Annotated in this window: 46 protein-coding genes and 1 other RNA gene (1 of these 47 only partly in view); 18 read left to right on the forward strand and 29 right to left on the reverse strand. The window is 71.5% G+C overall.

Annotated elements, in window-relative coordinates:
- Positions 1–109 precede the first annotated feature (109 nt).
- The gene (locus FS641_RS15505) at positions 110–1,549 is read right to left on the reverse strand and encodes a GuaB1 family IMP dehydrogenase-related protein (RefSeq protein WP_144765438.1); all 1,440 of its coding nucleotides are present in this window, start codon (positions 1,547–1,549) and stop codon (positions 110–112) included.
- Positions 1,550–1,693: 144 nt separating this feature from the next.
- Between FS641_RS15505 and FS641_RS15510 the strand changes: the two genes are divergently transcribed.
- On the forward strand, positions 1,694–5,443 hold the full coding sequence (locus tag FS641_RS15510) for a multifunctional oxoglutarate decarboxylase/oxoglutarate dehydrogenase thiamine pyrophosphate-binding subunit/dihydrolipoyllysine-residue succinyltransferase subunit (RefSeq protein ID WP_186317795.1): 3,750 nt from the start codon (positions 1,694–1,696) through the stop codon (positions 5,441–5,443).
- Between the two features lie 92 nt (positions 5,444–5,535).
- Here the strand turns inward: FS641_RS15510 and FS641_RS15515 are convergent, their stop codons facing one another.
- Positions 5,536–5,976 (reverse strand): GNAT family N-acetyltransferase, encoded by a 441-nt coding sequence (locus FS641_RS15515; protein WP_144765440.1) that lies wholly within the window; start codon positions 5,974–5,976, stop codon positions 5,536–5,538.
- Between the two features lie 113 nt (positions 5,977–6,089).
- Here FS641_RS15515 and FS641_RS15520 point away from each other — a divergent pair, with 113 nt between their 5' ends.
- A complete protein-coding gene (locus tag FS641_RS15520; RefSeq protein WP_260855866.1) occupies positions 6,090–6,671 on the forward strand; it encodes a hypothetical protein in 582 nt (193 codons plus the stop codon).
- Positions 6,672–6,777: 106 nt separating this feature from the next.
- Positions 6,778–8,193: a LamG-like jellyroll fold domain-containing protein gene (locus tag FS641_RS15525; protein ID WP_144765442.1), complete on the forward strand. Its 1,416-nt coding sequence runs from the start codon at positions 6,778–6,780 to the stop codon at positions 8,191–8,193.
- A gap of 22 nt (positions 8,194–8,215) precedes the next feature.
- On the opposite strand, the gene FS641_RS15530 is transcribed toward FS641_RS15525, so the two are convergent.
- Together FS641_RS15530 and FS641_RS15535 are read right to left on the reverse strand one after the other, a co-directional pair.
- A complete protein-coding gene (locus FS641_RS15530) occupies positions 8,216–8,458 on the reverse strand; it encodes a zf-HC2 domain-containing protein (protein ID WP_144765444.1) in 243 nt (80 codons plus the stop codon).
- Positions 8,455–9,261 carry a sigma-70 family RNA polymerase sigma factor gene (locus FS641_RS15535; RefSeq protein ID WP_144765446.1) on the reverse strand — a complete coding sequence of 269 codons (807 nt, stop codon included), beginning with the start codon at positions 9,259–9,261 and terminating at the stop codon, positions 8,455–8,457. The genes FS641_RS15530 and FS641_RS15535 overlap by 4 nt, the downstream gene beginning before the upstream one ends.
- Positions 9,262–9,372: 111 nt before the next feature.
- Between FS641_RS15535 and aroA the strand changes: the two genes are divergently transcribed.
- From aroA to FS641_RS15585, 10 genes are all read left to right on the forward strand, one after another.
- Complete coding sequence (aroA, locus tag FS641_RS15540) at positions 9,373–10,743, forward strand: 3-phosphoshikimate 1-carboxyvinyltransferase (protein WP_144765448.1); 1,371 nt, start codon at positions 9,373–9,375, stop codon at positions 10,741–10,743.
- A 4-nt stretch (positions 10,744–10,747) separates the two neighbouring features.
- Complete coding sequence (gene rsgA, locus FS641_RS15545; RefSeq protein ID WP_144765450.1) at positions 10,748–11,791, forward strand: ribosome small subunit-dependent GTPase A; 1,044 nt, start codon at positions 10,748–10,750, stop codon at positions 11,789–11,791.
- Between the two features lie 227 nt (positions 11,792–12,018).
- On the forward strand, positions 12,019–13,182 hold the full coding sequence (locus FS641_RS15550; protein WP_144765452.1) for a hypothetical protein: 1,164 nt from the start codon (positions 12,019–12,021) through the stop codon (positions 13,180–13,182).
- Positions 13,183–13,201: 19 nt separating this feature from the next.
- Positions 13,202–13,990: an inositol monophosphatase family protein gene (locus FS641_RS15555; RefSeq protein ID WP_144765454.1), complete on the forward strand. Its 789-nt coding sequence runs from the start codon at positions 13,202–13,204 to the stop codon at positions 13,988–13,990.
- Between the two features lie 442 nt (positions 13,991–14,432).
- Positions 14,433–17,144 carry a LuxR family transcriptional regulator gene (locus FS641_RS15560; RefSeq protein WP_144765456.1) on the forward strand — a complete coding sequence of 904 codons (2,712 nt, stop codon included), beginning with the start codon at positions 14,433–14,435 and terminating at the stop codon, positions 17,142–17,144.
- A gap of 390 nt (positions 17,145–17,534) precedes the next feature.
- Positions 17,535–19,316 (forward strand): glutamine--fructose-6-phosphate transaminase (isomerizing), encoded by a 1,782-nt coding sequence (gene glmS / locus FS641_RS15565; protein ID WP_144765458.1) that lies wholly within the window; start codon positions 17,535–17,537, stop codon positions 19,314–19,316.
- Between the two features lie 122 nt (positions 19,317–19,438).
- Positions 19,439–20,164, forward strand: a complete 726-nt coding sequence (locus FS641_RS15570; RefSeq protein ID WP_144765460.1) for a M50 family metallopeptidase — start codon at positions 19,439–19,441, stop codon at positions 20,162–20,164.
- Between the two features lie 278 nt (positions 20,165–20,442).
- Positions 20,443–20,973 (forward strand): NUDIX hydrolase, encoded by a 531-nt coding sequence (locus tag FS641_RS15575; RefSeq protein WP_260855868.1) that lies wholly within the window; start codon positions 20,443–20,445, stop codon positions 20,971–20,973.
- 86 nt (positions 20,974–21,059) lie between these two features.
- Positions 21,060–22,448 (forward strand): O-acetylhomoserine aminocarboxypropyltransferase/cysteine synthase family protein, encoded by a 1,389-nt coding sequence (locus tag FS641_RS15580; protein WP_144765464.1) that lies wholly within the window; start codon positions 21,060–21,062, stop codon positions 22,446–22,448.
- A gap of 2 nt (positions 22,449–22,450) precedes the next feature.
- Positions 22,451–23,755, forward strand: coding sequence for an LLM class flavin-dependent oxidoreductase (locus FS641_RS15585; RefSeq protein ID WP_144765466.1), 1,305 nt, complete (start codon positions 22,451–22,453; stop codon positions 23,753–23,755).
- 87 nt (positions 23,756–23,842) lie between these two features.
- On the opposite strand, the gene FS641_RS15590 is transcribed toward FS641_RS15585, so the two are convergent.
- From FS641_RS15590 to FS641_RS15635, 10 genes are all read right to left on the reverse strand, one after another.
- Positions 23,843–25,510: an APC family permease gene (locus FS641_RS15590; protein ID WP_222122116.1), complete on the reverse strand. Its 1,668-nt coding sequence runs from the start codon at positions 25,508–25,510 to the stop codon at positions 23,843–23,845.
- Between the two features lie 126 nt (positions 25,511–25,636).
- A complete protein-coding gene (locus FS641_RS15595) occupies positions 25,637–26,440 on the reverse strand; it encodes a hypothetical protein (protein WP_144765470.1) in 804 nt (267 codons plus the stop codon).
- 119 nt (positions 26,441–26,559) lie between these two features.
- Positions 26,560–26,937, reverse strand: a transfer-messenger RNA (tmRNA) gene (ssrA, locus tag FS641_RS15600).
- A 97-nt stretch (positions 26,938–27,034) separates the two neighbouring features.
- On the reverse strand, positions 27,035–27,511 hold the full coding sequence (gene smpB / locus FS641_RS15605; RefSeq protein ID WP_144765472.1) for an SsrA-binding protein SmpB: 477 nt from the start codon (positions 27,509–27,511) through the stop codon (positions 27,035–27,037).
- Between the two features lie 115 nt (positions 27,512–27,626).
- The gene (ftsX, locus tag FS641_RS15610; RefSeq protein WP_144765474.1) at positions 27,627–28,541 is read right to left on the reverse strand and encodes a permease-like cell division protein FtsX; all 915 of its coding nucleotides are present in this window, start codon (positions 28,539–28,541) and stop codon (positions 27,627–27,629) included.
- Positions 28,538–29,296 carry a cell division ATP-binding protein FtsE gene (ftsE, locus tag FS641_RS15615; RefSeq protein WP_144765476.1) on the reverse strand — a complete coding sequence of 253 codons (759 nt, stop codon included), beginning with the start codon at positions 29,294–29,296 and terminating at the stop codon, positions 28,538–28,540. Before ftsE ends, ftsX begins: the two co-directional genes overlap by 4 nt.
- Positions 29,297–29,347: 51 nt before the next feature.
- Entirely contained in the window at positions 29,348–30,457 is a 1,110-nt protein-coding gene (gene prfB / locus FS641_RS15620; RefSeq protein WP_144765478.1) for a peptide chain release factor 2, read from the reverse strand.
- Positions 30,458–30,538: 81 nt separating this feature from the next.
- Positions 30,539–30,763: a hypothetical protein gene (locus FS641_RS15625; RefSeq protein WP_144765480.1), complete on the reverse strand. Its 225-nt coding sequence runs from the start codon at positions 30,761–30,763 to the stop codon at positions 30,539–30,541.
- A gap of 65 nt (positions 30,764–30,828) precedes the next feature.
- Complete coding sequence (locus FS641_RS15630; protein ID WP_144765482.1) at positions 30,829–31,191, reverse strand: hypothetical protein; 363 nt, start codon at positions 31,189–31,191, stop codon at positions 30,829–30,831.
- A 23-nt stretch (positions 31,192–31,214) separates the two neighbouring features.
- On the reverse strand, positions 31,215–32,378 hold the full coding sequence (locus FS641_RS15635; protein WP_144765484.1) for a cysteine desulfurase family protein: 1,164 nt from the start codon (positions 32,376–32,378) through the stop codon (positions 31,215–31,217).
- Positions 32,379–32,437: 59 nt separating this feature from the next.
- Here FS641_RS15635 and FS641_RS18185 point away from each other — a divergent pair, with 59 nt between their 5' ends.
- From FS641_RS18185 to glgB, 3 genes are all read left to right on the forward strand, one after another.
- Positions 32,438–34,471, forward strand: coding sequence for a glycogen-debranching protein (locus tag FS641_RS18185; protein ID WP_186317796.1), 2,034 nt, complete (start codon positions 32,438–32,440; stop codon positions 34,469–34,471).
- 545 nt (positions 34,472–35,016) lie between these two features.
- Entirely contained in the window at positions 35,017–37,017 is a 2,001-nt protein-coding gene (locus FS641_RS15650; RefSeq protein WP_186317797.1) for a maltotransferase domain-containing protein, read from the forward strand.
- Entirely contained in the window at positions 37,014–39,770 is a 2,757-nt protein-coding gene (gene glgB, locus FS641_RS15655) for a 1,4-alpha-glucan branching protein GlgB (protein WP_260855869.1), read from the forward strand. Before FS641_RS15650 ends, glgB begins: the two co-directional genes overlap by 4 nt.
- A 249-nt stretch (positions 39,771–40,019) precedes the next feature.
- On the opposite strand, the gene FS641_RS15660 is transcribed toward glgB, so the two are convergent.
- Both FS641_RS15660 and FS641_RS15665 read right to left on the reverse strand, forming a co-directional pair.
- Complete coding sequence (locus FS641_RS15660; protein WP_144765488.1) at positions 40,020–41,021, reverse strand: tetratricopeptide repeat protein; 1,002 nt, start codon at positions 41,019–41,021, stop codon at positions 40,020–40,022.
- Positions 41,018–42,760 carry a hypothetical protein gene (locus FS641_RS15665; protein ID WP_144765490.1) on the reverse strand — a complete coding sequence of 581 codons (1,743 nt, stop codon included), beginning with the start codon at positions 42,758–42,760 and terminating at the stop codon, positions 41,018–41,020. Before FS641_RS15665 ends, FS641_RS15660 begins: the two co-directional genes overlap by 4 nt.
- Positions 42,761–42,948: 188 nt before the next feature.
- On the opposite strand from FS641_RS15665, the gene FS641_RS15670 reads away from it, so the two are divergent.
- Complete coding sequence (locus tag FS641_RS15670; RefSeq protein ID WP_144765492.1) at positions 42,949–44,763, forward strand: hypothetical protein; 1,815 nt, start codon at positions 42,949–42,951, stop codon at positions 44,761–44,763.
- An 81-nt stretch (positions 44,764–44,844) separates the two neighbouring features.
- Here FS641_RS15670 and FS641_RS15675 read toward each other — a convergent pair whose 3' ends face one another.
- The 10 genes from FS641_RS15675 to FS641_RS15720 form a co-directional block, all read right to left on the reverse strand.
- Positions 44,845–45,585, reverse strand: coding sequence for an alpha/beta hydrolase (locus FS641_RS15675; RefSeq protein WP_144765494.1), 741 nt, complete (start codon positions 45,583–45,585; stop codon positions 44,845–44,847).
- Positions 45,582–45,890 carry a hypothetical protein gene (locus FS641_RS15680; protein WP_186317798.1) on the reverse strand — a complete coding sequence of 103 codons (309 nt, stop codon included), beginning with the start codon at positions 45,888–45,890 and terminating at the stop codon, positions 45,582–45,584. The genes FS641_RS15675 and FS641_RS15680 overlap by 4 nt, the downstream gene beginning before the upstream one ends.
- 15 nt (positions 45,891–45,905) lie before the next feature.
- Complete coding sequence (locus tag FS641_RS15685) at positions 45,906–46,967, reverse strand: hypothetical protein (protein WP_260855871.1); 1,062 nt, start codon at positions 46,965–46,967, stop codon at positions 45,906–45,908.
- Between the two features lie 140 nt (positions 46,968–47,107).
- The gene (locus FS641_RS15690; protein ID WP_144765496.1) at positions 47,108–47,656 is read right to left on the reverse strand and encodes a DivIVA domain-containing protein; all 549 of its coding nucleotides are present in this window, start codon (positions 47,654–47,656) and stop codon (positions 47,108–47,110) included.
- 57 nt (positions 47,657–47,713) lie between these two features.
- Positions 47,714–48,712: a phosphatidate cytidylyltransferase gene (locus tag FS641_RS15695; protein WP_144765497.1), complete on the reverse strand. Its 999-nt coding sequence runs from the start codon at positions 48,710–48,712 to the stop codon at positions 47,714–47,716.
- Positions 48,712–49,266, reverse strand: coding sequence for a ribosome recycling factor (gene frr / locus FS641_RS15700; protein WP_144765499.1), 555 nt, complete (start codon positions 49,264–49,266; stop codon positions 48,712–48,714). Before frr ends, FS641_RS15695 begins: the two co-directional genes overlap by 1 nt.
- A gap of 46 nt (positions 49,267–49,312) precedes the next feature.
- Complete coding sequence (gene pyrH / locus FS641_RS15705) at positions 49,313–50,032, reverse strand: UMP kinase (RefSeq protein ID WP_144765501.1); 720 nt, start codon at positions 50,030–50,032, stop codon at positions 49,313–49,315.
- 120 nt (positions 50,033–50,152) lie between these two features.
- Positions 50,153–50,980 carry a translation elongation factor Ts gene (gene tsf / locus FS641_RS15710; protein WP_144765504.1) on the reverse strand — a complete coding sequence of 276 codons (828 nt, stop codon included), beginning with the start codon at positions 50,978–50,980 and terminating at the stop codon, positions 50,153–50,155.
- 88 nt (positions 50,981–51,068) lie between these two features.
- Positions 51,069–51,989 carry a 30S ribosomal protein S2 gene (gene rpsB / locus FS641_RS15715; RefSeq protein ID WP_144765506.1) on the reverse strand — a complete coding sequence of 307 codons (921 nt, stop codon included), beginning with the start codon at positions 51,987–51,989 and terminating at the stop codon, positions 51,069–51,071.
- A gap of 258 nt (positions 51,990–52,247) precedes the next feature.
- Entirely contained in the window at positions 52,248–53,690 is a 1,443-nt protein-coding gene (locus tag FS641_RS15720; protein ID WP_260855872.1) for a sugar porter family MFS transporter, read from the reverse strand.
- A 425-nt stretch (positions 53,691–54,115) separates the two neighbouring features.
- Here FS641_RS15720 and FS641_RS15725 point away from each other — a divergent pair, with 425 nt between their 5' ends.
- A complete protein-coding gene (locus FS641_RS15725) occupies positions 54,116–54,802 on the forward strand; it encodes a M23 family metallopeptidase (protein ID WP_144765508.1) in 687 nt (228 codons plus the stop codon).
- Between the two features lie 185 nt (positions 54,803–54,987).
- Here the strand turns inward: FS641_RS15725 and FS641_RS15730 are convergent, their stop codons facing one another.
- The 3 genes from FS641_RS15730 to FS641_RS15740 all read right to left on the reverse strand — a co-directional run.
- The gene (locus FS641_RS15730) at positions 54,988–55,938 is read right to left on the reverse strand and encodes a tyrosine recombinase XerC (protein WP_144765510.1); all 951 of its coding nucleotides are present in this window, start codon (positions 55,936–55,938) and stop codon (positions 54,988–54,990) included.
- A gap of 80 nt (positions 55,939–56,018) precedes the next feature.
- Positions 56,019–57,311, reverse strand: a complete 1,293-nt coding sequence (gene dprA, locus FS641_RS15735; protein ID WP_144765511.1) for a DNA-processing protein DprA — start codon at positions 57,309–57,311, stop codon at positions 56,019–56,021.
- Positions 57,308–57,671, reverse strand: the 3' portion of a protein-coding gene (locus FS641_RS15740) for a YifB family Mg chelatase-like AAA ATPase (protein WP_144765513.1). It continues 1,172 nt past the right edge of the window; the window shows 364 of its 1,536 coding nt (coding positions 1,173–1,536); its start codon lies off the right edge, out of view — the gene reads right to left on this strand; the stop codon is at positions 57,308–57,310. Before FS641_RS15740 ends, dprA begins: the two co-directional genes overlap by 4 nt.

Below are 57,671 nucleotides of genomic sequence, written 5' to 3' on the forward strand. Positions count from 1 at the left end.
CAGACGGACGGGAGGCGCGGTGCCAGCTGGCACCGCGCCTCCCGTCCGTCGTGTGGTCGGCCACCAGCTGACGGGGCCGCGACGAGCACTGTCCTGCCCTCGGCCCTCGCTACCAGCTGACGGGGAGCGGTTTGCCCTCTTCGTACCCGGCGGCGGACTGGATGCCGACCAGGGCCCGTTCGGAGAACTCGGCCAGGTCCCGAGCTCCCGCGTACGTGGCCGAGCTCCGGACACCGGTCGTGATCATGTCGAGCAGGTCCTCGACACTCGGGCGCTCCGGGTCGAGGTAGATCGTGGACGAGGAGATGCCCTCGGCGAAGAGCGCCTTGCGTGCACGCTCGTAGGGGTCGAGTCGCTCGAAGCGCTCGCGGACCGCCTTGGCCGACGCCATCCCCCAGCTCTCCTTGTAGGCGGCGCCCTTCGCGTCGCGACGGAGGACCCCAGGGGCCTCGAGCGTGCCGGCGAACCACGAGCCGATCATCACGGCGCTCGCCCCGGCGGCCAGCGCGAGTGCGACGTCGCGGGGGTAGCGGACGCCACCGTCGGCCCACACGTGGGCGTCGAGCGACCGCGCGGCGGCCGCGGTCTCGAGCACGGCGGAGAACTGCGGGCGCCCGACCGCGGTCATCATGCGCGTGGTGCACATCGCACCAGGACCGACGCCGACCTTGATGATCGAGGCCCCGGCGTCGACGAGGTGCGCGACCGCGTCGGCCGTGACGACGTTCCCCGCGACGAGCGGGATGCCGAGGTCGAGGGCGGCGACGGTGCGGAGCGCGCTGAGCATGCCCTCCTGGTGTCCGTGCGCGGTGTCGAGCACCAGGACGTCCACGCCGGCGGCGGCGAGGGCCTGCGCCTTCGCTGCGACGTCCCCGTTGATGCCGATCGCCGCAGCGACCCGGAGCCGACCCGATGCGTCGACGGCAGGGCGGTAGATGCTCGACCGGATCGCGCTCGTCGGGCTCGTGGTGCCGACGACGCGGCCGTGCCGGGTCACCGGCGCGAAGTCGACCTCGGCGGCGGTGAGGACGTCGTACACGTGGCGTGGGGTGCCGGCGTCCTCGGCGTCGACGGCCGTGGAGGCACCGTGCAGCAGGTCGCGGAGGGTGGCGTCCGGGCCGGCCGTCCCGAGGCGCGTGGCCGGGACACAGCCGACGTACTCGCCAGCGCCGTCACGCACGACGACGCCGCGCCCGGCGACGGGCAGCAGCTGCCCGAGCGCCTCGGCGACGGTGGTGTCCGCGCCCATCTCGATGGGGGTGTCGAACGCGACGGGCTGGTCCTTCACCCAGCGGATCGCCGCGTCGAGGTCCTGCAGGTGCATGTCCTGCGGGAGCACGCCGAGTCCCCCGCGCCGTGCCAGGGTCGCGGCGAGGCGCGGGCCCGTCACCGAGTTCATGTTCGCGCTGACGATCGGGATCGTCGCACCGCTGCCGTCGTTCGCGGAGAGGTCGACGTCGAACCGGCTGGTCACCGCCGAACGGCTGGGGACCAGGAAGACGTCGGAGTAGGTCAGATCGTGCGTCGGCCGCGTCTCGTAGAACCTCATGCGGCCCACTGTACGGCGCGGCGACATGCCTCGGACTGACACCGGACGGACATGTGGAAACGGCTACGCTGGGTGCCTGTGCGGTGCAGAGTTGCCCCGCACGACACACACGAGCATCAATCGACGGAGAGTGGGCGATCGGCTGTGTCGAGCCATCTGACCGGAACTGACGAGACCGCGGGCGAATTCGGCGCGAACGAGTGGCTGGTGGACGAGCTGTACGAGCAGTTCCTCGCCGACAAGGACTCCGTCGACAAGTCGTGGTGGCCGGTCCTCGAGAGCTACCACCAGACCGCCGGCAAGGGACAGACCGCACCGGCCGCCGCCGCGCCGGCAGCCTCCGCTCCGGCACCCGCCGCCCAGGAGGCACGGGCCGACTCCCCGAAGCCCGCCGAGTCCAAGGGCGGCCAGATCCAGGCGCGCACCACCTCGAAGCAGCCGTCGCCGCAGCCGATCCCCGCCGAGGCGAACGACCAGGCCGACGACCACGACGAGACCCACGAGGACGTGGCCACGCCGCTCCGCGGCATGGCCAAGACGCTGGCGTCGAACATGGACGCGTCGCTGACGGTCCCGACCGCGACGAGCGTCCGGACGATCCCGGCGAAGCTGATGATCGACAACCGCATCGTCGTCAACAACCACCTGCGCCGGGCCCGCGGCGGGAAGATCTCCTTCACGCACCTCATCGGGTGGGCGATGGTGCAGGCACTCAAGGAGTTCCCGAGCCAGAACGTCTTCTACGAGGAGCGCGACGGCAAGCCCTTCGTCGTGCAGCCGGCGCACGTGAACCTCGGCATCGCGATCGACGTCCCGAAGAAGGACGGCACCCGGTCGCTGCTGGTCCCGAGCATCAAGCGCGCGGAGACCCTGACGTTCGGACAGTTCCTCTCCGCCTACGAGGACCTCGTCAAGCGCGCCCGCGACAACAAGCTCACCCCGGCCGACTTCCAGGGCACCACGATCTCGCTGACGAACCCCGGTGGGATCGGCACCGTGCACTCGGTCCCGCGCCTGACGAAGGGCCAGGGCGCCATCATCGGCGCCGGTGCCCTCGAGTACCCCGCGCAGTTCCAGGGCTCGGCGCCGAAGACCCTCGTCGAGCTCGGCGTCGGCAAGACGATCACGCTGACGAGCACGTACGACCACCGTGTCATCCAGGGCGCCGGCTCGGGCGAGTACCTGAAGAAGGTGCACGAGCGGCTCATCGGCCAGCACGACTTCTACGAGGGCATCTTCGCCGCGCTCCGGATCCCGTACAAGCCGATCCAGTGGGCGAACGACATCAACGTCGACCTGGCGCACCGCGTCGGCAAGACCGCCCGCGTGCAGGAGCTCATCAACAGCTTCCGGGTCCGCGGTCACCTGATGGCCGACGTCGACCCGCTCGAGTACCGACAGCGCACCCACCCTGACCTCGAGATCGAGAGCCACGGGCTGACGTTCTGGGACCTCGACCGCGAGTTCGTGACCGGTGGGCTCGCCGGCACGACGAGTGCTCCGCTGCGGGACATCCTCGGCGTGCTGCGCGACGCCTACTGCCGCACGGTCGGCATCGAGTACATGCACATCCAGGACCCGGAACAGCGCCGCTGGGTGCAGTCCCGCATCGAGGTGCCGTACTCCAAGCCCTCGAAGGAAGAGCAGCTGCGCGTCCTCGGCAAGCTCAACGAGGCCGAGGCGTTCGAGACCTTCCTGCAGACGAAGTACGTCGGCCAGAAGCGCTTCTCGCTCGAGGGCGGCGAGTCCACGATTGCGTTCCTCGACACGCTCATCCAGGGTGCGGCGTCCGCCGGGCTCGACGAGGTCGCGATCGGCATGGCGCACCGCGGCCGCCTCAACGTCCTGACGAACATCGCCGGCAAGACCTACGGCCAGATCTTCCGCGAGTTCGAGGGCACGACGCTCCCCGGTGCCGTGCAGGGCCAGGGTTCCGGCGACGTCAAGTACCACGTCGGGACCGAGGGCGTGTTCCGGGCGTCCGACGGCACCTCCATCCCGATCACCATCGCCGCCAACCCCTCCCACCTCGAGGCCGTCGACGGCGTGCTCGAGGGCATCGTCCGCGCGAAGCAGGACCGGAAGCCCGCCGGCGAGTTCGGCGTGCTGCCGGTGCTCGTGCACGGCGACGCGGCCATGGCCGGTCAGGGCGTCGTCGTGGAGACGCTGCAGATGTCGCAGCTCCGCGGCTACCGCACCGGTGGCACGGTGCACCTCGTGATCAACAACCAGGTCGGCTTCACCACGCCGCCGGAGAGCGCCCGCTCGTCGGTGTACTCGACCGACGTCGCGAAGACGATCCAGGCGCCGATCTTCCACGTGAACGGCGACGACCCCGAGGCCGTGGCCCGTGTGGCCGACCTCGCCTTCGCCTACCGGCAGGAGTTCCACCGCGACGTCGTGATCGACCTGGTCTGCTACCGCCGTCGTGGCCACAACGAGGGCGACGACCCCTCGATGACGCAGCCGCTCATGTACAACCTCATCGAGGCGAAGCGCTCCGTCCGCACGCTGTTCACCGAGGCGCTCGTCGGCCGCGGCGACATCACGCAAGAGGAGTACGACGAGGCGCACCGTGACTTCCAGGACCGCCTGGAGCGCGCCTTCGCCGAGACGCACGAGGCGCAGACCGGCACCATCCCGGTGATCCCGGTCGACGACGACGGTGCCGTGCAGGGGCTCGAGCGACCGACCGCGCAGCGCGACGACTCGGAGAACGACGTGCACGAGACCGCGGTCTCGCGCGAACTCGTCGAGCTCGTCGGCGACGCGCACGGCAACCCGCCCGCCGGGTTCCAGGTCCACCCGAAGCTGCAGCAGCTCCTCGCCAAGCGCACCGAGATGACCCGCACGGGCGGCATCGACTGGGCGATGGCCGAGCTCATCGCGATCGGGTCGGTCCTGACCGAGGGCAAGCCCGTCCGGCTCGCCGGGCAGGACGCCCGCCGCGGCACCTTCGTCCAGCGTCAGGCGGTGTTCCACGACCGCGTCAACGGCCAGGAGTGGCTGCCGCTCTCGAACCTCACCGAGGACCAGGCACGGTTCTACATCTACGACTCGCTGCTGAGCGAGTACGCCGCGATGGGCTTCGAGTACGGCTACTCGGTGGAGCGGCCCGAGGCACTCGTGCTGTGGGAGGCGCAGTTCGGCGACTTCGCGAACGGTGCGCAGACCATCATCGACGAGTTCATCTCCTCGGCCGAGCAGAAGTGGGGTCAGCGGTCCGGCCTCGTGCTCCTGCTCCCCCACGGGTACGAGGGCCAGGGGCCCGACCACTCGTCGGCGCGCATCGAGCGCTACCTGCAGCTGTGTGCCGAGGACAACATGGTCGTCGCCCGTCCGTCGACCCCGGCGTCGTACTTCCACCTGCTGCGCCGCCAGGCGTGGGAGCGCCCGCAGAAGCCGCTCGTGGTGTTCAGCCCGAAGGCGATGCTCCGGCTCCGCCAGGCGACGAGCCCCGTCGAGGACTTCACGTCTGGCACCTTCCAGGAGGTCCTGGACGACGACCGGCTGCAGGCGCTCGACCCGGCCGACCGCGGCACCGTCCGTCGTGTCGTGCTGCACTCGGGCAAGGTCCACCACGACCTGCGCGCCGAGGCCGACAAGCGGGGCGTGACGGACGTGGCCCTGGTGCGGCTCGAGCAGCTGGCGCCGCTCCCCCTCGGGCGCATCCTCGACGTGCTCGCGTCCTACCCGGACGCCGAGGTCGTGTGGGCACAGGAGGAACCGGAGAACCAGGGGGCATGGCCGTTCGTGTGCATGGCCCTCTCGCCGCACCTCGACGGCCGACCGCTGTCGGTCGCCGCCCGTCCCGCGAGTGCCGCACCGGCCACGGGATCCTCGAAGCGCTCCGCACAGGAGGCCGCCGAGGTCATCACGAAGGCGCTCGGCTAGTCACCACCGCGCCCCGGTACGAGCAACGCGCCCCGTCATGGCGGGGCGCGTTGCTCGTACCGGGGCGCAAGATGCGCTCCGCCGCGCAGCGGTCACACGATCCGCGTGTACCGCACCCCGGCCTCGTGGTAGCCGCGCCGCTGGTAGAACCGGTGCGCACTGTCCGTCGCAGCCGCGCTGACCGCGCTCAGCCGTCGCGCGCCCTGTGACACGGCCCACTCCTCGAAGGTGCCGATGAGCTCGGAACCGGTGCCGGTCCTCCTGGCGGTCGGGTCGACCACCAGCAGGAGCAGCTGCGCCGTCGGCTCGTCGCTCGCGTAGGTCCAGGTGAGCTGTGCGCCGGCCACGGCCACGACCCGGCCGTCCTCGCTCCGGACCAACCAGGTGCGGTGCCCGGCCTCCGGCGTCAGCCGTCCGAGCCGGGACCGCATCGCGGTCTCGTCCACGGTGTGCCCGAGCAGTCGGACGAGTGCGGTGACGTCGGCGACGTCCGTGTCGGACCACGAGGTCATCGACTCGGCGGTGATGGTCATGCGGCGACCCTATCGACCGCTCCCGTGATGTGACGACGTCGGAGCCCCCTGGCCTCGCAACTGATATTCATATATACTGCTGGTATATCGAATCCCGACCACCAGGAGTCCTGATGCACATCACCACCCGCCACGGCCGCACCGCTGCCTGGATCGCCCTCCCCCTCGCGGTGATCGCGAGTGGGGCCGTCGTCGCGACGGCGTCCTACGCCGCCTTCTCCGCCACCACCGACAACGCCGGCAACGCCTGGCGCACCGGTGCCGTGACCCTGACCGACGACGACGCCGGAGCAGCTCTGTTCGACGTCGACGACCTCATCCCCGGCAGCACCGGGACCAACTGCATCACCGTGACCTCGACCACGACGAACCCGTCCCAGGTCCGGATGTACACCGCCGACCAGTCCGACGAGGCACAGATCGCACAGCACCTCGACATGACCGTCGAGCGAGGCTCCCTCACCACCACCGGGGACTGCAGCACGTTCACGACCGGCTCCACGGTGCACGACGGCACCCTCGCCGGCCTGCTCGCGCTCGACTCCTTCGGTGCGGGCGTCGACGACTGGGCGCCCGCGGTCGGCACGACGTCGACCACCTATCGCTTCACCTACACGCTCGGCACCGACACCCCGAACACCGCGCAGGCGTCCGCCGCCGGCACCACGTTCGTCTGGGAAGCGCAGACGGACTGACCCGCGCCGGGCACGGCCGCTCCGAGCGGCCCAGTCGGGGAACGGTTCGCCAGGGAACCGTTCCCCGACTGCCGACCACGACGCACCGACACCCGAGGAGCAGCAGATGACACGGAACCCGAGACGGAACGACCGGTGCCACGGCGACCTCGTCGCCCTCGTCGTCGGCGTCGCAGCACGCACCACGCTCGCCACGGGCGTCCTGCTGGCCCTCTGGGCCGCCGTGCCCGTCCTCCTCGGCTGGACAGCGACCACCGTCGTCTCCGAGTCGATGTCCCCGGCCGTCCGCGCGGGTGACGTCGTCGCGGCCATGCCCGTCGACGCCGACGCCGTCACCGTGGGGCAGGTGCTCCTCGTCGAGGACCCCGACCACGAGGGCCGGCAGCGACTCCACCGACTCGAACGGATCGAGGCCGACGGTGCCCTGCGGCTCCGCGGTGATGCGAACCCCGCTCCCGACCGCACCGCCGTGGGACCCGACCGTGTCATCGGTGTCGGCGTGCTCCGCTTCCCGTTCGTCGGCCTCCCGAACGTGTGGCTCAGGACGGGTGACTGGTCGGCTCTGGCCACGACCGCAGCGGTCGTCGTCTTGCTGGTCCTGCTCGGGCGCGCCGATCGCGACCTGCGCACCGGCGTCCCGTGTCGTCGGTGCGGCACGCCGCGGTGGGATCTGCGGACCGAGGTCGACGACGCTCGGACCACCCTGTCGGTCGGCGCCGTCGCGCTCCCGACGGTGGCTGCCCTGACCCTCGCCGCGATGGCCGTGAGCACCGCGGGTGCCGGCTTCAGCGGCACCACCGACGGCCGATCGACCCTCGCCTCGACGCCGTCGTTCCCGTGCTTCCACCACGACCCCGTCGACGCCGTCCTGGCGTGGGACTTCGCCGAACGGAACGGACCCGGAGTCCTCGACACCAGCGGCTCGGGGCAGGACGGACAGTTCGTCGGCTCCGGCGGCGTCCGCGCCGACGGCAGCTGCACGGACAACCCGTTCGCGTCGTTCGGGGCCGCCGGCGACGCGGAGGGGTGGGTCGTCACGGACACCGCGGTGGCTGCCCCGGACGTCTTCACCGTCTCGGTGTGGTTCCGGTCGACCGGGAGCGACGGGGGCCGGATCGTCGGCTTCGGTTCAGACCGGGGATCCGCCTCCACGCATCGGGACCGCCACCTGTACGTCGGAGCGGACGGTCATCTCCGCTTCGGCGTCGAGGGCTCCGGCAGCCAGTTCAAGTTCACGGTGAGCTCGTCGAGCAGTGTCGTCGACGGCGAGTGGCACCACGCGGTCGCGACCTTCCAGCCGCGGTCGATGGAGCTCTGGCTGGACGGCGTCCGCCAGGGAGGCAGGACGGACGCCGTCACACTCCGCCAGTACGACGGGTACTGGCGAGCAGCGCGCCAGACGCTGTCTGGCTGGCCGGGCGTCGGCTCCTACGCGTTCACCGGCGACATCGACACGGTGCGCGTCCACCACCGGGTCCTCGACGGCGCGATGATCCGCGCGGAGTTCGCCGCCGGGCGGTGAGACGCCGCCGACGACGGACGCGTCAGTGCGTGGCCTGCTCCACCCGGATGCGGGCGAGGATCTCGGTCCGCAGCTGGTCGGGAGCGGTCTCCTTGCACGCGCGCCGCACGGTCTCCATGAGCACCACGTTGACCCGGTGCTCCGTCGTGCAGTCCTCGCAGCCGTCCATGTGCTCACGGATGTCCGCCGCGTCCTCGCGGCAGAGCTCGTCGTGCAGGAACTCCTCGAGCTCCGCCTTGGCCTTCGAGCAGTCGCAGCCGCTCATCGCGCTTCCTTCCGTCCGGAGCGACCCGAGGTCGCTGCCCTGTCCGACGCCGCGCCGGACGCGGGAGCGTCCGTCGCCGATGTGGCGCCCCGGCCCCGCCCGCGCATCGTCGCCGTCGACGCTGCGTCCGGGACGATGCCGGTCTCACGTGCGTGGTCCGCCAGGAGCCCGCGGAGGAGCCGGCGTCCACGGTGGAGGCGGCTCATGACCGTCCCCACGGGGGTCTTCATGATGTCGGCGATCTCCTGGTAGGAGAAGCCCTCGACGTCGGCGAAGTAGACCGCCATCCGGAAGTCCTCCGGGATGGCCTGCAGTGCGTCCTTCACGGCGGAGGACGGCAGGTGGTCGATGGCGTCGGCCTCGGCGGAGCGCGCCGAGATCGACTGCGTGACGCTCTCCGCGCCGCCGAGCTGCCAGTCCTCGAGTTCGTCGATCGTGCCCTGGTAGGGGTTCCGCTGGTTCTTGCGGTACGTGTTGATGAAGGTGTTCGTCAGGATCCGGTAGAGCCACGCCTTGAGGTTCGTGCCCTGCTTGAACTGCCGGAACGCCGCGAACGCCTTGACGAAGGTCTCCTGCACGAGGTCCGACGCGTCCGCGGGGTTGCGCGTCATCCGCATCGCGGCGCCGTAGAGCTGGTCCATGAACGGCAGCGCCTGGTCCTCGAAGAGCCTGCGGAGTTCGGCGTCGGACACGGTCGTCGCGTCGACCGCCTCCGCCTCCGCCTCGGCCTCGACGGCGTCGAGCTGCGCCTCGGTCTCCTCGACCAGGTCGTGGGGTGCTGCGGGCGGCTCTTCGGTGGTCATCGCGGGCCAGTCTAGAGCGAGCCCGGTGGACACGGCGGGCAGGAGCCGCCGGGCCGGTGCGAGTGCTGTCGCCAAGGGTCCTCCCGATCGTTTCAGTAGTCTTGTGAACCGATGGCAGACACGACACATTCCCAGACCTCGGCACCCTGGACCGCCCCGGTCGCGAGCGGGCCGCTCACGGGTGACGTCGCGCTGCCCGGATCGAAGTCCCTGACGAACCGCGAGCTCGTCCTCGCGGCACTCGCAGACGGCCCGTCGACCATCCACCTCCCCCTGCACTCCCGGGACTCCGCCCTGATGGTCGCGGCGCTCCGCCAACTCGGCGTCGGCATCGAGGCCGTCGAGCCCGAGAGCGCGCCGAACCCCTACGGACCCGACCTCCGCATCACCCCGGCCGCGATGACCGGCGGTGTCCGGATCGACTGCGGCCTCGCCGGCACCGTGATGCGCTTCCTGCCGCCGCTCGCCGCGCTCGCCACCGGGACCGTCACGGTCGACGGCGACCCGTACGCCCGCAAGCGGCCGATGGGCGCGATCATCCGTGCGCTCGGCGAGCTCGGCGTCGACGTCACCGACGACGGCGACGGCGCGATGCCGTTCTCCTTCACCGGGTCCGGATCGGTCCGGGGCGGTGCCCTCACGATCGACGCGAGCGCCTCGTCGCAGTTCGTGTCCGGGCTGCTCCTCTCCGCGCCGCGCTTCGACGAGGGTCTGCACCTGACACACGCGGGCGAGCGTCTGCCGAGCCTGCCGCACATCGAGATGACCGTCGCGGCACTGCGCGCCCGCGGCGTCCGCGTCGACGAGCCCGCCGTCGGCGAGTGGGTCGTGCACCCCGGCCCGATCGCCGCGCGCGACGTCACGATCGAACCCGACCTCTCCAACGCCGCCCCGTTCGCGGTGGCCGCGCTCGTCGCCGGCGGCACCGTCCGGATCCGCACGTGGCCGACGGCGACGACGCAGGTCGGCGCCGACCTCGAGACGCTCCTGCCCCTGTGGGGCGCGACCGTGACGCGCGATGGTGACGACCTCGTCGTCGACGGCGGCGTCGGGGTGCTGGGGGGAGCCTCCATCCCGGGGCTGGAACTGGACCTGACGCGCGGAGGCGAGCTCGCTCCGGCACTCGTCGCGCTCGCGGCGCTCGCGGACGGCACCACGACCGTCACCGGCATCGGCCACCTGCGCGGGCACGAGACGGACCGGCTCGCCGCGTTGGCGGCGGACCTGCACCGGACGGGAGGCTCGGTGCAGGAACTCGACGACGGCCTGCGGATCGAACCGGCCCCCCTGCACGGCGCGGCCTGGGCCGCGTACGAGGACCACCGGATGGCGACGGCCGGAGCCGTGATCGGCCTGGTCACACCGGGGGTCGTGGTGGACGACATCGGCACGACGGCGAAGACGCTGCCGCAGTTCCCGGAGCTCTGGGCACAGCTCGTGGCCACGGCGGGTCCGTCGTCGCCCTCGGCACCGGGGGCGTGACCCGATGAGCTGGTGGGACGACGTCGACGGCGACGCGGACGAGGACGAGCCGTACGGCCAGTACGACGAGTCGAGCGTCCGGGTCCGCCCGAACCCGAAGGGCAACCGACCCCGCACCAAGGTGCGCCCCACGTACGACGACGCCCCGACCGGCTGGGTGACGAACGTCGACCGCGGGCGGTTCGGCGTGCTCATCGAGGACCGCGTCGTCACCGCGACGAAGGCGCGCGAGCTCGGGAAGAAGTCCGTCGTCACCGGCGACACGGTCTTCCTGGCCGGCGACGTCTCCGGCTCCGAGGGCTCGCTCGCCCGCATCGTGCGGGTCGCCGAGCGCACGACGCTCCTCCGTCGGAGCGCCGACGACACGGACGAGGTCGAGCGGGTCATCGTGGCGAACGCGACGCAGATGCTCATCGTCGTCGCGGCCGCCGATCCGGAGCCCCGGACGCGGCTCATCGACCGGTACCTCGTCGCGGCGTTCGACGCGGGCCTCGACCCGGTCCTCTGCATCACCAAGACCGACCTCGCCGATCCCGCACCGTTCCTCGCGCACTTCGACTGCCTCGACGTGCGGATCGTGACGAGCCGGTCCGACTCCTTCCCCCTGGACGCCCTGCACGAGGTGCTCGACGGGCAGGTCACCGTCACCGTCGGGCACTCCGGCGTCGGCAAGTCGACGCTCGTGAACGCCCTGACCGGCTCGACGCGGGCGACCGGGGTCGTCAACGCCGTGACCGGGCGGGGGCGGCACACGTCGTCGTCCTCGATCGCGCTGCAGGTCCGGGACGGGGGCTGGATCATCGACACGCCGGGGGTCCGGTCGTTCGGGCTCGGGCACGTCGACCCGGCGAACGTCTTCCGGGCCTTCGCGGCGCACGCGATCCCCGTCGCCGAACCCCGGGACGGGATCCCGCTCGACCAGGCGCACGACTGGGAGATCGTCGACCGGGTGCACGCCGGGGAGCTCGGGCCGACGGGCATCGAGCGGCTCGACTCCTTCCGGGCGCTGCTGACCGGGATGGGTGCGGCGGACCCCTCGACGGAGTAGCGGCGGGGTTGGGCGGGACTCCTGCGTGCCGCGGGTTCTCCGGGCTCTCCGGGTTCTCCCTCACTCGAGGTTCCACAACTCGCCGCTCAGGTTCGCCGAGGTCGCACGAAGGACGGTCTGGGCGCGGTGAGGTCCCGCAATTGCGGAACCTCGGCGCGTTGGCCCACGCACTGGGCAGTCCGGGCGCGGTCGACAGGGTGGGCAGGGACGGCGTACGATCATCCCTCGTGTCAGAAGTTGCAAAGTACAACTTTGCGCCGACCCGCGTCGACGCTCCCGCCCTCACCGACCGCGCCGACGACGCCGCGACCACGCACCGAGGCCATGCCGCTCCCCGGCCTCCGCACCGTGCGCCCTCCGTCCTCCGCCCGACCGGCCTCGGCAGGACGCTCCTGACCTTCGCCACGCACATCCTCGTGCCGCTCTTCCTCGCGGCGGGGATGGGACTGGCGTACCTCGGTGCGTTCCACGCCCCCGCGCCGAAGGACCTCCCGGTCGGGATCGTCGGCCAGGGCGCCACCGCGCAGGTGTTCGCCCAGACGGTCACGGACCAGTCCGACGGCGCCCTGGTGGCACACGTGGTCGCGACGGACACCGCGGCCCGGCAGCAGGTCCGCGACCGCGAGCTCGCGGCGGTGTTCGCCCCGACGACGACCGACGCGACGCTCTACGTCTCGACCGCAGCGAGCGAGACCACCGCCACCGCGGCGCAGAAGGTCTTCCTGCCGATCGCCTACGAGCAGCACCTGCCCTTCCACGTGGTCGACGTCGTGCCCTCGGGCGACCAGGACAGCACCGGACAGGGGCTGTTCTTCCTGCTCGTCGCCCTCAGCGTCGGCGGGTACGCGTCCGCGATCGCCGTCGCCGCGTTCGCCACCAGGCTCCGTGCCGTGTGGACCGCGGTCATCGGCCTCGCAACGGCCGGTGTCGTCGCGGGGATCGGCATCGTCATCGCGGGACCGGTCTACGGGGTCATCACCACGCACCAGTGGCAGATCTTCCTGTTCGCGTGGATGTACGACGCGGTGATCATCGGCCTCGGCATCGGTCTGCACCCGCTCCTCGGGCGCTGGACCACCCCGGTGCTGACGATGCTGTTCGTGATGCTCAACTTCACCTCGTCCGGCGGCATCTTCCAGCCGGCGTTCCAGCCCGGCTTCTTCGCGGCGCTGAACGCCTTCTGGAGCGGAGCGGCGTGGCTGCAGGCCGCCCAGGACCTGCAGTACTTCCCCGGTGCCTCACTCGGCCGGAGCTCGCTCGTGCTGACGCTCTGGCTGGTCGGCGCGGTGCTCCTCTGCGTCGTCGTGCACGGGCTCGTCGCCCGCCGTTCCCGCATCGCCCGGGAACGCATGGTCAGCCCCCTCGAGGAGGAAGAGGTCGTCGCGGCGTAGCCCCACTACGCTCGGATCCGTGGACCTCAGCGCCGACCTGGACTTCGCCCGTTCCCTCGCCGACACCGCCGACGCGATCAGCCTGGAGCGCTTCCGGGCCGCCGACCTGCACGTGTCGAGGAAGGCCGACAGCACGCACGTCACCGACGCGGACCAGGCGGTGGAACGAGCGCTCCGGGCCCGCATCGCAGCCGAGCGCGCCGACGACTCCTTCCTCGGCGAGGAGACCACCGCGGACTCCGGCGCGGACGCGCTCAGCGAGGGGCACCGGCAGTGGGTGGTCGACCCGATCGACGGCACGGCGAACTACCTCAGGGGCGTGCCGGTGTGGGCCACGCTCATCGCCCTCGCCGTCGACGGCCGTCCGGTCCTCGGCGTCGTCAGCGCCCCTGCGCTCGGCAAGCGCTGGTGGGCCGCGCACGGACTGGGAGCCCACTCGCTCGACGGCGACCTGCACGTGTCCGGGGTGACCGAGCTCGCCGACGCGAGCATCAGCTACAACAGCATCCAGCAGTGGGACGACGACGACCGCCTGGACGCCCTCGTCGACCTGTCCCGCACGGTGTGGCGCACGCGGGCCTACGGGGACATGTGGTCGTACATGATGGTGGCCGAGGGGGTCCTCGACGTCGCCGGCGAACCGGACCTCAAGCCGTGGGACATCGCCGCGCTCGTGCCGATCGTCGAGGAGGCGGGCGGGCGCCTCACCTCGCTCGACGGCGACCCGGGCCCCTGGCACGGCAGCGCCCTGGCGACGAACGGGCTGGTGCACGACGCCGTCGTCGAGGTCATCCGCCGCCAGCACTGATCCCGCCGCGATACCACAGGACGCCGAGCGCGACCCGGAGAAACGTGGCGGAGACCCCCCGTACTGGGGTGATGAACATTCAGATCCGCGGGACCGGATCGCCCCGCCAGGGCGATGCCTCGGCTATCGTGCTTCCAGACGGCAGGTCAGGTGGCGTCTCGGGATCCCTAGTCCCGATGCTGAGCCCGACCGGTCGTGTTCGTCGAAGACCCTAACCCGAGGGGTGATACAGACGATGACATCATCGTTCCCGAGCGGGATCGAGTGCACCCTCACTCGACCGCATTCCAACCACCGAACCGCCGGCGTGTCCCTGCGCGCCGCACTCCCGAACAGCCGGACGGTCACCCGCCGACCGGCTGCCCGGATCCACGAAGCGCTCCCTGGCGCCCTCGGATCCGTCCCCGCGCTCGCCTCCGGACCCGGAGGCCGGTGAGTCCCCATGGAACTCACCGGTCGACGTTCTGAGGTCGACCGGATCGCGGCCCTCGCTGTCCTCCCCCGGGAGTCGGCGATGGTCGTGGTCGGCGACCCTGGCTCCGGACGCACCAGCGTCCTCGACGCGGTCTCGAACCGCGTCTCCATCTCCGTCGTCCGACTGGGCGTCAACGGCTCCGAAGCCCGTTGGCCCATGTCGGGCGTGACCTCCCTGTTCACCGCACTCGACGACCCGAGGGCCTCCGCGCACATCGCACGGCTGGTCCGGCACGTCGACGAGGGCCTGGCCGCGGCGCACGACTTCCTCGACGCCGTGCACGCGCTGACGCTCCCGCCGACGCTCGTGCTCATCGACGACCTCGACCGGATGGACGCCGAGAGCCAGGAGCTCATCGCGTTCCTGGCCGGGCGACTCGCCGGGACGGCCCTGCGCCTCGTCGCGACCGTGCGACGCCTGCCGTCGGACGGTCCGCTCGCCGCGCTGCCGACGCTCCGGCTCGAGCCACTGACACCGGACGAGGCACTCGTGCTCGCCCGGGACATGGCGCCGGAGGAGGCGAACGACGGCGTCCTCGCCGTCCTCGCCGACCAGACCGGCGGCAACCCAGGGGCGCTCCGCGAACAGATCGGGGCCCTCCGTCGCGAACAGCTCGTCGGCACCGAACCGATCGTGCTGCCGCTCCGGCCGACACCGACGACGTCGGCGGCCGCCGCACTCGTCCTCGAAGCCGCCGCGGGACGCGATCTGGACGTCCTCGCGCGACTCGCTCTCGTCCCGACGGCCCGCGTGGCCGGCTGGGACCGCGACGCCGTCGACGACCTCGTCGGTGCCGGGCTGGCGACGGTCCGCGGACAGTCGATCGCGGTCCGCGACCCGCTCGTCCGCTCCGCCCTGTACTGGAGCATGCCGGCGCGTGACCGCCGGGAGGCACACACCGAGCTGGCCGCGAGCGCCGCCGCGCACGACGACCGATCGGCGGCGTGGCACGCGAGCTTCGCCGACGCCGTCCCGGACGCCGTCGGCCTGCTCGCCGTCGCCCGGTCGTACGCGGAGGACGGCGACGCCCGAGCCGCCGTGACGCTCACCGAACGCGCACTGCACATCGGGTCCGCGTCGGAGGCCGAACACCTCGCGCTGCTCGGGGTCGCGGAGGCGCTCCTCGCGCACCGCCTCCTCGGGTTCGCGGCGCGGTACCTCGCCGCGATCCGGCCGTTCGCCACGCTCGGCCACGAGGTCCGTCGGCTCCGTGTGCAGTACTCGGTGCAGTACCTCAGCGGCGACGTCGTGCACGCCGACGAGCTGATGATGCCGTTCGACGTCTCCGACGACGCCGAGGCCGGTGCGTTCTCCGGGCTGCTGGCGATGGTCGCGACCTTCCGGGCGGAGGCGTGGGAGGTCGATCAGGCCCGCGACCTGCTGCACCGCGCGGAACCGCTCGAGGGCCGCGCGTCGGCCCACACGGCAGAGATCCTCGAGGTGGCGCGGGAACTCGTGGCGGCGGTCGACGGCACCCTGCCGCCGGACGCCGAGCTGCACGAGGGCCTCGCCGCACACCGGCTGCTCGCGATGAGCGACCCCGCGCTGCTCATGCTCGCCCAGTCGCTCAGCATCGCCGAGCGCTCCCGGAGCGCACGGCGGGTGTTCGCGCTGGTCCTGGCCAGGACGAACGACACGGCCCCGGTCTGGCTCGAAGCAGCGCGCTACCTGTCCGCCGAGAACGAGGTGCGCTCCGGGAACTTCCGGCAGGCGCTCCGTGCGATCGACGTCTGGGAGGCCGGCTCGGCCGTCGTCGAACGGCTCAGCGAACCGTCGAGGGCGATCGCGGTCGCCTGGCGGCACTTCGCAGAGGGTCGGTCCGCCGACGCGCTCGACGTCGTCGACCACTGCCTCCGCCAGCGCTCGACGAACCGCCTCTGGGGTGCGACCGCGAAGCTCTACGCGCTGCGCGGGCAGGTGCTGCTGCTGGACGGTCGGCTCGAGGAGGCCGCGTCCAGCCTGGAGGCGGCCGACGCCATCGGCCGCGGCCTCCGCAACCCGGCGGTGCTCCGCCACCTCGGCGACCTGGTCGAGGTGTACGCGCGCCTCGGTCGGGTCGACGACGCCAGGAACACCACCGCACGGCTGGCGGCGGACCACCACGCGCGGCCGTCCCGCTGGGGCGCACTGGTGCTGACGCGGAGCCTCGCGCTCATCGCCGACGACACCACGCGCGACACCTCCCGGCGTCGTGCGCTGGAGGTCTTCCAGCCGCACGACTCGCAGTTCGAGCGGGCGAGGACGTTCGCGGCCCTCGCCGCGGTCGCCGCGCCGGGCGACCGAGCGCGGCTCGGTGCCGCCGCCGCCGCGGCGTACGAGGCAGCGGGGCTCCGGCGTCCGCTCGCCACGCCGGCGCCGACGGTCGCGATGCCGTCGCTCGGTGGCACCGCGATGGGTTCCGGCCCGTTCTCCGGTCCCGACCGTTCCGGTGTCGTGCTCTCCGCGTCGACGCCCGGCACGCCGGGGACGCCGCGGAGCGCGCCGGACGCGTCGACGGTGCTCACGTCGCTGACCGCCGAGGAGCGTGCCGTCGTGCAGAAGGTGACCGAGGGGTACCGCAACCGCGAGATCGCGTCGTCGCTCTACATGTCGCAGCGGACGGTGGAGCTGCGACTGACGCAGATCTACCGGAAGGTCGGCGCGCGGTCCCGGTCCCACCTGGTCGCGCTGCTCACGTGACCTGAGCGTCACCACGTCCGGACGGGAGGCCCGGTGCCAGCTGGCACCGGGCCTCCCGTCCGTCCGCGCTTGCGTGACCCCGCACGCCGCGGCGCGGTCTCGCACCCTCGACGCGTGGAACCGCAACAAGCGCGAGGCAGCGTTGTCCCGCGGCGGGCGGCCCGGCGATGCTGTCCATGCACCGACCGCCGCGCCCCCTCCGGGAGGCACGCCACGGTACCCCGATCGGTACCCGAACCGTCGGCCCTGGAACGCCGTCGTCCGTCCTCGCCTGATCCGAGGACGGGCGACGGTCAGGGCCGGCGGTCCCGATCGCGTGGCACACCCGGCGGCGGTCGGTGCCGCCCGTCCCCCGGACGGCTCCCCCGCCTCGACCCGAAGGACCTGCCGATGTGCGGCATCATCGCGGCCCGCGTCGCCGACGACGCCACCCCGTACCTGCTGGACGGCCTGGAACGCCTCGAGTACCGCGGGTACGACTCCGCCGGCATCGCCGTGCGGACGGCCGTCGGCGGCACCGAGGTCCTCCGGTCGGTGTCGCGGCTCGGGGACCTGCGTGCACTCGTCGCCGCCCGGTCCGGCGCCGCGCTGACCGGGACCGGCATCGGCCACACCCGCTGGGCGACGCACGGCGGGGTGTCCGAGCGGAACGCCCACCCGCACCAGGACTGCTCCGGTCGCGTCAGCGTCGTGCACAACGGCATCGTCGAGAACGCCGACCGGCTCCGGACGACCCTCGAGACGCAGGGGCACGTCTTCGCGTCGGACGTCGACTCCGAGGTCATCGCGCACCTCGTCGAGCGGGCACTCGCGGTCGACGCCGATCTGATGCTCGCCGTGCAGATCGCCACCGCCCAGCTCGAGGGGTCGTGGGCGATCGTCGTGCTGGACGCCGTGACGGGCCGCATGGTCGTCGCAGCGGAACGGTCACCGCTCGTCGTCGCCCGGACCGGACGCGGTGACTTCGTCGCCAGCGACGTCGGCGCGATCGCGGAGTGGTGCGAGACGTTCGTGGCGCTCCGCGACGGCGACGTCGTCGAGCTCGGCGAGTCGTGGGAGTGGTCGTCGGCGGGTGTCGCGGTGCCGGTGCCGTTCCCGACGCCGTCGCCGTTCGCCGCCGCGGCGCTCGACCTCGGCGACCACCCCGACCACATGGCGAAGGAGATCGAGGAGCAGCCGGCGGTCGTCGCGGCCGTCCTCGACCGGGTGGCGGTGCGCGCCGCGGACGGTGGCATGTGGGCAGGACTCGGGCTGCCGGATCCGGAGCGGTTGGCGGTCGTCGCGTGCGGGACGTCGCTGCACGCCGGACAGGTCATCGCCACCGCGCTCCGCTGGATCGGCGGGGTGCCGACCGACGTCGTCGTCGCGAGCGAGGCCGACCAGGTGGTGCTCTCGCCCGGGACGCTCGTCGTGGCGATCAGCCAGTCGGGCGAGACGGCCGACGTGCTCCGCGCGCTCGACCGGTTCGGCGACGCGCACCCGGTGCTCGCCCTCACGAACAACGTGCACTCCTCGCTCGCGCGCCGCGCGGACGCCGTGCTCGACTGCCACGCCGGGCCCGAGATCGGTGTCGCCGCGACGAAGACCTTCACTGCGCAGGTGGTGGTCGGGGTGGCCGCGATGCTCTCCGCGCTCGTGGCGTCCGGGCGGCTCTCCCCCGACCGGGCGACGGCACACGTGCGCGCGCTGCGGTCGCTGCCGGCCCGCATGGAGCACGCCGGCCGGGTCGCTGCCGACCGCGTCCCGCTGCTCGTGTCGAGCGTGCGCGACGCCAGCGGCTTCCTGTTCCTCGGCCGGGGTGCCGGTCTGCCCTACGCGGCCGAGGGTGCGCTGAAGCTCAAGGAGCTCAGCTACCGCTGGGCGGAGGCGTACCCGGCCGGCGAACTCAAGCACGGTCCGCTGGCGCTCGTCGACGAGGGCACGCCGGTCGTCGTCGTCGACCACGGCGACCCCCGCCTGCAGGCTGCGATCGCCGAGGTCCGGGCACGCGGCGGCCGCGTCATCACGATCGGTGGCCCCGGGTCGGACGTCCCCGCCCTCGGGTCGCCGGAACCGTGGGGACCGCTCGAGGCGGTCGTGCCGCTGCAGATGTTCGCCCGCGAACTCGCACTCCGGCTCGGGTGCGACGTCGACAAGCCGCGGAACCTCGCCAAGTCGGTGACGGTCGCGTGAACCACCTGACGCTGTTCCTGGTCGTGATGGCCACGGTCTCGGTCCTCGTCACCGTGACGGCCGTCCTCACGGTGGTCCTGCCCTCGGTGGGTTCCTAGCCGCGTCTGTCACAGTGGCGGCCGATGACCACCGAACCACTCGCCTCCGCCGCCTCCCTCGTGTTCGTCGCGATCCTCGTCGGCGCGGTGCTGCCGTTCGTGCCCGTCGTCGGCCGCGTCGCGCGGCTCGCGACGACCATCGCGCACGAGGTCGGGCACTCCGTCGTCGTCGTGCCGTTCGGCGGTTGCATCCGCCGCATCGACCTGCGCCCCGACGGGTCCGGCGAGGCGTGGGTGCAGCTCGGCGGTGTGCCGGGTGCCGTCCGGTGGCTCGTGCGCATCCTGAACCTCTACGCCGGGTACAGCGCTCCGCTCTGGGCTGGGGCGCTGCTCGTGACCGGGGCACTGCACGGCTCGCGCTGGCTCCCGGTCGTGGTGCTCGGCGTGATCGGGCTGATCGCGCTGCTGTTCGTGCGGAACTGGTTCGGCCTCCTCGTCGTCGTGGGCTTCGACGCGCTCGCCCTGTGGGTCGCGCTCCGGCCCTCGGAGGCCACGCTCCTCGTCGTCGCGGGCGTCGGGGCGCTGTTCGTCGTCGACGGTCTGCGCTCGGTCGTGCAGGTCGCCGGCTGGATCGCCACCGGCGCGCGCGTGCAGACCGACTTCCACATCGCCGCGGCGGAGATGCGCCTGCCCGCCGGCGTGTGGTTCGTGTGCTTCGTGCTCGTCAACGGCGTCGCCGTGTGGCTCGCGCGCGACCCGCTGCTCGCCGTCTGGGACACGATCGCCGCCGGGGTGCGTGCGTTCGTGTAGCGCGCCCGCGCCCGCTCCCCCTCCTCGCCGCTCCCCGCTCCCCGCTCCCCGACTCGGAACGACGGCGTCGCTGTCGTACGACATCGACCATGTCGCTCCGTGCGGCGGCAACCGTTCACCACGCGAAGGAACGACGGTGTCGACGTCGTACGACATCGACCGTGTCGCTCCGCGTCACTCCGCCAACACGCCCGCACGCCCGCACGCCCCGAACACGCCCGCACGCCCCGCCACGCCCGCACGCCCCCACCCCGGCCCACGCCTGCCACGATGGACCCGTGCACACCGCCGACGCCCTCCGCGCCCTCGACACCGCCCCCGCGTCCGCGCTCCGCGACCGCTACCGCACGTTCGTCGAGGTCCACGGCGACGCCGCACTCCGACGGAACGGCGGCCCTGAGCACCTCACCGGGTCGTGCTTCGTCCTCTCACCGGAGATGACCCACGTGCTGCTCTGCCTCCACCGCAAGGGTCGCTTCTGGGTGCAGTTCGGCGGGCACGTGGAGCCCGGGGACCCGACGCTCGCCGACACCGCCCGCCGCGAGGCCCGCGAGGAGTCCGGCATCGCCGACCTCGACCTCCTGTCCGACGACGTCGTCGACCTCGACCGTCACGACCTGCACGGCGGCTTCTCCTGCGCGGCGCACTGGGACGTCGGCTTCGTCGCCCTCGTCCCGCGCGACACGGACACCGTGGTCAGCGACGAGAGCGACGACGTCCGCTGGTTCCCCGTCGACGCCCTCCCCGACGCGCTGCCCACCGGCTTCGCCGACCGTCTCGCCGGGGTGCTGGCGTCGCTCCGACCGTAACGGAGCGCCGCAATCGGGCCCCTCCCGACACGGGGCTGCGAGAGTACGTCCAGTACCGAGCAGTACCCGGCAGACGGAGGTGTCCCATGGCGACCGATGACCACGGCTTCGCGACCGAACAGGTGCACGGCGGGTTCGTCCCCGACACCGCCCACGGCGCCCGGGTCCCCGCGGTCCACATGTCCTCCGGCTTCCTCTTCGACGACTTCGACCAAGCCAGGGACCGCTTCGCCGGCACCGACGACGGCTACACGTACACGCGGCTCGGCAACCCGACGAACGCCGATGTCGAACGCCGGATCGCGCTGCTCGAACGTGGCCTCGAGGCGATCCTGGTGTCGAGCGGGCAGGCGGCCGCGACGGTCGCGTTCCTCGGGCTGCTGCAGGCCGGCGACCACGTCGTCAGCGCGCGGAGCATCTACGAGGGCACCCGCGGCCTCCTCGTGCAGAACCTCGGCCGGCTCGGCATCGAGGTCGACTTCGTCGCCGACGCCCGCGACCTCGACGCATGGGCCGCCGCGGTGCGGCCGAACACGAAGGCGTTCTTCGCCGAGACGATCCCGAACCCGAAGAACGACGTGCTCGACATCACCGGTGTCGCGGAGGCCGCGCACCGTGCCGGGGTCCCACTCGTCGTCGACAACACCCTCGCGACGCCGTACCTGGTCCGTCCGATCGAGTTCGGCGCGGACATCGTCATCCACTCGGCGTCGAAGTTCCTCAGCGGTCACGGCTCCGGGCTCGGCGGGGTGGTCGTCGACGGCGGGTCCTTCGACTGGTCGGCCACCCCCGGACGCTGGACCCACCTGACGACACCGGAGCGCGCGCTCGGCGGCCGGAGCTACGTCGAGGCGTACGGCGCCCGCGCGTGGGTCGTGTACGCCCGCGACGTCGTCAGCTCCCGCATCGGCCCGACGCCCTCGCCGTTCAACGCGTTCCTGCTGCGCCAGGGCATCGAGACCCTCAGCCTCCGCGTCGAGCGACACAGCGCGAACGCGCTGGCCGTCGCGGCCTTCCTGGACCAGCAGCCGGAGGTGACGAGCGTCGACCACGCGGGCCTGGCCTCCAGTCCGTTCCACGACCTGGCGGAGCGGTACCTGCCCCGCGGGGCCGGCTCGGTGTTCGCCTTCACGCTCGCCGGAGGCGAGCCGGCGGCACGCGCCTTCATCGACGCGGTGCAGCTGTTCAGCCGGATGACCCACCTGGGCGACGTCCGCTCGCTCATCCTCCACCCGGCCACGACGACGCACGCCGGCCGCACCCCCGAGGAGCGTGCGGCGCAGGGCATCGGCGACGGCCTCATCCGGCTGTCGATCGGGATCGAGGACGTCGCGGACCTGGTCCGCGACCTCGAGCGCGGGTTCGCCGCGGTGCGCGGGGACGCCGACCGGGAGGCCCGGCTCGACCCCGCCGCGGAGCTCACGTCCCTGGGACACACGGTCCCCGGACAGCACGTGATCGCGGAGGAGATCTGACGATGGCCGACCTGCAGCACTTCGGGTACTTCTTCTCCCGCGGGTTCGGCCCGCAGGCGTGGGGGCGGTCCGACTGGGACTGGGGACACGACTGGACGAAGCCGGACCTGTACCAGCAGTCGGTGCGTGCGCTCGAGCAGGCGGGGATGGACCTCGTCATCGCCGAGGACGCGATCTCCCTCGGGAACCCGGCGACGCTCGACCTGCGGATCCGCCAGGCGTACGGCGGCCCCAAGCACGATCCGCTGCTGCTCGCCCCGTACCTGTTCGCCGCGACGTCGCACATCGGGATCGCGCCGACCGTGAACGCCGGCTTCACCCCGCCCTACCTCGCCGCCCGCCAGTTCGCCACGCTGGCGCACCTGTCGTCCGAGCGACTCGGGATCAACGTCGTGACCGACGTCGGGAGCGCTCGGCACGCCGGCGTGGCGCCGCTGCCGCATGACCAGGCGTACGACCGTGCCGAGGAGTGGATCACCCTGCTCCGGCGGTTCTGGCACTCGTGGGGCGACGGCTACGTCGGCGACCGGTCGAGCTGGCGGTTCGCGGACGGGACGGCGCTCGACGCGTTCCACCACGAGGGCGAGCACTTCACCGCCGACGGACCGCTCAACGCACTGCCGCTCGCCGCCGATCCGGTCGTGGTCTCCCCCGGCGGGTCCGGCCGGGGCCTCGGCTTCGCGGGCACCCACTCGGACGTGCAGCTCGCCCTCGCGCCGCTCTCGGCCGCCGCGATGTCCGACTATCGGGCACGCGTGCTGGCGGCTGCAGCCGAGTCCGGGCGCTCGGCGTCCGACCTCCGGATCCTGTTCGTGCTGAAGCCCGAGGTCGTCGCCTCGGTGGAGGAGGCCGACCGGATCGTGGCCGCGTCGGCGCACCCGTCCGACGACGACCTCCGCACCGCTGCGGTCGCGTGGTCGAGCGACTCCGAGACGGACCTGCTGTCGCTCGACCTGGACCGGCCGATCCCGGAGGGGACCTTCGGCGACCACGTCTCCGCCGGGACGATCCGTGGCCTCGTCGGGGACACCCCGGACGCACCGCTCCGCGAGCTCCTCACCCGCAAGGCCCGCAAGGGCCGCGTCGACGCGCGCGCGGGGTTCGTCGGCACCGCTGGCGAGTTCGCCGACTTCATCGAGGAGCTCGGCGCCGACGCGGACAACGACGGGATCATCTTCTCCGGGGACCTGCACCCCGCGCAGGTGTACCGGATGTTCGGCGACATCGTGCCGGTGCTGCGGCAGCGCGGACTGCTCCGACGGGAGTACGGCGGCGGCGGGATCCGCGGGAACCTGTTCGACTTCTGACGCCACGACGGACAGGAGGCCACGACGGACAGGAGGCTCGGTGCCAGCTGGCACCGAACCTCCCGTCTGCATCGCTTCGGGGTGGGGTCAGTGCCGGACCGGCTCCACGACCGAGGACTCCTCGACGTCGCGGACGTCCTCGGCGGTGCGGAGGATCTCCTCGCGCGGGGACGCCGAGTTGACCGCCCAGTAGTAGATCACCAGCGAGAACACGGCGACCACGAGGATGTCGATCCACAGCGGGAACACCGGGTGCGTCAGCGGACCGAAGTCGCTGAGGAACACGATCAGGCCCATGCCGATCAGGTACGGCAGCAGCCACTGCGCCGCCTTCCAGTCCCAGCGCGGCCGGACGCTCGACGCGCCGCGGAACACGTTGTTGAGGATGATGACGACGGCCCCGATGAGGATCGCGACGCCGAGCTTCCAGTCGGTGTCCCATCCGGTCCAGAGGATGATGAGGTTCGCGACGATGAACGCGATCGGCGAGAGCACCGATGCGATCGGCATGCGGTAGGGCCGCTCGACCTCGGGGATGCGCTTCCGGAACGCCCCCAGGGCGAGCGGGGCACCGGCGTACATGAGCACGGACGCGCTCGTGATGAGGCTGACCAGGCCCTGCCACGACGGGAACGGCGCGAAGCAGGCGCACCCGATGACGAACGCCGTGATGAGGCCGACCCAGGGCACGCCCTGCTTGGTCGTCCACTCGAACGCCTTCGGGAAGTAGCCGTTGCGGCTGAGTCCGTAGGAGATGCGGGAGGTGGCGGTCACGTAGATGAGACCGGTCCCGGCGGGCGAGATGATCGCGTCGATGAAGATGACGACCGCGAGCCAGGTGATGCCGGCGGCCATCGCGATGTCGGCGAACGGGCCGGTGTACTTGGTGAAGTCCGCCGTCGCCCAGGAGCCCTGGATCGCGTTCGACCGGAGGACCCCGAGGAACACGACCTGCAGCAGCAGGTAGATCACGAGACCGATGAGCACCGAGCCGATGACGGCACGGGGGATGTCACGCTTCGGGTTCTTCGCCTCGCCCGCGAGCTGGTCGGCCTGCTCGAACCCGAGGAACGCGAAGATGATGCCCGAGGTGGAGACCGCCGCGAGGATGCCCTTCGCACCCTCCGGCATGAACCCGTTCGCGGCGGTGAAGTTCGACCCGTGGAATCCGCTGAACGCCAGCACGATGATGACGAGCAGGGGGATCGCCACCTTCCACCACGTCGCCGCGGAGTTCGTGTTCGCGAGGATCCGGACGCTCAGCAGGTTGATCACGGTCACGACCGCCATCAGCACGATGGCGACCGCGATGCCGGCACCGGTCAGGAGCTGCTGCGTCTCACCGTCCACGGTCGTGGTGTGCAGCCACGGGTGCGCGAACTGCCAGTGCTGGGCGTACTTGATCATCGCCTCGACCTCGATCGGGGCGACGGTGACGGACTGCAGCCACGAGAACCAGCCGAACGAGGCGCCGGCGATGCCGCCGAACGCGATGTGGGGGAACCGCGCTGTTCCCCCCGCGATCGGGAACATGCCGCCGAGTTCGGCGTGCACGAGTGCCAGGACGAGGATCGCCACGCCGCCGATGACCCACGAGATGATCGCCGCGGGGCCGGCGGTCTTCAGCGCCTCCTGCGAGCCGAACAGCCAACCGGACCCGATGATGGATCCGGTCGACGCCCAGATGAGGCCGATGAAGCCGACGTTGCGCTTGAGCCCGGAGTCGGGAAGCGCCTGTGCTGTCGAAGTTGCCACTGTTGCTCCTGTCGAGATGACCACGGCCCGTGGGGCGTGGGCGTGGTCATCGACTCTGGCACTCGGCGGGGACTTCGGACGATTTCGTAACCAGGTGGAAACAATCATCCTGTATAAGCACTCAGGCTACTTCTTGGTGGCCTTCTTCTTGCCGTCCTTCTTCTTCTTGCCGTCCTTCTTCTTCTCGTCCTTCTTCTTGCCGTCCTTCTTCTTGGCGTCCTTCTTCTTGCTGGCCTTCTTCTTCTCGTCCTTCTCCTTGCCGTCGTTCTTCTTGCGCTTCTGCTCGTCGACGGCCGGGACACGGTCGGACGGATCCGGAGTGGTGTCCGTCTCGACGCCGTCGACGGGTTCCACGACGACGGCGGATCCGGTGTCCTCGAGCACGTCGACCGGCTCGCCGGTGAGCTCGGTCGCCAGGGCGTCCTCGACCCGCTCGACGGTGACGACGGCGGCGTCCTCGGCGAGGCGGACGAGCGCCGACGCAGCGCGGAGCCGCGTCGTGCTCCTCCGCGCGAGCACGTCGGCGCGAGCACCCTCGAGGAACGCCCGCAGCGACCGTTCGGCCACGGAACGCCCGCGCGGCGCCGAACGGTCGAGCCGGTCGAGTTCGCCGGCGACACCGGCGACGTCGTCCTCGACGTGCTCGTACCGCACGGACTCGATGAGGGCGGCGATCGTCGCGGCCGCCCGCTCGACGGCGGCACTGCGCTGGTCGAGCACGACGAGCATCTCGAACGTCGAACCGTAGGAGACGGTCTCGAGGCGCACGGGCTCTGCGCCGCGGCCACGGATCACCAGGCGCGCATCGGGCGTCGGCAGCCACGCGGCCAGTGCGGCGACGGTCGCGACGGACCCGACGATGCGCTCGTACTCGGCCAGGCCCACCCGCTCCTGCTCTCGCAGACGGACTCGGATCGCGATCTCCTGCACGGCAACGCCTCCCACTCATGTGGCGAGGACCGGTGACCACGCCTGCACCGGAGGGTAGACGTCCGGCCTGACGGGTGGGTGGGGTCCCACGGTGTGACAGCGGCTGCGTCGTCCGGCGATGGTGGAGATGGGGGGAATCGAACCCCCGTCCATCGCTGCAATTCGACGTCTTCTACGGGCGTAGCCGGATGAGGCGTTCTGCTCGGCCCCGTCCATTGCTACCGGCTTCTTGGACGACGGGCCCAGTCTCAGTGCAAGTCCCGCACGGCCCTGAGGCGCAACCGTGCAGCAAGTCCCCTGGATGACGCCGGAACTCAGGTTAGGAGACGATCACCTGGCCGACGGACTTCATGTGCTGGGCTGCTTACGCAGCGAGAGCGAAGTCAGTGCGCTTGGAATTGGCACTTGTTGTTTTCCACGGATCGTTGACGAGATGACCGTGGGTCCTCGGCCCGCTTCCCGTCGGCACACAGGCGATGTCGAAACCGATCATCCCCATGGGGGCCGAACAGCGAGCCGCTGTCACACTGTGGAGTTGTGGGTGCCCGCTTCCGCAGGCAGCTGTTCAGTCTACGTCAGGAACAGCCTCTGACGCTACTCGCCGAGACGGTTCCGGCTGCGCATGGCCCGCTCGGCCTCGCGCTTGTCGGTCTTCTCGCGGAGCGCCTGCCGCTTGTCGAACTCGCGCTTGCCCTTGGCGACCGCGATCTCGACCTTGGCGCGGCCGTCGTGGAAGTAGATCTGCAGCGGGACGAGCGTGTAGCCGCCCTGCTGGGTCTTGTGCGAGATCTTGACGATCTCCTGCTTGTGGAGGAGCAGCTTCCGCTTGCGGCGAGGAGCGTGGTTGTTCCAGGTCCCCTCGGTGTACTCGGGGATGTGCACGGCGTCGAGCCACGCTTCTCCCCCGTCGACGAAGGCGTAGCCGTCCACGAGTGACGCCCGCCCTTCACGAAGGGACTTCACCTCGGTCCCGGAGAGCACCATGCCGGCCTCGTACGTGTCCTCGATGAGGTAGTCGTGGCGCGCGCGACGGTTGGTCGCCACGATCTTCTCGCCGCGTTCCTTCGCCATGCGCGTCTCCTCTCGAACGGTCGCTGCGGTGTGCAGCCCTACAGCCTAGCGAACACCGGACGGACGGCGCACCTTCCCGGCGCGCCGCCCGTCCGCACTGCTCCGCGGCTCCCGGCTAGACCTTGAGGTACCGGCGGATCGCGATCGACGCCGACACCGCCGCGAGGACCACCCCGATGACGATCACCGCCGGCACGACCACGGCCGCGTCGCTCATCCCGATGAACGCCGTCCCGGAGAACCGCCTGGTGAGGTAGTTCCGGACGAAGAACCACACGACGGCGGTGATCGCCCCACCGGCCAGGACGGCACCGATGGCCGCCGCGATCACGCCCTCGAGCACGAACGGTGTCTGGATGAAGCGGTTCGACGCGCCGACGAGACGCATGATGCCGAGCTCGCGTCTCCGGGAGAACGCGGAGAGGCGGATCGTCGTGGCGATGAGCAACACGGCGGCGATCAACATGAGCGCCGCGATGCCGATCGCCGTGTACGACGAGGCGTTCAGCAGGTTGAAGATCGGTTGCAGGTACCCACGCTGGTCGACGACGCTCTGCACGCCGGCCACCTTCGACAGGCTCTCCTGCAGCACGTCCGCCTGCGACGGGTTCTTGAGGTTCACCCAGTACGTCTCGTTGAGGTACTCGGGCTTGACGAACTCCGTGGCCGGCGAGTCCTTGAACTGCTGCTTGAAGCGCGTGTAGGCGTCCTGCTGGTTCTCGAAGTAGAACTTCTCGATGTACGGCGCCAGGGTCGAGCCCTTGAGCTGTGCTTCGACCTGCTGCCGCTGGTCGTCCGTGGCCTTCGCCCCGGTGCAGTTGCCGGTGGTGTCGGTGTCGGTGCAGAGGTACACGGCGACCTGGGCGCGGTCGTACCAGTACCCCTTCATCTGGTTGATCTGCATCTGCAGCAGGATCGCGGTGCCGACGAAGGTCAGGGAGATGAAGGTCACCAGGACGACGGACACCACCATCGAGGCGTTGCGTCGGAGGCCGGACCCGACCTCGGACATGACGAGCCCGAGCCTCATCGGATGAGCCCCGGGATGGTCTGGATGCCCGTGGTGTTCGACACCGTCGCGGGGTGCTGCACCGGGAGCGCCTGGGTCTGGTACCCGCCGGACTGCTCGTCGCGGAGCACGCGGCCACCGGAGAGCTCGATGACCCGGCGCTGCATCTGGTTCACGATGCTGGCGTCGTGCGTCGCCATGAGCACGGTGGTGCCTCCCTGGTTGATGCGTTCGAGGAGCGCCATGATGCCCGCCGAGGTCGTCGGGTCGAGGTTGCCGGTGGGCTCGTCGGCCAGCAGGACCGACGGCTTGTTGACGACGGCGCGGGCGATCGCGACGCGCTGCTGCTCACCACCGGAGAGCTCGTGCGGCATGCGGGTCGCCTTGCCGTTCAGGCCGACGAGCTTCAGCACGTCGGTGACGGCCTCGCTGATGAAGCCCTTGCTCTTGCCGATCACCTGGAGCGAGAACGCGACGTTGTCGAAGACGTTCTTGTTCGGCAGGAGTCGGAAGTCCTGGAACACCACGCCGAGGTTCCGTCGGAAGTACGGCACCTTCCGCGAGGACAGGGCGCCGAGGCGTTGGCCGAGCACGTGGATCTGGCCGCGCGACGGCTTCTCCTCCTTGAGCACGAGGCGCAGGAAGCTGGACTTCCCGGAGCCGGACGCGCCGACGAGGAAGACGAACTCGCCCTTGAGGATCTCGAGGGTGACGTTGTCGAGCGCGGGACTCGGGTTGCCCGAGTACACCTTGGTGACCTGGTCGAATTTGATCATGACCGGATCAGGGTAGGTCGCCCGGCTCGGAAAGCAAGCCAGGCGCGCGGCTCAGGACTCCACCGATTGCTTACGCCAGCGGATGCCGGCGTTGATGAAGCCGTCCAGGTCGCCGTCGAACACCGCTGAGGGGTTGTTCACCTCGTGCTCGGTCCGGAGGTCCTTGACCATCTGGTACGGCGCCAGGACGTAGGAGCGGATCTGGTCGCCCCAGCTCGCGGTGATGTTCCCCGCGAGCTCCTTCTTCTTGGCGTTCTCCTCCTCCTGCTTGAGGAGCAGGAGCCGGGACTGCAGCACGCGCATGGCGGCCGCGCGGTTCTGGATCTGCGACTTCTCGTTCTGCATCGACACGACGGTGCCGGTCGGGATGTGGGTCAGCCGCACCGCGGAGTCCGTCGTGTTGACGGACTGGCCGCCGGGACCCGACGAGCGGAAGACGTCGACGCGGATGTCGTTCTCGGGGATGTCGATGACGGCGGTCTCCGGCATGAGCGGGATGACCTCGACCGCGGCGAACGACGTCTGCCGCTTGCCCGCTGCGCCGAACGGCGACATCCGGACCAGCCGGTGCGTGCCCGCCTCGACCGACAGGGTGCCGAACGCGTGCGGCGCGTCCACCTCGAAGGTCGCGGACTTGATCCCCGCTTCTTCGGCGTACGAGGTGTCCATCACCGTCGTCTTGTAGCCGTGCTGCTCGGCGTACCGCAGGTACATGCGCATGAGCATCTCGGCGAAGTCCGCGGCGTCGACGCCGCCGGCGCCGGCACGGATCGTGATCACCGCGGGGCGGTCGTCGTACTCGCCGTCGAGGAGCGTCTGCACCTCGAGGTCGCCCATCGTCTTGGTGATCGCCTTGAGCTCGGCGGCGGCCTCGTCGGCGGAGTCCTGGTCGTCGGCCTCGTTCGCCATCTCGACGAGCACCTCGAGGTCGTCGATGCGCGCCTGCGTGTCGGTGATCTTCTTCAGCTCCGACTGCCGGTGCGAGAGCGCGCTCGTCACCTGCTGCGCGTGCTCGACGTCGTCCCAGAGGTCCTGGGCCCCGGCCTGCTCGGAGAGGTCGGCGATCTCACGCTGCAGGCGGTCGACGTCGACCACCGAGCGGATGTTGCCGAAGGTCTCTCGGAGGGCGGAGATCTGCTCGGTGAAGTCCAGTTCGACCATGATCGTCGATCCTACCGGGGCTCCCCGGCCTGGAGGCACGGTGCAGCTCCGGCAGGACCGTCAGGACGGTCGGCAGGACTGTCAGAACAGCAGGAACGGAACCGCGATCAGCATGCCGACGACGATCACCACGACACCGCCGGCGACGACCACACCCGCCGCGAGCACCGAGACCGCGCCGCTGAAGACCGCGAGCAGCCCGCTGAGCCCGGCGACCTGCCCGAGTGCCGAGGACGTCGCGGGGACGGACTGCTCCCCGCGACGCAGGAGCTCGTCCATGTCCGCGGGGCCGTCGTCGTGCTGCACCCCACAAGCATCCCACCTCGAGCAGTGCGGGCAGCTCCGACTGCGGGAACCCGAGCCTGTGCCGGTCAGGCCCGCTCGTCGACGAGGGCGACGAACCGACTGCCGATGCCCTCGACCTCGCGGCGCACGAGTCCGGCCGTCGGGTCGGGCGCCTGGTACGGGGCGTGGTAGTCGCACATCAGGTGGTCCCAGTCCGGCCACCACTTCTTCGGCCGTGCCGTCTCGGCGTACCCGCAGACGACGCACTCCAGGCGCACCCAGACCTTCTTCGTCCCGGTGCGGTTCGCGCGGGACTGGACGAGCCACGCCGGCGGATCCTGCTCGATCGCAGCGAGGTCGGCCTCGCTCAGCCGCGCGGGGATCCCGTGGTGGGTCGCCATCTCGAGGGGGATGTCGAGCCGGACGGCGGCCTCGCGTCGTGAGAGCATCCGCCAAGCCTAGGCGTCGAGACCTACCGCCCGAGGACCGGCTGCCGGGACGCCATGCCCGCGGCGCTCGCACGCGCCACTGCGTCGGGCAGGGCGGACAGGAAGGCGTCGACGTCGGCGTCGGTCGAGGTGTGCCCGAGCGTGATCCGGAGTGCGCCGCGGGCCTCGTCCTCGCTGAGTCCCATCGCGAGCAGGACGTGCGACGCCTCGGGGACGCCGGCCTGACACGCCGAACCGGTCGACACGGCGATCCCGGCGGCGTCGAGGAGGAACAGGAGGGAGTCGCCCTCGCAGCCCGGGAAGGTGAAGTGCGCGTTGCCCGGGAGTCGGTCCACCGGGTCGCCTCGGAGGACGGCCGACGGCACGGCGTCCTGCACGCCGGCGATCAGCCGGTCGCGGAGCCCTCGGACGTCCGGGTGCGCCGTCGCGGCCGCGACCCCGAAGGCGATCGCGGCCGGGGCGTCCTGCGTGCCGCTCCGGACCTGGCGCTGCTGGCCGCCGCCGTGGATGAGCGGCTCGACCGTCGCCGAGCGGCCGAGGACGAGCGCCCCGATGCCGACCGGCCCGCCGACCTTGTGTGCCGACACGCTGAGGGCGTCGAGCCCGGACGCACGGAAGGCGACCGGGACCTGCCCGTAGGCGGCGACCGCGTCGGCGTGCACGGGCACACCGACGGCGTGCGCCAGCGCGACGACCTCGGTGACCGGCTGGATCGTGCCGACCTCGTTGTTCGCCCAGAGGAGCGTGACCAGGGCGACGTCCTCGGCGGAGGCGAGCCGTGCCTCCAGTCCGGCGAGGTCGAGGCGACCCTGGGCGTCCAACGGGACCACGTCGACGACGGCACCGTCGTGCCGCTCCAGCCAGTCCACGGTGTCGACGGTGGCGTGGTGCTCCCCCGCCGCCACCACGATGCGGGGCCGCGGACGGTCCTGCTGGCGGGCCCAGTAGAGCCCCTTCACGGCGAGGTTGATGCTCTCGGTGCCGCCGGAGGTGAAGACGACCTCGACCGGTTCGGCGTCGAGCGACGCGGCGACGCGGGCGCGGCCGTCCTCGAGCAGCATCTTGGCGCGCTGCCCGGCGCTGTGGATCGAGGACGGGTTGCCGACCGTCGTGAGTGCGTCCGTGTAGGCGGCGAGCGCCTCCGGCAGCATCGGCGTCGTCGCGGCGTGGTCGAGGTAGACCGACACGCAGGCACCCCTTTCTCGTGCGTTCTCAGGATACCCGCTGGTCCTCGTACCCTGGTCAGGTGTATGAAACCGCGATCGAGACCAACCAGGGGTTCGTCCTGCGTGCTGACGGTACCGCGCGCTTCGCGATGCGGTCGGCCTCGGCCACCCGGGCGACGCTCGTCGTCGACGGCCGGGGCGCGACGTCGCTGGAGCGTCTCGGGGACTCCGACCTCTGGACCGCGTCGGTGGACGACGTGCGGGTCGGTGACACGTACCACCTGCTCGTCGACGGTCCGTCCGGGCCGCGGCACGACTTCGACGGGTCACGGCCGCTGCTCGACCCGTACGCGCGGGGCATCGTCCCGCGTGCCGCCGACTCCCCCGCGCGCTGGACGAGCGTGGTGGTGGACGGCGCGTTCGACTGGGGCGGGGTGCCGAAGCCGACGGTGCCGCTCGACCGCGCCGTCGTCTACGAGGCGAACGTCAGCACGCTGACCGCCGCGAACCCCGCCGTGCCGGAACACCTGCGCGGCACGTACGCGGGCATCGCACACGCCAGCACGATCGCGCACCTGCGGCGCATCGGCGTGACGACGCTCGAGCTGCTGCCGGTGCAGGCCTTCGACACCGAGCGCTGGCTGCGGGACGCCGGCCGGGAGAACGCGTGGGGCTACAACACGCTGGGCTTCTTCGCCCCGCACGCCGGGTACGCCTCCGCCGGGGCGCGGGAGCAGGGTGCCGACGGGGTGCTCCGCGAGTTCAAGGGCATGGTCCGGCTCCTGCACGAGGCGGGGATCCAGGTGGTCCTCGACGTGGTCTACAACCACACCGCCGAGGAGGGGCTCGGCGGTCCGACCACGTCGCTCCGCGGGATCGACGGTGCGAACCGGTACCGCTGGGCGGCCGACGACACGTACTTCGACACCACCGGCTGCGGGAACACGCTCGACACGTCCGTGGAGGCCACCGCCGACCTGGTCCTCGACAGCCTGCGGTACTGGGCGCGCGAGGTGCAGGTCGACGGGTTCCGCTTCGACCTGATGGCGTCGCTCGCCCGGGACGCCGACCACGCGTTCGACCCGGCGCACCCGGTCCTGGAGCGCATCCGGCACGACCCGGACCTGCAGGACGTGCTCGTGATCGCCGAGCCGTGGGACGTCGGACCGGACGGCTGGCGGACCGGGCACTTCGGCGAGCGCATCACCGAGTGGAACGACGGGTTCCGGGACGTGGTCCGGCGGTTCTGGCTGACCGACATCGCCGAGGAACGGCGGAACGGCGCTCCGCACACCGGCATCGGGCGGCTCGCGGACGCGCTGACCGGCTCGCGCAGTCTGTTCGGCGCCGACCGGGGTCCCCTCGCCGGGGTGAACTTCGTCACCGCACACGACGGCTTCACGATGCTCGACCTGGTGTCGTACGACGACAAGCACAACGCGGCGAACGGTGAGGACGACCGCGACGGCTCGAACGACAACAACTCGTTCAACCACGGCGTCGAGGGGACGTCGAGCGACCGCGGGGTGCGCGCGGCACGGGGCCGTTCGCTGCGGAACCTGTTCGGGACGCTGCTGCTCTCCGCCGGGGTGCCGATGATCACCGCCGGCGACGAGCGCGCACGGACGCAGCACGGCAACAACAACGCCTACGTCCGCTCGGAGGACCTGACGCCGGTGGACTGGTCCGACGGCGAGGACGCCGAGTCCGTCACCGAGTCCGTCGCGGCCCTCACCCGGCTGCGGGCGGCGCATCCGGCGCTGCGACCGTCGCGGTTCGGGGTCGACGGGCAGGTGACGCCCTCCGCATCGCGGATGAGCTGGTACGGGCCCGACGGCGGTCCGATGACGGAGGGCGCCTGGAACGAGCCGATCCACCGCGCGGTGCAGTACTTCGTCGAGTCGACGCCGGAGCACGAGCCGTACGACCGGGTGCTCGTCGTGGTGCACGGCAGCGGGCGGACGCGGGACCTCACGCTGCCGGTGCGGGAGGACGTCCTCGCCTACCGGCTGGCGTGGTCGAGCGAGAAGCACCGGGACCTCGACCGGCACCGGCCGGCGGGGACGGTGTTCACGGCGTACGGGCCGGGGATCCACGTGTTCGAGGTCGTCTGAGGGGTCGGGTGCGGGGGGCCGCGCACGGTGCGCGGTTCGGGGCGCGGTGGGCGGTTCGGTCCGGGTGCTTGGTCCGCACGGTGCGCGGTCCGGGCCGCGGTGCGCTGGCCCGGTCCGCACCGTGCGCGGTTCGGGCCGCGGTGCGCTGGCCCGGTCCGCACCGTGCGCGGTTCGTACCCGGTGCCCCGTTGACCGCTCGGTGCCGCCATGGAGGCTCGCACGGTTCGGATAAGCCCGCACGAGCGAACAAACGCGCACCGTGCGCGGTCCGGGCCGCGGTGCGCTGGTCCGGTCCGCACCGTGCGCGGTTCGTACCCGGTGCCCCGTTGACCGCTCGGTGCCGCTATGGAGGCTCGCACGGGTCGGGCAAGACCGCACCGGCCGACAACCCCGCACCGTGCGGGGCGACACCCGCCGGCGAGTGACTGCGCACCGTGCGATCAACCGCGCACCGTGAGGGAACGCACCCGAGATCGAGCAGCGCGTTGTCCACAGACTCGCCGTTCCGGGGAACAGCAACGGTGCTGCCGGGTAGCGTCGTCTCCGTGGCCACCGCAGACCGACCCCGGCGTCCGAAGATCGGGCGCATCCCGATCACCGATCTCGCCCCGAGGACGCCCAACGGCTTCCCGGGCAAGGCGTTCGACGGCGAGGTGATCACCTTCGGCGCGACCGTCTTCCGAGAAGGGCACGGCGTCATCGGTGCCGACCTCGTCCTGGAGCGTCCCGACCGCGGCACCAGGACCGTCCCGCTCACCCTCGTCGCTGCCGGCACCGACCGGTACGAAGCCACGGTGCAGGTGGACCACACCGGCGTGTGGGCCTGGCACGTCGAGGCCTACTCCGACGACTGGGCGACGTGGCTGCACGGCGCGCGCCTGAAGATCGCCGCCGGCGTCGACACCGAGGCCACCCTGCTCGACGGCGCAGCGCTGCTCGACCGGCTCGCCGCGGAGACGGACTCCCCCGCCGCTGCCCGCGCCGCCGAACGCGTCCGGGACGACTCCCTCGACCCGGCCGAACGGCTCGCGGCGGTGGACGACCCCCGCATCGTCGGCGAGGTCGAGGAAGCGCCGCTCACCTCGCTCCGGACGCAGTCCGCCGTGCAGCTGCTCGACGTCGAGCGCACCCGGGCGGGCGTCGGCGCCTGGTACGAGTTCTTCCCCCGCAGCGAAGGCGCCAAGCGGGGCGCCGACGGCTCCTGGAAGAGCGGCGACTTCCGCACGGCCGCCCGCCGGCTCCCCGGAGTCGCCCGCATGGGCTTCGACGTCGTGTACCTGCCGCCGATCCACCCGATCGGCCACACCGCGCGGAAGGGCCCGAACAACACGCTCGACGCCGGCCCCGACGACCCGGGCAGCCCGTGGGCGATCGGTTCGGAAGACGGTGGGCACGACGCCATCCACCCGGACCTCGGCACCGAGGACGACTTCCGCGACTTCGTCGAGACGGCGAAGAACTCGGGGATGGAGGTCGCGCTCGACTTCGCGCTGCAGTGCTCCCCCGACCACCCGTGGGTCCGGGAACACCCGGAGTGGTTCACGGTCCGCGCCGACGGTTCGATCGCCACGGCCGAGAACCCGCCGAAGCGGTACCAGGACATCTACCCGATCCAGTTCGACTCCGACCCCGACGGCCTCGTCGCCGAGGTCGAGCGCGTACTGAAGCACTGGATCGCCTTCGGCATCCGCATCTTCCGCGTCGACAACCCGCACACAAAGCCGCTGTGGTTCTGGGAACGCGTGATCCGAGAGATCCGCGACGAGCACCCCGACACCGTGTTCCTCGCCGAGGCGTTCACCCGCCCCGCGATGATGCGTGCCCTCGCCGAGGCCGGGTTCCAGCAGTCGTACACGTACTTCACGTGGCGGAACACCAAGGACGAGATCACCGACTACTTCGATGAGCTCGCCCACGAGACGGCCGCGTACCTCCGTCCGAACCTCTTCGTCAACACGCCCGACATCCTCACCGAGTACCTGCAGTTCGGCGGCCGCGCCGGGTACAAGGTCCGGGCGGCGCTCGCCGCGACCGGTGCGCCGACGTGGGGCATGTACTCCGGCTACGAGCTCTTCGAGGACGTCGCACGTCCGGGATCCGAGGAGAACATCGACAACGAGAAGTACGAGTACAAGCCGCGCGACTTCGCGCTCGCCGAAGCGGAGGGCGCGAGCCTCGCCCCGTACGTGACGATGCTCAACCGGTTCCGCTCGGCGCACCCGGCGCTCCGGCAGCTCCGGAACCTGCATGTCCACGCCAGCGAGGACGACGCCGTCGTGGTCTACTCCAAGCACCTCCCGGGACGGTTCATCCGCTCGGGTCGCGACGACACGGTGATCGTCGTCGCGAACGTCGACCCGCACTCGGCGAGGGAGACCACCGTGCACCTCGACCTGACCGCCCTCGGTCTCGACCCGGAGCAGGCGTTCGACGTCCGCGACGTCGTCACCGGGCAGCGCTGGGTCTGGGGCTCGTCGAACTACGTCCGCCTGGACGCATTCCAGGAACCCGTGCACCTGCTCGTCGTGGAAGGACCACACCGATGACCACCGACCCCAACGAGGCCGACCGGAACGAACCCCGGGACCGCGGGCAGGGGCCGAGCGTGCCGCCGGTCCAGCCGCCGCCCCCGCCCGTCTCGGCGCGACCGACGCCCGCCGTGCCGAAACCGGTGCCCTCTCGACCCGTCGCGACGCCGCCGCAGGTGACCTCGCCGTCGGGTTCCGGCGGCACGTCCCGGACGGAACCCCGCGCGTCCGCTCCCGGTGAGGACATGCCCGGCGCGCGCCTGCCCAAGCGGGAGTCCCCCGACCGCGGCGTGCAGGAGTCCGAGACCCTCGGCGGCGGCGCGACCTCGATGCCGGAGACCACGCCGGTCGCAGACGCGGCGCCCGTGGCGGAGACGGCCCCGGCGGACACCGCCCCGGAGACAACCGAGGACACAGCCCCGGACGCGACGGCTCCGGCAGGAACGGCCCCCGAGGCAGCGCACCCGCGGCATGCCGCACCGGAGCCGGCGACCGCTGACGACGCCAAACCCGAGCCGGACGCCGCACCCGAGCAGACCGCTTCCGAGCCGACCGCATCCGACGCGAACACGGCAACGACGACGTCCGCCCTCCCCGCCCCGCGACCGGCTCCGGTCGAGGAGTGGCTCCGCCAGCAGGTCGCCGAGGGCCGATGGTCGCAACCGCACGACGTCCTCGGCCCGCACCCCGTCGACGGTGGGACGAGCGTCCGCGTGGTCCGTCACCTCGCCCGCGCCGTCCGGCTCGTCCGCCCCGAGGGGGACGACATCGAGCTCACCTCAGAGGGCGACGGTCTCTGGGCCGGGGCGACCTCCGAGACGCTCGGCCGGTACCGCGTCGAGGCCGACTACGACCAGGACGAGTCGACGGACGCCGACGACACGACCTGGACCACCGACGACGCCTACCGGTTCCCGCCGACCCTCGGCGACCTGGACCTGCACCTGTTCGGTGAGGGTCGCGACGAGCAGCTCTGGCACCACCTCGGCGCCCACGTCCGCACGATCGACGGAGTCGACGGCGTCGCGTTCGCCGTCTGGGCACCGCGTGCCACCGCCGTCCGCGTGATCGGTGACTTCGAGGGCTGGCAGGGCCGCACGACGGCCATGCGCCGACTCGGCGACCTCGGCGTCTGGGAGCTGTTCTGGCCCGGCGCCGTCGAGGGACAGCGCTACAAGTTCCAGATCCTCACCGACAGCGGCTGGGTGGAGCGCGCCGACCCCTTCGCACGCCGCACCGAGGTCCCGCCCCTGACCGCCTCGGTGATCACGAGCGCCCACCACGAGTGGTCCGAAGGGGACCGCGCGTGGATGGAGCAGCGGGCGCAGACGACCACGCACGACCGACCGATGAGCGTCTACGAGGTGCACCTCGGTTCGTGGCGTCCCGGCCTGTCGTACCGCGAAGCCGCCGACCAGCTCATCGGGCACGTGCAGTACCTCGGCTTCACCCACGTCGAGTTCCTGCCGCTCTCCGAGCACCCGTTCGGCGGGTCGTGGGGCTACCAGGTCACGGGCTACTACGCCCCGACGGCGCGCTTCGGCTCCCCGGACGACCTCCGGTACCTGATCGACCGCCTGCACTCCGCGGGCATCGGCGTGATCATGGACTGGGTGCCCGGCCACTTCCCGAAGGACGAGTGGGCCCTGGCGAAGTTCGACGGGTACGCCCTGTTCGAGCACCCGGATCCCCGCCGCGGCGAACAGCTCGACTGGGGCACCTACGTGTTCGACTTCGGTCAGCCGCAGGTGCGGAACTTCCTGGTCGCGAACGCGCTGTACTGGATGGAGGAGTTCCACATCGACGGCCTCCGCGTCGACGCGGTCGCGTCCATCCTGTACCTCGACTACTCCCGCACGGACTGGCTGCCGAACATCCACGGCGGCCGCGAGAACCTCGAGGCGATCTCCTTCCTGCAGGAGACCAACGCCACCGCGTACAAGCGCTACCCCGGCATCGTGATGATCGCCGAGGAGAGCACCTCGTGGCCCGGCGTGACGCAGCCGACGAGTGCGGGCGGCCTCGGGTTCGGGCAGAAGTGGAACATGGGGTGGATGCACGACACGCTCGAGTACGTGCAGCGCGACCCGGCGTACCGCGCCTACCACCACGACGAGTTGACGTTCTCGTTCGTGTACGCGTTCAGTGAGCAGTTCACCCTGCCGATCAGCCACGACGAGGTCGTGCACGGCAAGGGCTCGCTCTACGGCAAGATGCCCGGAGACGAGTGGCAGAAGCTCGCGAACGTCCGCGCGTACCTGTCGTTCATGTGGTCACACCCCGGCAAGCAGCTGCTCTTCATGGGGCAGGAGTTCGCCCAGGTCGCCGAGTGGTCCGAAGAGCGTGGCCTCGACTGGTGGCAGTCCGAGGACCCCGGGCACAACGGTGTCCAGCGGCTCGTCGCTGAACTCAACCGTGTCTACAAGCAGACGCCGGCACTGTGGACCCACGACGCCACCGCCGACGGCTTCGAGTGGATCGAGGGCGGCGACGCCCCGCACTCCACGATCGGGTTCCTCCGCAAGGCCGGCGACGATCGGCTCGCGGTGTTCGTGAACTTCTCGGGTGTGCCGGTCGAGCGTCGCTTCGGTCTGCCGTCGGCGGGACAGTGGCACGAGGTCCTCAACACCGACGCAGCCGAGTACGGCGGCTCCGGTGTGGGGAACCTCGGCGTCGTCACCGCCGAGGAGACCCCCTGGGCGGGACGTCCCGCCTCCGCCCACCTGGTGGTGCCGCCGCTCGGCGCGGTCTGGCTCCAGCTGGCGCAGTAGCGCGCAGCGGGTAAGGCGCAGCGCTCCGGCGCCGGGGCGGCGCGTGCGCGGCGAGGTTCCACGACTCGCCGCTCACGTCCGCCCCGGTTCCGCAATTCCGGCACCTCGCCGAGCGAGGTTCCAGAATCACGGAACCTGGCGCCGGATCGCCGGGGACCCCGGGACCGCAGGCGCCGGACGCGCCCACCAACGGACGGGAGGCCCGGTGCCAGCTGGCACCGGGCCTCCCGTCCGTCGCGGCGACGCGGCTCAGTACAGCGCGCTCGCGAGGCGGCGACGCGCCGCCACGACCCGCGGGTCCTCGGACCCGATGAGCTCGAAGTACTCGACGAGACGGACCCGGAGCGCTTCGCGGTCCGCACCGAACACCGTCGGGACCATGTCGAGCAGACGACCGAAGGCATCCTCGACGTGGCCGCCGCTGATGTCGAGGTCGGCGACGGCGAGCTGCGCCTGGACGTCGGTCGGGGCATCACCAGCGGCCGACCGGATCTCGTCCGCGGTGCGGCCCTGCAGTCGGTCGAGGAGCGACACCTGCGCGAGGCCCGCGACGGCCATCTGGTCGTGCGGGTCCTGCGCGATGGCGGTCTTGTACTCGTGGATGGCGGTGGCGTAGTCGCCCTGCTCGATGGCGTCGTAGGCCGCCTGGTGGTGCGGCGGCAGCGGCTCCGGCTCGGCCTCGGCACCGTCGGGTCCCGGGGCGGCGCCGTCGACGGCGACGCGGCCGGCGACGCCGTTCTGCTCCGCCGCCTGCAGGACCTGCTCGAAGACGTCGCGGACCTGCGCCTCGGGGAGGGCCCCGACGAACAGCCCGAGCGGACGTCCGCCGATGACGGCGGCGACGGTCGGGATGGACTGCGCCTGGAACGCCTGCACCAGCTGCGGGTTGGTGTCCGCGTCCACCTTGGCCAGGACGACGCGTCCGGCGTACTCCTCGGTGAGCTGCTCCAGGATCGGCGAGAGCTGCTTGCACGGACCGCACCACTCAGCCCAGATGTCGACGATCACCGGGACGATCGAGGACAGCTGGAGGACGTCCTGGAAGGTCTGGTCCGTGACGTCGATGACGAGCGACGGGAGGGTCAGGTCACCGCCCGCCTCGGAACCGGGCGCGCCCGCGGGGGCGGCGCCGGTCGTCGGGACGGCGCCGGGGGCGCCCTGCTGGGCCGGTGGACGGTTCGCGCGGTCGACCAGGGACGACAGGTCGACGGCTCCGCGGAGTCCGGACGGGGTCGGGGGGACGTTCGTCATTGCACCTCACTCGCTGCGATCAGGCCCTGCGTGAACCCGAGCAGGACCATCTTGTCGTCTGAACCGACCGCCGGCACGGAGAAGAGCAGCTGGACGCCGTACGTAGCGCTGATGCCCTTCTTGCTGGAGTCGACGCCGGACAGGGCCTTCACGGCACCCTCGGTGTTGACCTCGGCGCCGTCGGCGGTCGGCGTGACCTTCTCGATCTCGTTGAGGTCGACCGAGACGATCGCGCCGGCACCGTTCGTCGCGAGGGCGATCGCGGTGCCGTCGGGCGACTCGGACGAGTACTCGATCTTCGCGGTGTCCGGCAGCGACGACGACTTCTCGTCCTTGTACGCCTTGCCGATCTTCGCGCGGAGGTCGTCCCCGTCCGACTGGAACATGCGGGCGTACTGGCTGTCGGCGTCCTTCGACAGGATGTCGCCGTACGCGGCCCCGATCTCGTCGGGAGCCATCGCCAGGAGCTTCGTGTCCGAGGCGAGCTGCGCGGTGCCGATCGACACCGGCGCCACCGACGGCAGCTTGGCGTCGGCCTCGAGGGAGACGTCGTACACGACCTTGTAGTCGGCGCGGGCGGACTCCTGCACGAGCGTCAGGGCCTGCGGCGCGGTCTTGGTGTCCTTCGGGTCCGAGGTGACCACGAACACGGTGCGCGGCCAGCTGTCCGTCTGCTGCGGCAGCGCCACCGAGATGTCGGTGTCCGAGATCGCCGGCGGTGCCTGCACGTCCTGGTCCTTGCCGCGGATCTGGTAGTTGGCCTTGCGCAGCTCCAGCGCAGGACCGGCGAAGCGGGTCGCGGCGAGGTCGGCGTCCTTGTCGGCGTCGGCCTTCGTCGCCACCTCGGCGATGCGCCCGACGATGCGGGTGATCTGCTGTCGGGTGGCCGCGGTCGGCTCGGTCGTCTCCGCTGCGCCCGTCGCGGATGCACTCGGGGTCGCGGTCGCGCTGGGGTCGTCGCCGCCCTGCGGCCAGTACTCGGCCGAGCAGCCGGTGAGTGCGAGGGCACCGACGAGCACGACGGGGACGGCGATCAGGGACCTGCGGCCACGACGCGACCGCGTGGGCACCTGCGCACCGGCTGCCGCGGCCCGGCGCGAGGCGCGGACGCGAGGCGGCCTGGTCCCGCCGCTCCGACGACGCGGGCCCCGGGATCGGCGCTGGTGGACGAACGCCCAGACGAGCAGGACGATGCCGCCGAGCACGAAGACCCCACCGGCGACCATGAGCGGCCCGACCGACGGCGTCGCGGTGTCACGCGGCCAGGTCACGGAGACGTCCGACGGGGCAGCGGACTTGCCGTCGCCGACGATCACCATGGAGACGTCCTGCGGCAGGCGCACGGTGAACTGTCCTGCGCCGTCGTACTCCTGGTACCAGAGGTCACTGCCCTTCGGGTCCGGCACCGATCCGGCGCTGCCGCTCGTCCGGGCGACGAGGCGCTCGTCCTCGGCGTCGTAGCGGAGGGTGTTGTGCTTGGCCTTGCCCACCCAGGCGTCGACGTCGCTGGTCTTGCCGTAGGCGGCGAAGACCGTGCCCGAGCCGGCGATGTTGATGCGCTGGTACCCGGGGTTCGCGTTCAGCGTCGAGCCGGGGATGACGGTGACCGGGGCGGACGCCATGGAGGACGCCTGCGCGACGGTGGAGGACGGAGGCGCGAAGACGGTGCGCTGGGCAACGCCCAGACCGACGAGCAGCAGCCCGATCACGAAACTGATGATCGCCAGGACGAATCGCACGGATCTCTCTCCCTCGGCGCCGGGGTGGGGGGAATCGGCGCGCGAAACAACGACCCAGGATACGCGAGACAGCCTGGAGAGCGCATCCCCGCCGGCTGTCCGCCGACTCAGACCTGGCTCGTCGGGCACCACTACACTCGACGCGCGGGCGGCACGGCGCCGTCCTCGAGGACCACCGGGAGCGACACGTGGCGAACGACGAGGCAGAGTTCGGGACCGAGATGCGGGGGTACCGCAAGGACGACGTCGACCGTGCCCTGAACGACCTCCGCCGCGAACTCATCAAGTCGAACAACGACCGCGCCGAGGCCGCGAAGGAGATCCGGCTGCTGCAGTCCCGTGTCGCCGACCTCCAGGCCGAGCTCGACGAGGCGGGCACCCCCACGTACAGCGGACTCGGCACCCGGCTCGAGTCCACCCTCCGCGTCGCCGAGGAGCAGTCCACCCGGCTGATCAGCCAGGCCGACATCGACGCCCAACGCCTGCGCGCCTCGAGCCGCACCGAGGCCGAACGCACCCTCCGCGAGGCCCGGGACGAAGCCCGCGAGACCCTCGAGGACGCCAGGACCCGCGCGACGAACGAGGTCGCCCGCGCCCGCGCCGAGGCGGCGGACACCGTCGAACGTGCCCGCTCCGAGGCGGGCCTGCTCGTCCAGGACGCCAGGAACGAGGCCGCCGCCGTCCGCGGTGCCGCCGTGACCGAGGCGGCGGAGACCCGGTCCGTCGCGATCCGCGAGACGAACGCCCTCCGCGCGTCGGTCGAGCACGAGGTCGCCGAACTCCGTGAGCTCGCCCAGCGCGAGTCCGCCGACGCCCGCGCCGCCGCCGCCGACCTGGACCGCGACACCGAGCACCGCCGCAGCGTGTTCGAGGCCGACCACGCCCGCCGGCTCGAGGACCTCGACCGCGATGAGCGCACCCGCCGCGAGGCGCTCGACCGCGAGATCGCCGACGGCCGCGCGGCGTGGGAGCACGAGCACGCCGAGCGCTCACGAGCGCTGGAGCTCGAGGTCACGACGACCCGGGCCGACCTCACCGCCGAGGTGGACGCCCGGCGCGCCGAGCTCGACGCCGAACTCGCCGACCGTCGCCGCGTCCTCGACGAGGAGCTCGCCGCCGCCCGCGCCGAGTGGGACCGTGAACTCGCCTCCGCGCGGGCCGCGCTGGCGCAGGAGCTCGGTGCCGCCCGCGAGCAGCTGCGCATCGACCAGGAGCAGACCGCAGCGGAGAACGCACGGCTCGTCGAGGAGACCGCCGCGCGGATCGCCCGGGAGACCGAGGAACACCGCGAGCGCATCGACCGTGAGCGTGCCGAGGCGACCGCGGCCGCCGAACGTGCCGCCCAGGAGCACGACGCCGAGCTCGCAGCCCGGCGGGATCGCGAACACGCCGAGGTCGACACCGAGATCGCCGAGCGCCGGAGCGCCGAGCTCGGCAGCCTCCAGGCGGAGCGGACCGCGCTCCGGCAGGAGATCGACACCGCCAGGGCCGACCTCGCCAAGGAGCGCGACGAGGTGCGCGCCGAGATCGCCCGCGAGCGGGACGAAGCGCGGACGACGCTCGAGTCCGAGCTCGCCGCCCGTCGCGACGACGCCGAGCAGGACTACCTGCAGAAGCACCACGAGACGGTGCGCGAGACGCAGAAGTACCTCGACGAGGCGAACCTGCAGCTGGCCGAGGCGACGCGGCGTGCGACGGAGGCCCGCGAGCGGGCCGAGCGCCTCCAGCAGGAGGCCGACGAGCTGGAGCGCACGAGCACGGCCGACGCCGAGGAGCGCGCCCGTGCCCTGCTCGCCGACGCGCAGGAGCGCGCACACCGGCTCGTCACCGAGGCCGAGGAGCGGTCCGCAGCGGAGATCGCCGACGCCGAGGACCGACTCGCGGCGATCCGCACCGAGCGCGAGGCGGTCGCCGGGTACCTCGAGAACCTGCGTGGCGTGCTCTCGCACGCTGCTGGCGTGATGGACGACTCCCCCGTCCGCGCCGAACCGACCGACTCGTAGACCGACAGCCGGACTGGAGGCTCGACCCGAGCCTCCAGTCCGGTCACGGTCGTCGGTGGTCGCCGCGGCGGCCCACGGCCCTCAGGCGGTCCAGTGCGTCGGCAGCGGCGCGCTGCCGGGGACCACGAGGTCGGCGACGGTGTCGAGCACGATCCGGACGTACCGTTCGCCAACCCACAGGTGCTTCGCACCCGGAACGGGCACCACCCGGACGTTCGGCGCGACGGCGAAGCGCACGGCGGCCTCCTCGGGGCGGAGGAAGTCGTCGTGTTCGGGCACCAGCGCGACCACGGGGACGGACACGTCGGCCCACCGGGCGAGCTCCTCGTCCGTCGTGCGGTGCAGTGGCGGCGACAGCAGCACCACGCCGGCGACCGTGCTGGCGTCCACGTGTTCGCGTGCGTGCTTCAGGATCACCTCGGTACCGAAGGACCAGCCGACGAGCCAGGGGGTCGGGAGAGCGCGCGCCGTGACCTCGGCGACGGCTGCCCGCAGGTCGAAGCCCTCGGAGACGCCGTCGCCGAACGTGCCCTCGGACGTCCCCCGCGGCGAGGTGACGGACCGGAAGTTGAACCGGAGCACGGCGATGTCGGCCAGCTCCGGGAGCCGGGCTGCCGCCTTCTTGAGCACGTGCGAGTCCATGAAGCCGTGCGCCGTCGGGAGCGGGTGGAGCGTCACGATCGTGCCGCGGGCGGGACGTCCGTGCGGCTCGGCGAGTTCACCGACCAGCGTGAGGTGGTCGTCGGTGACGAGCTCGATGTCGGTCCGGTCGGCCGGCAGCTCGGTGCCGGACCGGATCTCGGTGTCGGGGGTGGTGCTCACGCGGTCCTCCAGCAGTGGTTGTGCCAGTGCCGGCGCGACGCCAGGTCCGCCGCGTCCCCGAGCACGCCGTCAGCGCGCCAGACGACGACGTGCGCGACGCCGGGTTCGATCGTCAGTCCGCAGCCCGGGCAGAGGTACTCCTTCTGCGCCGACGCGGCGGAGATCGGTTGCACGGCGAACGCACGACCACGCCGGACCTCGGTCCGACGCCACCCGCTCATCAGACGATCGAGACCGCCGGGCTCGTCGAGCTCGTCCGGACGGGTCTGCCCGCGGGCGCGCCGCGGCCGGTTGCTGCGCGGCACCTCGGGGTCCGCCGATCAGTACCAGTTGAAGGACTGGCTGTGACCCCACGCACCGCAGGGGGTGCCGTAGACGCCGGAGATGTAGTTGAGGCCCCACGTGATCTGGGTCGCCGGGTTGGTCTGCCAGTCGGCACCGACGCTCGCCATCTTGCTGCCGGGCAGTGCCTGCGGGATGCCGTACGCGCCGCTCGGGTTGTACGCGTTGACGCGCCAGCCCGACTCCTTGTTCCAGAGGGACACGAGGCAGTTGTACTGGTCGGTCCCCCACCCGCGGGCGGTGACGAGCTCGAGCGCGATCGCCTGGGCGCTACCCGGGTTCGGGGCGGCGGCGACGGCCGCGAGGCTGTTCGACGGGGTGACGGCCTTCTTCGTGGTGGTCGTCGCGTCGTCGGTGGTCGCTGCCGGGGTCTCCACCGGCGCGACGACGACGGGTGCCGGCTTGGTGATGTCGTACCCGTCGCGGGCGACGTCGAACGATCCGTACGTGCCGTGCGCGGTGTACACCTGCGCTGCCGGGGCCTTCGTCAGCACCGGCGTGGTGACCGCAGCCTGGGCGACGTCGGCCTGCAGTGGGTTGAAGAGCGAACCGCCCGCGAGGAAGGCGACCGCGAAGAACGACAGCGCGGGGATCGTCGACCGGCGGCGCATGAAGCCGTTCAGGGTCGTGTCCTTCGGCGTCGACCGCGGACCGGTCAGCGCGGCACCGGAGGCTGCACGGGTCGCGACGGCGCGACGCTGAGCCCCCGTCCGACGCTGCTGCACGATACGGGCGTCCGCCGGCGTGGCGGGCACGGCCTCGGCGATCGCCTGCGTGGTGTCGCTGACGCGGTTGTCCGCGACGGACTTCGGGGCCGACGTCGCCGCGGAGCGCGACTCGGTCGTGGCACCGTGCGCCGCGGTCGGGGTCGACTGCGCCCGCTCCGACGCGACTGCGCCGAGCGTGGCGTCCACCAGGGGAACCGGGGTCTCCGCGGTGCGGATCCGGTTCAGTGCCGCGCGGCGTTCGCTGGGGACCTGGTGGTCGAGCTGCTGCCGGGATGCGCGGTCGGATCGAATGTCTGCCGTGTGCCTGCCCATGAGTCCGTCCAGGATAACGGAGCGATCACGGAAAGCGAAGCATCGGGAGCAGGCGGCGTTTCGTCGGCTTCGATCCAGAGGGTTCCGGGTCCGGTCAGCGGACGATCTCGGGTCCGGTCGGCGGCCCGCTCCGGGTCCGGTCAGCGGACGGCGAGCATGACCTCGACGACCGCGTCGAGGAGCGCGTCCACCTGGACCTCGCGGTAGCCGCCGTGCTTCGGGCGGAACACGATCGAGCGCACCTCGGTCAGGCTGAGCGGCTTGCCCTCGCGGAAGTACCCGGCGAGCCGCTTCGCGAACGCGTCGACGTCCTTCGGGTGGTACCCGGTGGACAGGAAGCTGACCCGGTGGAACCGCTGCCCGTCGGGACGCTCCAACCGTGCCACGACGTCGGAGGCCTTCGTCCGCGCCTCGGCGTACCAGGTCTTCTGGCCGACCTCGGCGATCTCCCGCTCACGCTCGCGCGAGGCGAAGGCGTCCTCGAGCCGCTCGAGCGCGGCGTCCACGTGCTGCGTGGAGTAGCCGCCCTTCTTCATCGAGAAGGCTGTGGCGCGGATCTTCGCCGCCTCGATCCCGGGGGCGCTGTCGTTGGCCGTGTAGGCGCGACGGGCGTCCTCGAGGAACCGGTCCACCTCGTCGACGTCGTAGCCGAGGACGGAGCGGGGGGCGATCGGGAAGGTCGTGGGCACGGCGACATTCTGCCAGCCCGGTTCCCTGGGGGAAGCTGGACGCGCTGAACGCGTCGCTCAGTGGTTGACGAGGAGGTACAGCACGTACGCGACCGCTGCCGAGGGCAGGATGCTGTCGATCCGGTCGAGCAGGCCGCCGTGTCCGGGGAGGAACGACGAGATGTCCTTGATGCCGAGGTCCCGCTTGATCATCGACTCGGTGAGGTCGCCGAGCGTTGCCGAACCGGAGATCAGGACACCGAGGACGATGCCAGCCCACCAGGGCAGCCCGAGCATGAGCCACGACACGACGATGCCGACGATGATGCTCGCCGCCACCGAGCCCGCGAAGCCCTCCCACGTCTTCTTCGGGCTGATCCGCGGCGCCATCGGGTGCTTGCCGAGGTTGAGGCCGGTCGCGTACGCGCCGGTGTCGACCGCGACCACCACGAGGATGAACCCGACGACCCACAGCGGCCCGCCGGGCTGTGCCGACAGCAGCACGACGCAGGCGCCGAGCAGGGTCACGTAGGCCTGGACGAACAGCCCGCTCGTGAGGTCGCGGACCACGTCACCGGCGGACGGCCGATCGTGGCTGACCGCGACCTCGACGAGGCGCCAGACGGAGATCAGGACGATGCCGCCGAGGATCGTGAACAGCGCCTCGACCTGGCCACCGAGGAACGCCGCCGGCACCATGGCGATGCCGGTGGCGACGCTCGGGATGCGTGGGACGTCCCGCCCGGCGAAGCGCATGGCGCTCGCGAGCTCCCACACGCCGAAGCCGATCAGGAACGCCGCGACGACCATGAAGGCCGGCGACCAGATGAGCAGCGAACCGAGCATCACGACCGCGAAGGCGAGCGCGATCGCGATCGCCGCCGGCAGGTTGCGGCCGGTCCGTGCGGTCAGCGCCTCGTTGCGCGCGTCGAAGGACGCGCGACGTTGGCGGATCTGCGCCTCGAAGTCCGACCGAGCGGCGCGGGCCCTGGCATCGAAGTCCTGCCGGAGACCCTTCGCCGACGGTCGGGTGTCATCTGCTGTCGGGCGGTCTGCGCCCTCGTCACGACGGGGCATCAGACCTCGAGGAGTTCGGCTTCCTTCTTCTTCAGCGCGTCGTCGATCTGGTCGACGTGCTTCTTCGTGAGGACCTCGAGGTCCTTGTCACCGCGGGCGATCTCGTCGTCGGAGATCTCACCCTTCAGCGCGTCGAGGTCGTCCTTGGCCTTGCGGCGGATGTTGCGGATGACGACCTTGTGGTCCTCGCCCTTGCCGCGGACGAGCTTCACGAACTCCTTGCGGCGGTCCTGGGTCAGCTCGGGGATCGTCACGCGCACGATCTCGCCGTCGTTGGTCGGGCTCGCCCCGAGGTTCGGGAACGTGGCGATCGCGCGCTCGATCTCCTTGAGCGCCGACTTGTCGTACGGCGTCACGATGAGCGTCCGGGCCTCCGGCGTCTGGAGGGACGCCAGCTGCGCGAGCGGCGTCGGCGAGCCGTAGTAGTCCACCGGGATCTTCTGGAAGAGTGCGGCGTTGATGCGGCCGGTCCGGACGGTCGCGAAGTCGTCCTTGGCGACGTCGACCGCCTTCGCCATCTTCTCGGTGGCCTCGGTCATGACATCACTGATCACGGTGGTTCTCCTTCGGTACGTCGTCGAGTCTAGTCAGCGCTGCGGGTCAGTTGCTGACCACGGTGCCGATGCGCTCACCCCGGATGGCGGCCTGCACGTTGCCGCCGGGCTCCATCCCGAAGACGTGCATCGGCATGCCGTTGTCCATGCAGAGCGAGAAGGCGGTGGCGTCGACGACCTTGAGTCCCTGCATCAGGGCGTCCTGGTACGTGACGTGGTGCAGCTTCTCGGCGGTCGGGTCCTTCTTCGGGTCGGCCGAGTACACGCCGTCCACGCCGTTCTTGGCGACGAGGACCTCCTGCGCGCCGATCTCGAGCGCGCGCTGGGCCGCAACGGTGTCGGTCGAGAAGTAGGGCAGCCCGGCGCCGGCGCCGAAGATCACGACCCGACCCTTCTCCAGGTGGCGCTCGGCGCGGCGCGGGATGTACGGCTCCGCGACCTGGGTCATGCTGATCGCCGACTGCACGCGCGTGGCGGCGCCGGCCTGCTCGAGGAAGTCCTGCAGCGCCAGCGCGTTCATCACGGTGCCGAGCATCCCCATGTAGTCCGCACGCCCGCGGTCCATGCCGCGCTGCGACAGCTCCGCCCCGCGGAAGAAGTTCCCACCGCCGACCACGATCGCGATCTCGACGTCCTGCGCGGCGACCGCGATCTCCTTCGCGATGCTGCTGATCACGTCGGGGTTGACGCCCAGGGAGCCGGCGCCGAAGGCCTCCCCCGAGAGCTTCAGCAGGACCCGGCGTCGTCCGGTCTTCTCATCGGTCATGTGCTCGCACCCTTCGTCGAGGAGTCTCGTGGGAATCTAACAGCGCCCGGGCCGCGCTGACGCGGCGGGCGCGAAAACGGGGTCAGGAACCGATTGGTTCCTGACCCCGTCACGGGTTCGTTACGCGCCGACCTTGACGCGGGCGAAGCCCTGGATCGTGATGCCGGCGTTCTCGGCGGCCTTCGCGACGGAGATCTTGTTGTCCTTCGCGTAGTCCTGGTCGAGCAGCGCGATGCCCTTGATGAAGGCGTTGACGCGACCCTCGACGATCTTCGGGAGGGCGGCCTCGGGCTTGCCCTCCTCGCGGGTGATCGCCTCGACCGTCGCGCGCTCCTTCTCGATCGCCTCGGCCGGGACCTCGTCGCGCGTGAGGTACGACGGGTTGGCGAACGCGACGTGCTGCGCGATGGAGCGGGCCTCGGCGGCGTTGTCACCGTCGTAGGCGACGACCACGGCGATCTGCGGGGGCAGGTCCTGGCTCGTCTTGTGCAGGTAGATCTCGAAGTTCGTGCCCTCGACACGGCGGACCGTGCGGACCTCGAGCTTCTCGCCGAGCGCGGCAGCGCTCTCGTTGACGACCTCGAGCACGGTCTTGCCCTCGAGCGGCGCGGCGTTCGCGGAGGCGACGTCGGTCACACCCGCGGCGGCGGCAGCGCCGAGCACCTTGTCGGCGAGGGTCGTGAACTTCTCGTTCTTCGCGACGAAGTCGGTCTCGGACGCGAGCTCGATCACGGTGGCGGCACCGTTCTCGGCGGTCGCGACGACGACACCCTCGCTCGTGGCGCGGTCGTCGCGCTTGGCGACGGCCTTCGCACCCTTGATGCGGAGCAGCTCGACGGCCTTGTCGTAGTCGCCGTCGGCCTCGACGAGCGCGTTCTTCGCGTCCATCATGCCGGCCCCGAGGTCCTCGCGGAGCTTCTTCACGTCCTGAGCGGTGAAGTTTGCCATTGACTGGCGTCCTTTCTGGGACTGTACGTGTGTGGAGAGAGAGCGGCGTCGAGGGCGCCGAGCCGAACGGCCCGGCGCCCTCGGACACTCACTCGGCGGGGGTGGTCTCCGCGGCGGCCTCGGCCTCGGCGGTCGGCTCGGCGTTCTTCGCCTCGTCGGGGATCGGCTCGCCGATCTCCTTCGCGGCGACCTGGGCGTCCGCGTCGTTCTCCTCGACGGGTGCCTCGGTCGCGGCGGCGGCCGGAGCGGCGGTCTCGCCGCCGAGGAGCTCCTGCTCCCACTCGGCGAGGGGCTCGGAGGCCTCGTCGTCGTCGCCACCGTTGTGACGGGTCTTGAGGCCCTCGGCCGCGGCGTCCGCGATGATGCGGGTCAGCAGGCCGACGGAGCGGATCGCGTCGTCGTTGCCCGGGATCGGGTAGGTGATCTCGTCGGGGTCGCAGTTGGTGTCGAGGATGCCGATGACCGGGATCCCGAGCTTCTGCGCCTCGTCGACCGCGAGGTGCTCCTTCTTCGTGTCGACGATCCAGAGCGCGCTCGGGGTCCGCGTGAGGTTGCGGATGCCGCCGAGGGTCTTGTGGAGCTTGTCCAGCTCGCGCTTCTTGATGAGGAGCTCCTTCTTGGTGAAGCCCTTCGTCGTGTCGTCGAAGTCGATCTCCTCGAGCTCCTTCATGCGCGCGAGGCGCTTGGAGACCGTCTGGAAGTTCGTGAGCAGACCGCCGAGCCAACGCTGGTTGACGTACGGCTGGCCGACGCGGGTCGCCTGCTCGGCGATGGAGCCCTGCGCCTGCTTCTTGGTGCCCACGAAGAGGATCGTGCCACCGTGCGAGACCGTCTCCTTGACGAAGTCGTACGCGCGGTCGATGTAGGCCAGCGACTGCTGCAGGTCGATGATGTGGATGCCCGAGCGCTCGGCGAGGATGAAGCGCTTCACCTTCGGGTTCCACCGACGGGTCTGGTGTCCGAAGTGGACGCCGCTGTCCAGCAGCTGGCGGATGGTGACGACGGCCATGTGCCGTCCTCCTTCATGTGTTCTCGGCGCACGGCATCACCGTGCACCTGGTGCGGTTGTGTCGACCACGACCGGAGGTCGTGGTCCCTGGTGCCCTGGCACGCGACCGCCCGTTCGAGAACGGGACCGGTGATCGGGTGCGCCACGTGGACACGCGAAGTCAGCGCGCACAGCGCGCTGCTGCAGAAATAGTAGCAGGACATACGGGAGGCACGGTGCGGGTCCGACCCGCACCGTGCCTCCTGTCTGTTGCCGGGTCTACGCCTTGGCGTCGACCGTGTCGCCCTCGGCGGTGATGCCCATCTCCTCGAGCGAGCGGCCCTTGGTCTCGGGGATCTTCGCGATGACGAAGAAGAGCGAGATCAGCGCGAACAGCGCGTAGATGCCGTAGGTGACCGTGAGGTTGAAGCCGGACAGCACCGGGAACGTGATCGTGACGAGGAAGTTCGCGACCCAGTTGGCGGCCGAACCGATGCCGAGCGCCGTGGCGCGGATGCGGTTCGGGAACATCTCGCCGAGCAGGACCCACATGAGCGGCCCCCACGTGGCGCCGAACGAGACGACGAAGAGGTTCGCGAAGATCAGCGCGATGATGCCCCACGCACCGGGCAGCTGCGGCGAGCCGTCCACGATCGTCGCCTGCGAGAACGCGATCGCCACCATGAGCAGCGACACGAACATCCCCGCGGAACCGGCGGTCAGCAGCGGCTTCCGGCCGAGCTTGTCCACCGTGAAGATCGCGATGAAGGTCACGGCGACGTTGACGACCGAGGTGATGGTCGAGATGAGGAACGAGTCGCTCTCCTTGAACCCGACGGCCTGCCAGAGGGTCGTCGAGTAGTAGAAGATCACGTTGATGCCGACGAACTGCTGCAGCACCGCGAGGATGATGCCGACCCAGACGATGGGCTGGAGACCGAAGCGGTTGCCGCGGATCGAGCCCTTCTTCTCCGTGGCTTCCTTGTCGATGCCGTCCTGGATCTCCTCCAGGCTCGTGTTCACGGTGTCGCGCGGGACGATCTTCGTCATCACGTCGCGGGCGTCGTCACTCCGGCCCTTCGCGAGCAGGTAGCGCGGGGACTCCGGCAGCGTGATCGCCAGGATGCCGTAGACGATCGAGGGAACCACGCCGACGAGGAACATCCAGCGCCACGCCGGGAGCCCGAACACCTCGGCCGACGCGCTGCCCGCGGTCACCGCGAAGAACTGGTCGGAGAGCAGGGCGGCGAAGATGCCGAGGGTGATGGCGAGCTGCTGGAACGACGCCAGGCGCCCGCGGATCGCCTTCGGGGAGACCTCGGAGATGTAGGCCGGGGCGATGACCGATGCGGTACCGATGCCGAGACCGCCGACCAGACGCCAGATCACGAAGTCCCACGTGGCGAACGCGAAGCCCGAGCCGATCGACGAAACCAGGAACAGCACCGCCGCCCAGAACATGATCCGGGTGCGGCCGAAGCGGTCGGCGAGACGGCCGGCGAAGAAGGCGCCGAAGGCGCAGCCGATCAGGGCGGAGGCCACGGCGAACCCGCTGGCGGCTTCGGACAGGCCGAACTCGCCCTTGATCGCGTCGACGGCGCCGTTGATGACCGACGAGTCGAAACCGAAGAGGAAACCGCCCACCGCTGCTGCGATGGCGAACGCGGTGACCTTCCCCTTGAACGCACGGTCCTCGCCGTGCCCGGTGGTCGTGTTTGCCACGATGCTCCTGGGTTCTGCCGCCGTGCTCTCGTGGGCACGGTGCCCCGGCGGTCGGCTGGTTCGCCGTCCGAGCGGCGTTGCGTGTTCCGGAGCGGCCCCGACGATACTCCTTCGGCGGCGAGTGGTCATAACCGGGTGCGAGGGAGCGGGGCGGGGCGGGGGCTGGGGGCGGGGCTGGCCGGGGCGGGCGGGGGCGGGCTGGTCGTCGACTCGGAACGACAGTGTCGCTGTCGTACGACATCGACGTCGTCGCTCGTTGCGCGCGCAACTGTTGCGCACGCCGGGTGACGACAGTGTCGCTGTCGTACGACATCGACGTTGTCGTCCGTTGCGCACGCGCCGCTCCCTCCACTGCCGGGAGGCTCGGCACACCGTCCACAGATCGGCCTCCGTCCGACACGGCGCTGCTCCACTGCACGAGGCTGATGAAGGTGATCCGTACCGCCGCCTCGTCCCTCATCGCCGCTCTGTCCATCGGCGCACTGCTGTCCATCGGCGCAGTGCTGTCCGTCGGCGCCGGACCACCCGTCGGCAACGAGCTGCCCGTCGGCGCCGGGCTGCTCGGTCGCTCCGGTTCCGGTGTCCTGCTCGCGCTCTCACCCGCACCTGCAGCCGCGCCGGCGCCGGCGCCGGCGCCGGACCAGCCTCCGGCGCGCACTCCCCCACTTCCGTCCGCCGCGGCGCGCGGGTCCGAGCCGTGGGTCTGGCCCACCGGCGTGCGCGTGGTCGAACGTCCGTGGCAGGCACCGGACGACGACTACTCCGCGGGGCATCGTGGGCTCGACGTGCCGGCGCCGCTCGGGACGGCTGCCGTCGCTGTGGACGACGGCGTCGTGGCGTTCGCCGGCCAGGTCGGCGGGCGTCCCCTCGTGACGATCGACCACGGCGACGGGGTGGTGAGCACGCTCGACTCCCTCGACCCTGCGGTGGAGGCCGGGGACGAGGTCCGGCAGGGCGCGGTCGTCGGCCGGGTCGTGGCCGGGCACTGTCCCGCGAGTGCGCCCTGCCTGCACCTCGGCGCGCGGGTCGACGGCCGCTACGTCGATCCGACGCCGTTCCTGCCGCCCGCCGCTTGGCCGGTGCTGCTCCCGGAGTCGGCGTGGCCCGGGTGACCGTCCCGACCTGCGCGGTGCTGTTGCCCGTCCCGACCCTCGCCGCCGGGGGTCGCCGTCCGGCGTGCGCGACACCGCTCGGCCTCCCGTTCGGGTCCGTCGCGGCTGCGGCCCGTCGTGGCTGCGGCCCGTCCTGGTTCCGGCCCGACGCTGTTTCGGTCGACGCGGTTCCGGCCGGTCGCGGTTCAGGCTCGCGGGTGTGCTGTCCGGTAGACCTCGCGGAGGCGAGCCGAGGACACGTGCGTGTAGATCTGCGTCGTCCCGAGACTCGCATGACCGAGCAACTCCTGCACTGCCCGGAGGTCCGCGCCGCCGTCGAGCAGGTGCGTCGCTGCCGTGTGCCGGAACGTATGGGGCCCACTCGGACCCTCGCCGGGCAGATCCTGCAGCAGCCGCGCCACGACCCGGTAGGCGCTCCGGACCCCGAGCCGCCCACCCCGATCGCCGAGGAAGAGCGCCTGACCCGTCGCAGCCGACTGCCCCGTTCCGGCGATCGCACCACGTGCGGCGAGCACCGGGCGGCCTCGCTCGAGCCACGCCTCCAGTGCGTCACGCGCCGGCGTGCCGAACGGGACGACGCGCTCCTTGCCGCCCTTGCCGAGCACCCGCACGGTCAAGCGCCCGCGATCGACGTCCGGCACGTCGATCCCGACGAGTTCGCTCACGCGGATCGCGGCCGCGTAGAGGAGCTCGACGAGGGCGAGGTCGCGCAGCGCGGATGCGTCGTCGCCGACCGCGCGGGCACTCAGCCCGTCGAGGAGCACGCGGACCTGGTCCTGGGAGACGACCCGCGGAAGGTGCGCGGCGCCCTTCGGAGCACGCAGCCGGACCCCGGGGTCGACCTGCAGGATCCCGGTCTCGGTCGCCCACCGGCTGAAGGCCCGGACGGACGAGGACCGCCTCGCGATGCTCGACCGAGCGAGTCCACGCTCGTTGGCGTCCCAGAGCCAGTCACGGAGCAGCTCGAGCGAGACGTCCTGCGCGCGAGCGACGGTTCGGTCCTCGGCGAAGCGCAGCAGGTCCTCGAGGTCGCCGCGGTACGCCCGGACGGTCTGCGCGCTCAACCCTCGGACGTGTGCGGCATCGTCGAGGAAGGCCGTGACGGCCGCGCCGAGTGTCGCGCCGTGGTCGTCCATGGAGCACAGCGTAAGCGTGCTCGGCCGAAGGGTCTCGTGGGACGTTCGGCGTGCCCGGGTGGCGGGTCGTCCCACTCCACTCACGTCCTCTCCCGTCTGCCGGTCCGCGCGCCACGGCCCGCGCTTCCCGTTCCTCCCACCCGCAACCACCCGTCCGACTCCGCGCGGACGAGCCCCTGGAGCTCCGCGAGTGCGAGCGCGTCCGCCGTCGCAACGGTCGACAGCCCGGACCGTCGGGCGATCTCGGTCACGCCGATCGGTCGACGGCCGAGGGCATCGACGACGCGGAGTACCTCCGGGTCCTCGGCCGGCGCGGCGAGCGCGGGCGTCGGCTCGATGCCGCCGTCACCGTGGACGCCCCTGGCTGCTCGAGCAGGGTCGGACGGTCCGACGACGAGCTGCGCCACGCCGTCGGCCACCAGCCGGTGACACCCGACCGATGCCGGCGACGAGAACGCTCCGGGGACGGCGAACACCGGGCGACCGAGTTGCCCCGCGTGGTGCGCGGTGTTGAGTGCCCCGGAACGGGCGGCAGCCTCGACCACCACCACGGCGTCGGCGAGCGCGGCGATCAACCGGTTCCGCGCCAGGAACCGCCAGCGGGTCGGTCTGGTCCCGGGCGGTGACTCGGCGAGGAGCATGCCCTGCCGAGCGACGTTCCCGAGCAGTTCCACGTGCCCGGTCGGGTACAGCTGATCGATCCCACCCGCGAGGACCGCGACGGTCGGTACGCCGGCGCTGATCGCGACACGGTGCGCCACGGCGTCGATGCCGTACGCTCCCCCGCTGACGATCGTGCACCCGGCGTCGGCGGCAGCGGACGTCACCTCCGCCGCGGCCTCCGCACCGGCGACGGTGTTCGCCCGGGAACCGACGACGCCGAGCGTCGGGTGCGCGAGGACGTCCGCTGTCCCACGGCCTCGGCTCCAGAGCACGACCGGCGCGTGGTGGCCGAGGTCGGCCATCCCGTCCGGCCACTCCGGGTCGCCGGGCAGGACCAACACCGCGCCGACTGCGGCCGCCCGTGCGACAGCTCCGGTGGCCGCCGACTCGGCCCCGTCGAGCCGTGGGCTCCACCGTCCGAGCGCGCCCCGGACGGATCCTTCGAACGCGGCGAGTTCCACATCTGCGACACCACCGACGTCGAGGCATGCTCGGGCGACGGCACCGACACGACCGCGAGCCTCGGAACGCACGGCACCGAGCGCGCGCACCGCTCCCAGCGCCGCGATGAGCGCGCCGGCCACCGCATCGCCGGGTTCGGCGAGGGTGCTCCAGGTGACCAGGGCCGCGGCCGCCTCGGGGTCGGTGTCCACCCCGGCGCGACGGACCGCAGTGACGTCGACGTTGGTGGCCCGGTGCTGCCCGTTCACAGTGCGCCCCGCAGCCCGATGGCGGCGCGGACCTGTTCCGTCCCCGGTCGCTCCACGCCGTCGAGGTCCGACATCGTCCACGCCAGCCGGAGTGCGCGGTCCCAGCCGCGCATGGTGAGGGTCCCGAGGTCGAGCGCCCGGTCCAGCTCCGCGGTCGAACCCGGTGCGGCGCGTCCGGGCCCGCGGAGCCACGTCCCCGGGACCTCGGCGTTCCGCGTCCAGCCGGTGCCGGCCAGCCGGTCGTGCATCCTGGCTCGAGCCGCATCGACGACGGCGCGGGCCTCGCGGGTGCTGGGTGCGGATCCGTCGGCAGCGCGGAGGGCTGCCGTGGTCACCCGGTCGACCCGCACGCGGATGTCA

The sequence above is a fragment of the Curtobacterium sp. 9128 genome (genome assembly GCF_007673775.1).
GTDB lineage: Bacteria > Actinomycetota > Actinomycetes > Actinomycetales > Microbacteriaceae > Curtobacterium.

Excerpts from the sequence above, each read along its gene's own strand:
- FS641_RS15505 (WP_144765438.1), bottom strand. The coding sequence starts at position 1,549 with ATGAGGTTCTACGAGACGCGGCCGACGCACGATCTGACCTACTCCGAC.
- FS641_RS15515 (WP_144765440.1), bottom strand. The coding sequence starts at position 5,976 with ATGACCATCACCGCCGAGTCGATGACCTCGTGGTCCGACACGGACGTC.
- FS641_RS15520 (WP_260855866.1), top strand. The coding sequence starts at position 6,090 with ATGCACATCACCACCCGCCACGGCCGCACCGCTGCCTGGATCGCCCTC.
- FS641_RS15525 (WP_144765442.1), top strand. The coding sequence starts at position 6,778 with ATGACACGGAACCCGAGACGGAACGACCGGTGCCACGGCGACCTCGTC.
- FS641_RS15530 (WP_144765444.1), bottom strand. The coding sequence starts at position 8,458 with ATGAGCGGCTGCGACTGCTCGAAGGCCAAGGCGGAGCTCGAGGAGTTC.
- FS641_RS15535 (WP_144765446.1), bottom strand. The coding sequence starts at position 9,261 with ATGACCACCGAAGAGCCGCCCGCAGCACCCCACGACCTGGTCGAGGAG.
- aroA (WP_144765448.1), top strand. The coding sequence starts at position 9,373 with ATGGCAGACACGACACATTCCCAGACCTCGGCACCCTGGACCGCCCCG.
- rsgA (WP_144765450.1), top strand. The coding sequence starts at position 10,748 with ATGAGCTGGTGGGACGACGTCGACGGCGACGCGGACGAGGACGAGCCG.
- FS641_RS15560 (WP_144765456.1), top strand. The coding sequence starts at position 14,433 with ATGGAACTCACCGGTCGACGTTCTGAGGTCGACCGGATCGCGGCCCTC.
- glmS (WP_144765458.1), top strand. The coding sequence starts at position 17,535 with ATGTGCGGCATCATCGCGGCCCGCGTCGCCGACGACGCCACCCCGTAC.
- FS641_RS15570 (WP_144765460.1), top strand. The coding sequence starts at position 19,439 with ATGACCACCGAACCACTCGCCTCCGCCGCCTCCCTCGTGTTCGTCGCG.
- FS641_RS15580 (WP_144765464.1), top strand. The coding sequence starts at position 21,060 with ATGGCGACCGATGACCACGGCTTCGCGACCGAACAGGTGCACGGCGGG.
- FS641_RS15585 (WP_144765466.1), top strand. The coding sequence starts at position 22,451 with ATGGCCGACCTGCAGCACTTCGGGTACTTCTTCTCCCGCGGGTTCGGC.
- smpB (WP_144765472.1), bottom strand. The coding sequence starts at position 27,511 with ATGGCGAAGGAACGCGGCGAGAAGATCGTGGCGACCAACCGTCGCGCG.
- ftsX (WP_144765474.1), bottom strand. The coding sequence starts at position 28,541 with ATGAGGCTCGGGCTCGTCATGTCCGAGGTCGGGTCCGGCCTCCGACGC.
- ftsE (WP_144765476.1), bottom strand. The coding sequence starts at position 29,296 with ATGATCAAATTCGACCAGGTCACCAAGGTGTACTCGGGCAACCCGAGT.
- prfB (WP_144765478.1), bottom strand. The coding sequence starts at position 30,457 with ATGGTCGAACTGGACTTCACCGAGCAGATCTCCGCCCTCCGAGAGACC.
- FS641_RS15630 (WP_144765482.1), bottom strand. The coding sequence starts at position 31,191 with ATGCTCTCACGACGCGAGGCCGCCGTCCGGCTCGACATCCCCCTCGAG.
- glgB (WP_260855869.1), top strand. The coding sequence starts at position 37,014 with ATGACCACCGACCCCAACGAGGCCGACCGGAACGAACCCCGGGACCGC.
- FS641_RS15660 (WP_144765488.1), bottom strand. The coding sequence starts at position 41,021 with ATGACGAACGTCCCCCCGACCCCGTCCGGACTCCGCGGAGCCGTCGAC.
- FS641_RS15685 (WP_260855871.1), bottom strand. The coding sequence starts at position 46,967 with ATGGGCAGGCACACGGCAGACATTCGATCCGACCGCGCATCCCGGCAG.
- FS641_RS15695 (WP_144765497.1), bottom strand. The coding sequence starts at position 48,712 with ATGCCCCGTCGTGACGAGGGCGCAGACCGCCCGACAGCAGATGACACC.
- pyrH (WP_144765501.1), bottom strand. The coding sequence starts at position 50,032 with ATGACCGATGAGAAGACCGGACGACGCCGGGTCCTGCTGAAGCTCTCG.
- tsf (WP_144765504.1), bottom strand. The coding sequence starts at position 50,980 with ATGGCAAACTTCACCGCTCAGGACGTGAAGAAGCTCCGCGAGGACCTC.
- rpsB (WP_144765506.1), bottom strand. The coding sequence starts at position 51,989 with ATGGCCGTCGTCACCATCCGCCAGCTGCTGGACAGCGGCGTCCACTTC.
- FS641_RS15725 (WP_144765508.1), top strand. The coding sequence starts at position 54,116 with ATGAAGGTGATCCGTACCGCCGCCTCGTCCCTCATCGCCGCTCTGTCC.
- FS641_RS15730 (WP_144765510.1), bottom strand. The coding sequence starts at position 55,938 with ATGGACGACCACGGCGCGACACTCGGCGCGGCCGTCACGGCCTTCCTC.